We start from the raw sequence: 57,671 nt of genomic DNA on the forward strand, positions 1-57,671 counted from the left end.
TACCATTCATCAGCATATTTAAAACTTCCTTCAAAAATATTGAGAGGAGAAATTGATGTTCCAGGCATACGAAGCATCCATTGTGGAGGATCAAAATAGTCAACATACACACTCTTAATCGTGTTATAAGGCATTTTTAATTTTAGTTTTAATGCAAGTAATCCTGTTATCCCATTTAGTTTTAGAATCAGACCTTCATTATCAAATAATATTTCTTTCCCCATAATTCCCCCACTTTTCACGTTAATTTTTATACTTGTATACTCAAAATCCCTTTGATTTGTTTTTGGATGGTAAAACATGTTTCTCTACTCTTTCATATAGAGTAAGCAATTGCTTGATAAAAGAAAATTTCGGTACTAACCAATACGAAAATAACGCTGAAACACATCCTATTAAAGCCCCTATTACAACATCAAAAGGATAATGAACTCCTACCCAAATACGAGAGATCGCTACACAAAATGCAAGTATAAGCCATAACCATCCAGTCTTTTTACGAACAAGCCAAAATGAAAAACAAATCGAAAAAAAGAGAATCGTATGGTCACTAGGAAATGAATTATCTACAGCATGATCGACAAGTTTATTAACATCAGGCAATACTGCAAACGGTTGATAATTCAAATGAAATTTCCCTGCTATTTTTCCAATTATCTCAGCAATCACAAAAGCAACCATCGCTTGAATAACCATCATCCTATTTTTTCTAGACCCGGTAAACCAATAAGCTATAATAATTAAACCAAGAATATATACCATATATTCTGCCAAAAATATCATGGCTGAATTTAGGAATGAATATTGTTTACCTAAATCATTAATTGCTCGAAAAATATCAATATTGAATTGAGAAAAAGACATTTTCAAATTCCTCCTTCTTTTTTTCACTATAATAAAAAAAGAAAAAGGAAAACATCGAACTTTCTTACAAACATTCGTGCATTCTTACAGTTTTGTCATTTTTCTCGTCATTTTGTAAATGTGTTCATAGCCTTACCTTTTGCTATTTTCTTTGGGAAACATGGTAAATTACGAGAAAGAGCGCTACAGATAACTTAACAATAAGAAGTCGATTATCTCTTAGCGTACAGGAAATCGGTTTTTTCTTTATGAAATTTTGCTTAGCGTACGAAGTTTACGCTTTATTGGTGCTATCCCCTATTGTAATCAATACAGAAAGCATAATATCTCTCCCTTTTTCCTAATTGTACCATTCGAAGGAAGCTATTTGTTCTAGAAATTGGCTGTATATTTTATACATGTTCGGTTAACATAACGCATCATTATCAGTAGCAAGGAAAAATAGGGCCCCTTTCTCTCACAAGGGAAATTCCTTTTTTGTTTCATGGGTCTATGCATTTTTCTATACATTCTTATCCTGGTGGGGTTTTAGGGTTCTCGTTTGTTATTGGATTAGCCAAAAAGATGTATAAAACCTTGCATACTTTTAGCGTGGTTTTTTTCTGAAATGCTGCCGGTACCCCATCGCTATCAAGCTAACAAAACAAGTATCAAGTCGAATACACGTATTTATCAAAAAAATCCCAGCCCTGATTACTTTCAAGATTCAAAACTAAATCAAAAATAGTATGGTTTAACTTAAGCTAACCATACTGTTTTTGAGTGATGTTTAGTTTTTCGAGAACCCGAGTAATCTATTGAATCATCTGGTGTAAATAATTCCTTCGAATAATTAAGTAATAAATGAACTGTACAAATATAAAACTTGTGAATATCAGAATGGAGTTTCCTGTAACAGGTAAATCTACCCCTGCTTTGCGCTGTACTAAATATTGTAATGCCATAAAGGCTACACTACTATGAATAATTGCAACGATAATAGGAATAAAACATAATATACTAAGTTGCTGCGTCACAATTCTTTTTAATTCTTTTTGAGTTAATCCTAATTTAGAAAGCATTTCATATTGTTTTTTGTCCCGCTCTAAATCATTAAATAGACGGAAATATAAAAAGCTTATTGCAAACACAAAGAATACAATCCCCACTAACACACTGATAGTAGCTAGTATTGCATTAAATCGTTTACTTTCCATCCAATCTAAATATAACGAATGAAAATTGTAAAACACATTTCCTTTTTGGGTATCAGAATCGATTATTTTCGTAATCTTTTTAGAAATTTCTTCTGTATCAGTCCAATTTTGAATTAAATACCCGTAATTCGTATACCCATCTGCTGTATTTTCTTGTAATTGTGATGTCCTTTTTAATTTTTCGTAAACTGAATCAACAACAACAACGTAAACTCCATATGTCGGTCTCATTTTATTATTTAACAATAACTTTGAATTAGAAAGATGAATATGCGTATCTCCTTCTTTTAGTATAGAGGCTTCTTTCTTTAATTCATTCTCAGATTGTTGTTTCATTCTATTTTTAGATGGGAGAATCAAACTATCCTGTCCATTCTTTAAAGTTTCTGTGGGATACCCCAGTATTTTCGCTGTTGCATTAAAATCAGTAAGCTTCATAACCTCAAACCTATTATGTGTTACAATAATGGTATGAGACGCTAATTTATATGAAAATCCAGCAGCATTTAATTGCTTTTCTATCTCAGAAACATGCGATTTTTCTGAAACATTTCCTTTATAGGATGTATAAGTAAATGCATAGGGACTTTGAGCTAATGCTAATTGTCTACTACCTATAGCAAGACAAACACCAATAGATGTCAAAGTAACTGTTGATAGAATCGCGACTATAAATAGTGTTTTTGCATTATCTGTTATTCGATACGATAATTCTGATATGGTTAACAGATTCGTCTTCTTAAAAAATATGTGCTCACGCTTTTGTAATGTTTTAATCAGATAAAAACTAAGCTGCGTAAATAAAAAGTAGGTTCCTAATACACTAAAGAATACACAAGCTAACAGAGCATAAATATAGTGATTTCCTGTTTTCAACGCAGTATCTAGATAAAATGCAGCAGCATAACCAATACTAATAAACAAAATCGCGAATATAGCTAACCATTTAGATACTTTTGGTTCTGGCTTTGGTTTTTCTTCTGATTTCATCAATTCAATTACCTGAGTTAGTTTAATTATTCTTGTAGTAAAGAACGAAACCAATAAAAATAACAACAAGAATGAAATACTTGTCACAAGAATTGCCTTTGTTGGAAAATAGAATGGCAATCCTCCTTTTAAAACAAATATAGATGCACTTACTAATAAGATTAACTTCCCAAAAATAAGCCCAATTCCAATTCCTACAATAATTGAACTACTCCCAATTAACATGTTTTCAATGAAAATTAACTGTTTTAATTGGAAATTCGTCATGCCATGAAGTGTTAAGATACCAAATTCACGTTTTCTCGTCTTCAAGAATGTGCCAACAGAATATAAAATAAAGAAAAAAGAAAAAAATATAATTAAATATTGAGCAATTTTAAATCCTTGTGTACCCAAACCAATCATAGATTCACTTGTTGCTCCAAGCTTTCCACTAAATTGGGGATGAAATGCAAGTAACTCAAACGTGAAAAAAATCATTACAGTAAAAATACTGCTCAGAAAATATCCTAGATATAATCGCTTATTACGAATGACATTATTCCAGCCCAATTGACGAAAACTCATTCTCGGTTCCTCCTAATAGAGACAATTCATCCATAATTTTCTTATAAAAAATTAAGCGATTATCTTCACATTTAATCTCGTTATAAAGCATTCCATCTTTAATAAATACTACTCGATCACAGTAACTGGAAACCAATGGATCATGTGTTACTAACACCATAGTTGTTTGGTGCTCCTTATTTAATTCTACTAATAATTGCATTACATCATTTGCAGCCTTCGAATCTAAATTCCCTGTCGGCTCATCTGCAAGAACTAATTGTGGAGAATGGATTAATGCACGAGCAATTGCTGTCCGTTGAGCTTGTCCTCCAGAAATTTCATATAGGCGTTTATGTAAAATCTTTTCTATACCCAATTGTATAGAAATTGATTCAACTCGTTTGTTCATTTCTGACAGATTCGCGTTTTCTAATGTAAGTGGAAGAACGATATTTTCTTTCACTGTTAATGTATTCAGAAGGTTAAACGATTGAAAAATAAATCCCAATTCACGACGTCGAAATAATGCTAATTCATCAACTGGCAATCGATCAGGTTTTTTTTCATTAATTAATACTTCTCCTGAAGTCGGAGTATCAATAGTGGAAATCATATTGAGCAGAGTTGTTTTTCCACTTCCTGATGGCCCCATAATTCCTACAAACTCACCCTTATTTATTGTTAAATTAATATTTGTAAGTGCTTCATATGATACCTTCCCATTATAAGTTTTATTTAATTCACGAACCTTTAATGTTTCCATCTAGTAAGTCTCCTTTATCTTCGACCTTTTCAAAATAAGTGTAATGCACATACTTTCTTTTTCATATTGAATAACCTTTCATTTATCTGACAGCTTTGTAATGTTTCTGAAAATAATGAATGTAAAGAAATATATATATATCCTATGCGATTCTATAGTTGAATAATCAGAATTTTGATACAACCCTCCATTGTATGTGTCCAGAAAATTGTACCTTTATGAACATTGGCCATTTTTTAGGACGGATAATATTTAAAAAGTAAAACTAAGTTTATATCTTTTTATAATTTGTAACACACACCATTAAATATCCAAATAAAAACCCAGTGATTTCATGCACACTTACTGATATCACTGGGTTTTATAAGTTTAACATTTTGTATATTTTGTAAAACTCATTTATTGAATAAAAAAATCCCTTCACAATTTATGAAGGGGTCAGTATACATTGAAAGGGTACTTCCATTTTAATATGTAAAAGAAAAAACTCGTATTGATAAAATTCACTTTCTTAGCTTAGTTTAATGATTTTTATAAACCTATTTAAATACCCCTTATGTTTATAGTAAACAAAGTCCTTCTTTGATATAGAAATTACACATTAAACGATTTAAATACATCTTATGCTAATGGTAAACGAATATCGGGATATTGATGGTGATTACATACACGAATTTAAATACATCTTATGTTACTGGTAAACAAAGACCTTATCATCGTTAGGATTAAGCTCAATTATTTAAATACATCTTATGTTAATGTTAAACACGAGGGACAAACTACTGAGTTACTGACTAGACTCATTTAAATACATCTTGTGTTAGTACTAAACTTTTAGGGAACTTATCCTTAAATGGTAAAATGACACCATTTAAATACATCTTATGTTAGTACAAACTTATTATTTTACTTAATGTCTAGGTCTATTGTACCAATTTAAATACATCTTATGTTAGTACCAAACCCCGATAAAATAAAGATAGATACTTTAACAGATGCGAAAAAACTAATAAGATGGACATTAAACATTATTTTACCAGCAAATAGATGTACTGTGTAACGGTCTTTGTGTTACACCCTTCAGAGCATGAAAAATGCCCACGCATCAATGCTTATTTACATTTGATACTACCTTACGGAGTGTTGGCACTTGGTAAATTTCTTATGTGCTACTTCTCCATTTATGGCGTGTAAATCCACCAAATTATTTAATATGGACTCAATTACCTACATTAATCCAGGTATCCTAACTCTTCTATATACTCTTCCATACATTTTTTTGAATGCAATTTGCTTTGTACCGCTAATTGTTTATTTATAATATTTTCGATGTCATAAGTAGAAATGTTTTTCGCCGCATTATAATCAGCATGTGTTTTATATCCACACTGCTTACATTCAAACGTAGCTTGTGTACAACGATTTTCTTTACAAATATATCCGCATTGACTACATCGTTGACTCGTATACGCTGGGGCAACTTTAATAACTTCAATTCCATGAATCTCTGCTTGATTTTTGATCTTCTCCTGCAAATCAAAATAAGTCCAATCTTTAAGAATCCTATCATTTTTTGATATACCTTTTAAAAGTTCCATTTGAATCCGCCCGCAATTATGCTTTAGACACTGTTTCACTATATAGTTTGCATATTTATGATTAGTGCTATTTCGAAACTTAGCTATTTTATTACTTAACACGTCTATTGGCTGTAATCGTTTCGTCCTACCTTTTCCAGTTCTGCTATTACTACAATATTTACTTTGTTTCAATAAGTTGATACGTCTCTGGCGAATTCTTTCATTAAACATTTTAATTTCATCGCTTTTAATATTGCTACGAATAAATCCTTCATTAAATGCAAAGTAAACTGTATTTATTCCACCCAAATCAATTCCCATGATTAATTCTTTATCAAATTTATTTTCTTTTATAGCATTGAATTTATAAGTAATTGATAAATACCACTTATTTTTGTATTTATGAATCATACATGCGCCTTTGCTGTATGTTTGATTAATTAATCGGTCTAAAATAACTTTCATGCTTTTTTGTTTTTGGGTAGCTAACTTTACAAAAATCTTCCCTTTTGGGACATCGTCATTTTCCTTATGAAAATCTCGTGAAAAAAGAGATATACCAGCAATATAATCTCCATTCTTCTCTTTTGTTATGTCTACAGAATTATTATGGAGATCAATTGGTATGCGATTTCGAAAAGAAGGAATTGACATTTTACCTTTTCTAATTTCATTTCTTCTACTCTTCCACGTTTTTATAATTTTTTGAAGAGTAGTAGACATGTTTCCTTTATGTATATCTGGATATTTACTTTGTAATGTATGGTATATATAGCCATCAATTTTCTTCTGTGTACACCCATACAAATCTTGGACAGTAGGGTATGTCCCTCTTTCTTTAAAGTAGTCAAAGGATAAAGCATCAAACTCCCATAATTGTTGAATGGTTCGATTACTTATCGTTCTGACCTGATATGTTAAGTTTCGTAAATGTTTTTCAAATATTGTCCAATCGACATTCATTGGACATAAAATTTGATATTTCATTATCTTAATTGTTACTCCCAAAAATGTCACCTCTTCATGTCCCTGATGTCACCATCCTAACCAAATCAACAAAAATTATACTATTAGGGGGCACCATACATGCCCATCAACTTAGATTTTTTTACTTCTCTTATATTAAACCCAAGAAAAAAATTATAAATTGTAGTAATACTTACTTAACTGTATCCAGGCTATTAGCATTTTCTCTATAAATCTATATATGAATACAATTTGGAATTATTTAACAATGATGTTGAATAATTGTTCCCGTGTTATAAAATTAAAAAGAACTAGTTCAAAAAATGAAAAGGAGAAAAAATATTATGAAGAAGAAATTCAGTTTCATTTTTATTATTGCTACGTTTTTATTAACAACAGTCAATGTATTTGGAGGACAAACAGCTAAAGCGGATACGATAACCCGTTACGGTAAGATAAGTAATTACACGCCTTACAAACCAGGGTCTGACGGAAAGTGGATGACGGATAATGATTGCGCTGTTGACTCAAGTGAGGCATATATTAGAAAGGGCACCAAAATTGTAGTAACGAACTTAGATAAAGGGAAATCTAGAGTTCTTGAGAAATGGGATTATGGCGAGTTTAAAAAATTTGGTGTTATAGTGGATGTACTTCCTAATACATTTGTGGCATTAGGGGGAAAACTAAGTGATGGTCAGATTAAGAATGGTCGAACTGAACGATCCGGTGGAATAGCGATAATCGAATAATTTTCGAAAAAGTCCGGATATACTACTTTATATCTGGATTTTTTTTAGGGGGGATATAATGAAGAAAACCATAGTTTTTTCATTAATAGCTGTATCTTTGTGTATCATACTTAGTTACAAATTCCTTACATCTGGGAGTGTTGTTGTTAATAAAAATGATACATAAACCTATTTGAACCTAAGCTTCTTACAAATACATTTTATGAATATGATCCAACGTTACAAGAAAATACAGTATTATTAAAGAAAAAGATACCAGATTATACTACTTTTTCTTATTCAAAACTCCATAACAAATTGTACTTTGCTGATAAAGCTGAAGACGGTACAATGCAATTGTTTGTTAAGGACTTACAAAAAAATCAAATAAGGCAATTGACTAAGGAATTAGGTAATGTAGATCTTATACAAATAGATAACAAACAAACAACGGCTTTCATGAGAGTTTTATTAAAAGATGAGTATCGTAATTTTCATATTGCCACTTATAATATTGAAAAGGATAAGTTAGAAATATGGGAAAAAGACGATAAGGATAAAAGTATTTTGGATTTTGATTACAATCCCATTAATAATAAATTAGTTATAGTTTCCTTTTCTGAGGCTGAGGATAAAAAGAAGCTTGAAGAAGCAAATGAAAAACAAATCACAATGCGTCCAGCTAAATACAGTTTAGATATTTATAATGTGGATGGAAATAAAGAAAAACATGTTAGCTTAGTGGAAAAATTTATTAGCGGGGCTTCATTTGCCGATGATGAAAGTTCAGTGATATTCAGTTATGATGAAAATTTGACCAACCCTACTTCCCATGTTGCAGAAATAAATTTGAATTCCAAAAAAATAAAGCCACTATTTGACGATACGGAAAAACACTTTAAAATAAGAGCGTTAAAGTATAGTGAAAAAAGTGAAGGTTTCTTTTTTTTATCAAGTCTTTATGATAGTAAAAAAGATTATAATACATTGGGGTCCCCAAAGGAAAGTGTGCTTTCTTATTATGATATTAAGAAAAAAACAGTCAAAGATATATGGCACACTGATAAAGGAGTAATCGTTAATTATTCAATGGAGATAAAAAGAATGTGAAATATTAATTGAATTCTAAAACAAGTAACAAAGAAAACAATCGATTTCTTGATCCAGGAACAGGAATTTATATTCCTTCGAACATAAATTATACTCCTGGTGGCGGTGGCCATTAAAAAAATAACACCTACAATGTAGGTGTTATTTTCAGAGTGTTGGGAAACCCTTTAGGGTTCCCAACATTCTGCAATCCTTTTTAATTTTAGTAAATGAAAACAATATAAAATAATAAATTTTAGAAAAACAACCCTCCACCAGACCCTTTTTGGTTAGGTGAAGGGCTATTTTTTTCATGTTTTGACAAGCTGCGGTGAGGTAAGCTTGCATTTGGACAGACTTCAGCCCTCGAAACCGAGCATATCGATAGCCATGTAGTTCTTTGGCATCCGCAAAGCTTCGCTCTATAGTTGAACAGCGTACTTTATACAGTCTTTTCCCTGTAGCTGTTAGTTTGTTTTTTCTAGCGATATCTTTATATTTTTCCCATATATGATGAGTGATAACTTTTTGTTTTTGTTTTTTTGAAAAGCATACCTCACGTAGCGGACAAACAGCGCAGTCTTCTGGATTTGATTTATATTGACGATATCCTTCGCGATCCGTTGTCGTATATTCTAAAATACATCCCATCGGACAAGCAAATACATTCATTTCTTTTACATATTTAAATTGGCTTTTCGGAACGTCTTTATTTCGCTTTCCAAATCGGCGATACCCCATCACCATAAATATATTCTGTTCTGATAGTTTCTTACAGATATAACCTGTAAAATAGCCTGCATCAAGAGCTACAGCTTCAACTTTGAATCCGAATTTATTAGTTTGAGCTTGTAGACGTGCTAAATACGGCTCGGAATCCGCCATATTTCCAGCCGTTATATAGGTATCTGTAATAATATTATATTTCGCATCAGTCGTACGATGATCTAAGAAATGAAAACCGTTCGGTTTTCCATCCCTCATTAAAAATCCACTATCTGGATCCGTTGTACTGATACGAGTTTTTTTAGTGGGGGTATCACTTTCCTTTCTAGGTCTTAATTCTTTTTTCCATGTACCTCACGATCTTCGATTACCGCAGCTTCTAGTTCATCTATATAGAACTTTGCCTTTTCTTTTTTATATTTATGTACAAATTTATTTTTATTGGCATTCGCCTTAATGTGTGTAGAATCTGTCATCAACGCACGTCCTCCCACCATACGGTGCTCGGTCGCTTGACTCACAATCTCATCAAAAATTTCTTCGAAAATATTTGTATGAATGAAACGAGTACGGCGATTCCAACTGATTGTAGAATGATCTGGAATTGTATCTGATAGAGAAAAACCTAGAAACCAACGGTAGGCAATATTCGTTTTGATCTCCTTTTCCAATTGTCGCTCTGAACGAATACCATAAAAATATCCGATAAACATCATCTTAAATAAAACGATAGGGTGAATTGACGGACGACCATTGTTTTCACAGTAATAAGGGCGTAACTTTTCCTCAATAAAATCAAAACTGATTGTCGCTTCAATCGCACGAAGGAAATGGTCTTGCGGAACTAATTCTTCTACAGAAACGGATACACGCTCATCACGATGATTTTTTAAAGCACCCATCATAAAAAATCTCTCCTTTACCTCTTTTTTATCAGTGTTGACACATAAAAAGAGGTTCAGACACATAAACAGGCTGTGGAGAAGACTTTCTCCACAGCCTGAAAATAACACCTACAATGTAGGTGTTATTTTTTTTATCATTTAGACTTGTAAAATGTTTTGTATTTCTTCTATGCGTAAATTTGTAAACTTTGCAATATCTTCAATTGGCATTCCATTTTTATGCATTCCACGAATTAATTGGATTTTGCCTTCTTCAATTCCCTCTTGACGCCCTTCTTTCTTTCCTTCATTACGAGCATGAGCGAACTTCGCGGCTTCATCCATCAAAGCTTTCTCCCTTGCTTCATACGCTTGTCGGAAAGAAGAATCTTGACTCATACGTTCCCATTTATTCATCGCTTTTTGTAAAATCGGGTCTTGGTTCATCGCAATATCCTCCAATGTTTGGGTTAAGTGTTCATCCTCATTCGCTGGAAGTAATAACAACCAACGAACAAATGAATCTTCCCAGGGATTTAATTGTTCATTCCGCCATTGTTGCATGAGTTTTGGAATCTCTACGATGTGAACTTCAATATCACTACTCAATATCTTCTGTTGCTGTTGATTCCATAGGATTCCTGTTGTATGAAATGCCTCATATTCAGGAAACATAACGAAATTTAACAAATTAATCGTAATGGTTTTATGGAGAGAACTATAGGGCATTCCTTTTTGTAGTTGGGATGTGTATAGCCTTCCCCAATAATATAAACTTCTCTTAATCATATCATGATTATTATTTAGTTGGATTTCTACATTTACTTTTGTTCCTGTATCTAATGTAGCGGAAATATCTAAAATCGATAATTTATCCTCTTCATGTTCTCGGTGCAAGTGTGGGTCTTCTAATTGCAAGGAAACAATAGGCGATTCTAAAGAACCTTGTAACATAGCATTTAAAAAAGCAATGAGAATATCTTCATTTCCACTTGTGCCAAATAATTGTTTAAAAGCAAAATCAATGCGTAAATTCACTAATTGTTGGTTGGACATGGGTTTTCCTCTCCCCATCTCATAAGATGTTTTTCTTTTATTGTACATAAAAGAGTGGTAACCATGCAAACAAGTCCTTATCACAACATACTTAGGGACTTGCATCAATATTGATAACATTATATTTGTAATATATCACTGATTCTTATGAGTTTTATATTTTGTATATTTTGTAAAACTTATTTATCAAATAAAAAAATCCCTTCACCATTTGTGAAAGGGTCAGTATACATTGAAAGGGTACTTCCATTTTAATATGTAAAAGAAAAAACTCGTATTGATAAAATTAATCTTTTAATTTTTGCCACTTTTAACTCACTATAAAGAAACTGTAAGGATTAAATTCATCCTATATGGAGTTTTTGTGTTCCTCATTAGACATGTATATTTGATAAATCATAACCTTTTATGCAATATTGCATAAAAAAACACCTGTTACTCTTGCTATAATTTTAAATGTAAACTGTTGCATCCAACATTTTATAATCTTCTATATTCATTAATATAGAAACCCTAATTACAGGCAAAAGGCGAAGAATATTGGTGGTTCTTCCCCTTTTGCTTATTTTTTTATCAGTCTAATGATTCATTCTATAGTCTAAAAATTTTTATTAATGAAACCTATTAAAATTCAAAAATATAAAAATTTTATTTAGCAAACTAGCGATAAATACTTTCTTATTGTTTCAATCCTAATTACAATAAGAAAGACAAAAAGAACTTGTAGGAATCACTACAAGTTCTTTTTAGTTAAGGTGAATATACGGGACAAACAAACTATCTTACAGATTCATTATAAAACTACAGGGGTAATGCTTTGATAAGTATATTATATAACAAATATTAACATCCACAGATTTTAATTTTGAAAATTATGTGAATTAAGCAAACAAAATGGTATATTATTTTCTCTACCTAAAAAATCCATTTAGTTGTTTTGTATAAATAACTTTAAATTAATATCTACATCATAATAAATTAGTGAAATTATAAGTATAGGTAAATAGAGAAGAAAGTAGCGTTCTTACAGAACGGTATATATTTTTGTTTAAGATTAATTAACTATAAGAAAATGAATTTCATATTATAACTAAATATAATTCATGAATATATGTAAATGGTTTTTCTTTATCTTTTTTACTTATATGATACAGAAGTTAGTTATGGGAAAAATTAAACAAACGTTTGTTTATTATATTTTAGCTATGGAAAAATGTTTGAGATATGGGATGAATTACGGGGGTCAATGGTCCACTTTGTTAAATTATGCTTTTACTATATAAATTTTATATAGTAAAAAGTATCCGCTATGGATGTTTTCTCTAAAAAATTATAACTACATTACATGGTCTTCTTAACTGTTTTTCTAAAAAATTTTCTTTCGTAGTGGCCCCTCATACCCCATACTCAAAACAGAAATAAAAAAAATGCTACCCTTCCCTATAATTATACAGAAAGAATAGCGTATTTTTACCTTAAGGGGATATTATTTTTGTTATCTTGATAGATGTGGCGGTACCCCACATCCATCAACCTAAAAAGAACGAATTACCCCAAAACAATAAAAATTGAGCAAAATGTACACATTTTTCGTTCTGAGGGTATTATGAGATTTTAAGTCGATGGATGTGTGGCGAGATTATATGAAAAAAAGTTTTGCTCTTTTAACCAAAAACGGTCGTTTATGGTTAGATGAACTACTCGTAGCTATTTATGTGATGCCCATTTTTTTAGATGTAATCAAAGGGAGAACAGTTACATCATGAATTTTCCAAATTCCTTGTATCTGTTGTCTCATAAGGAAGAATCTCGTATATTTTTGCAGCAAGTGCCTGAGGAGACTCCCTTGACCCTCTTTTAATCCAATCGGTAACAATATTGAAGATACCGCCTGCTAAAAACAGGATTTGCATTCTGCTCATGTCATGATTACGCGTAATGTCAGTTTGAAAGACCTTTTCCATTGTATAATTCAAATACTCAAGCATCATACTAGATATATTTAAATCAATTAACTTTCCTGACGGCTTCTGTGCAGACACAAACCCCTCTATGATATATTCAATAATTAGCTGCATACTTTCATATGGATCCAAACTATCAACCTCTTTTAAGAATTGTTGAACAATTTCATCCACAGATGCTTGCACCACGTCGTAAACGTTTCGGTAGTATTTGTAGAATGTGACTCTGGCAACTCCAGCCTTTTTGCAAATAGCCGTTACCGTTATATCTTGTAGTTTATGTTCATGCAACAGTGCGCTCAATGCATCCATAATGTATCTCTGAGAGTGTATACTGTCTTCTCTTGACTTTCTCAAAGCTAACACATCCCTTCATTCTGTTCGTTTTAAGTGCAAATCAGCACATAGTGCTTGAAAGATAAAAATTCACTGCTATACTTACACATGTAAGCACAATTGTTAGTGTAGTGATAACGTCATTGTATAAAAGGACATTATTGCTGTCAATGTGTGCCATTTCCGTTGTTTCCTATGGGAAGTTTACCGCCATTTTACAAGTTATAAATAGGGAGGGGTATTCAGATACAATTTATAATAAATATTTTAAAATCTTATTATATTAATAATAGGTAAATAAGTGTTTGTTGATTACAACGTAAGAAAAAGTAAAATTTTCGATAAGAATAGGGTGAGATTCAATTGGCAAAATATCTGTATAAATTAGGCTATTGGGCAGTAAATCATAGAAAAAAGGTTGTATTCAGTGCACTCGCAGTTCTTATTGCATTAGTACTTTTTGCAGTCAACATGGGTTCCTCTTTCAAGGACGAGCTGAGTATTCCAAATACACCGGCAGATAAAGCAGGAAAAGTAATTGAAAAAGAGTTTAAAGCGATGCAACCAGCAGGTGCCCAAGTAAAAGTCGTATTTAAAGCTCAAAAAAACGAAACCTTGGAGTCAGCGGAAGTACAACAGAGAATTGCAGGAGTTCTTGAAGAGATAAAAAAAGACTCAGCTGTTGATTCTGTGGCAGCACCGATGCAACTGCAGAACCTCAGTGAAGATAAGACAATTGGATATGCAGTTGTTACGTACAAAGTAAAAGCAGAAAAAGTTACAGAAGCTTCTAAGGATAAGATTTTAGATAGTATTGAAACAACAAGGGATGCCGGCATTCAAACGGAGTTATCAGGAGGCGATGTTACGTTTTCTGACTCTGAGACTTCAGGTATGACTGAAATTGTCGGAGTTCTTGTTGCCTTCGTAGTCCTGGCATTTACCTTTGTGTCTCTTCTAGTAGCTGGACTGCCGATTCTCACTGCGATAATCGGATTAGCAATTGGAATGCTAGGAATCATGATTGGAACCAATTATGTGGAAATCCAATCCGTTTCCTTATCATTAGCTGCCATGCTGGGACTCGCAGTTGGCATAGACTATGCACTCTTCATTATCAATCGTTTTAGACAGCAGCTTGCACAAGGAGATTCTGTTCCAGAATCTGTTGCCATCGCAACGGGAACAGCGGGAAGTGCCGTAATCTTCGCGGGATTAACTGTTATTATAGGTCTTTTGGGACTGTCTGTTACAAAGATTCCATTCCTGACAGCGATGGGCGTATCCGCTGCCTTTACTGTGCTTGCAGCTGTGTTGGTTTCCGTCATCATATTACCAGCCATTTTGGGACTTGTCGGCCATAAGATTGCCCCATCTAAACAAAATCGATTCTTGCAAAAGATGACTGGGGCAGGTAAGAAACATGCTGGTTCAAATAAATGGGGAGAATTTGTCATAAGACGTCCTTTGATTGTTACGATTTTCTCAATCGGACTACTTGCAGTGATTTCAATTCCGTTTTTCCATATGAACCTTGGCCTGCCTTCTGATGGAACAACAAAGTCCACAGAAACGACAGAAAGAAGAGCATATAATTTATTGACGGAAGCGTATGGGGAAGGATTTCATGCTTCTTTAATGGTAGTAGCAAAATCAGAAGAAGCAACAGCTGAAACGCAAAATGCTATGAACACCATCGCAAAAGAATTGGGTAACCTACCTGACGTGAAAAGTGTGACACCAGCTATCCCTGGGCCTTCTGGAAAGATTCATATGATTTCTATTACACCAAAAGCTGGACCTGACGATACAAAGACAAAGGATTTGGTAAAAGCAATCAGGGACAAATCGAACCAAACCGAGAAAAAAAATGAAATTGAACTAATGGTAACGGGCACAGCAGCGATGAATATTGATATTGTGCAAAAGCTGAGTGACGCCTTGCCAGTTTTCGCTGCCCTTATTGTGGGACTTGCGTATGTACTCTTAGTTCTAGTGTTTAGATCTCTGCTCGTTCCATTAAAAGCCGTATTAGGGTTTCTACTTTCTCTTGGTGCTACGTTGGGAGCCGTGGTTTTTTTCGTGCAGGATGGCCATTTCCAAAATATATTTGGGTTCCCGGCTGCCGGTCCAATTTTAGCCTTCTTGCCTGTCATTCTGATTGGCATCTTGTTCGGACTCGCCATGGACTATGAGGTGTTCCTAGTGAGCAAGATGCGGGAAGTATATACGCATACAGGTGATCCGAAGAGAGCTATTGTAGAAGGAATGCGGGAGAGCGGGAGAGTCGTAGTCGCAGCGGGATTAATTATGATGTCTGTATTTATTGGATTCATGCTGGCGCCTGATACCATCATTAAATCCATAGGTATGGCTCTTACATTCGGTGTTTTCTTTGACGCATTCATCGTGAGAATGACAATCGTACCTGCAGTCATGATTCTCATGGGTAAGTCAGCCTGGTACTTGCCAAAATGGCTGGATAAAATTTTGCCTAACATTGATGTTGAAGGAGAAAGCATTATACATCGCGTAGAAAACAAAAGTGAGAAAATATATAAACAGAACAGTTAAAGTTAATTCATAGTTGTATTCATTTAAAAAACGCTTCCCTATAAGGAGTTCAACCGAGATACGGGTAAATACGGGTTATAGACTGGAATTTATTTCCGAAGATTGACCTGTTTATCTTTTATACAGCTATATTCTCTTCTATTGGTTACGGAATGTTTTGTAAATCAATCACATAATCGCCAAAACGTTTTAGATGCTTCGTCATATATGGGCTTAACATCACCAGATTTTCTCGTGAGAATCGATATCCCTCTGTTTTGAGGTGTCATAAAATCATAGTTATAGCAACAACATTTTGAAAAGTGACTGCATAGGCAACGAAATCATTATATCTAATACGTCTTTCTTGTTCTACTGGATCATTTTCAGTAATAATTACATTCCCACCAAAGAATATCAAGCTTTGAAAATTTAACGTGCAATTTTTCCGTTTTTCCGTCTGTATTCCAAGTAGGAAAAGGGTCTGCTTAAGTTTGAGCAGACCCTTTTTTATAATACTAGGTGTAAGTTCTTATACATTAAGTACGAACGGATGCTTTTCTCCAGTTATAGAATGGTCTTTAATGAGTATAAGTATTATTATAATCATTACTACAGTATATATGTTGATCACTACACGTCTTTGTATATCAACCTTAATATTTTTCCTTTTTCGACTAAACTAGCTAATAGAAACTCCTCTGTTATTCAATTAAAGGGCGCTTTAATTAAATAAGTTTTTGAATTAGGGTTCAGTTTAGAAGCGATATAATTAAATAAACGATACCGTCCATGAAATTTATATTAAAAATAACCGGTTATACTCAGACTGAGGACATGGATGTAGGAGGTTAATTGATGACACAAGTACAAATACCCAACCAACGAATAGAAAAAAAGCGCAACTTCAAATTAGTCAAGTTTACAGGGATTGTTGTTTTGATGCTTGCTCTAATCACAGCTGCGTTCACCATTTGGACACCTCAGCCGAGCATTTGGGCGCTCCAAATGCTGGCTAGCAAGAATAATCCTGAAAATTTTGGCTCCCATCCATCCGATTTGCCCGTTCTTATGAAACAAACTCGGGTTCTCTCTGACATCTCATATCCATCCAAGTACCAAGAAAATAAATTGGACCTTTACCTTCCTCAAACTGATTCGAAGCCACTGCCTGTGATCATCTTTATCCACGGTGGAGGCTTTATTAGTGGAGACAAGTATATGCCTGCCGATTATTCAAGGGCGCTAGCCTCGAAAGGCTTTGCTGTAGTATCCATGAATTACGAGTTAGCGCCAGGGGCCACTTTGTTTGATCAGACGAAGCAAGCCGGCGAGGTATTGTCTTATTTGCAGCAGTTAGCTCAAAAATACCCCTTGGACCCATCGCAGGTGATCTTGGCCGGTTCCTCAGCGGGGGCTTTCTTGGCCGGGGAGTTTGCCCTGACCCAAACCAATTCTGAATATGCAAATCTCGTGGGAGTCCCGCAATCCGTATCGACGAATACAATCAAGGGCTTATTACTATATAGCGCCCCCTACGATATTACAGCATTTCAGCATAGTGATCTAAAGCCCGTGCAACAATTCATAATCAAACGTATGGGCTGGGGCATTTTGGGTGATAAGAACTGGATGGACAATCCGAAGTTTGATGTCTTAAATCTGTCAAAGTATATCACTAAAGACTTCCCTCCTGCATTTGTAACCGACGGCAACACGAATTCATTTGAAACACAAGCCAGGACTTTCGTCGCTACACTTCAAGAAAAAGACGTCCCAGTTACTTCTTTATTTTTCGATCCCAACGAGATAAAAGCGGGTCACGGCTATCAGTTTGATATGGCCTCTCCGGCCAGTATACTTAGTCTGAAGCAGACAAATGAGTTTCTGAAGGGAATCACTTCCTCTAACTAATCTTTGAGGTATTTGCCCGATCAATCTGTTTTATAAAAATTACATTCTTATATTAAAAGAGCAACTCCATTTTGAAAAAAGATTGATCAAAATGGAGTTGCTTTTTTTGTTGCTAAACAAAAATTAAAAGGAGTCTTTTAATCAAATTTTATTCTAAAACTACAACCTTCAAATAAAATAATTATCTTTGAGGTAACACCACATTGCCGTCGAGCTAAAAAATGCATCCATAAAAGGTGGCATTGTGAAAAGGAGCCATTACAGGTTCCTTTTTTCTATGCAAAATAAAAAAATCAGTGGATTCGCTACCTATCCATATTCATCCACCCCACGGTAATTTTTAATTTAGGTATTGAAATTCTCTAAATCTCGATGTATTATATTTTTGTATTTTCTCAGTTCCTAAGCCGAGGAAACATCATCACTTCTGAAAGGACCCAAACTCCAGAGGGTCCTTTTTATTTACTTGAACTCATTTTCAAATTATTGTATTATATTTTCAGGTCTTACTTATATAAATCATTATCAGGAGAATCTGCGGGTTTGCAGGTTCTTTTTTTGTTAAATAAAAAAAGTAGCGGACTCGCCATTTTAATTAATCAACACTATAATAATTTATGAAAATTATAAGAATAGGTAAATAGAGGAGAATATAGGATTCTTACAGAAATGAATATATTTAGGAGTAATTAACTATAAGAAAATAAATTTCATGTTATCGATACATATAATTCATGAACATATTGAGAGTGCTGTAATTCCTGTCCGAAATTAGATACAACTTATCAACACTCTCTTCAGTCTCATTGCATAACAGTGGATTCCTAACGGAATCTGACGCTCTCTTTTCAAATTTGATTATATTTGCACCAAAATCTAAAAATCATATGATATTGTATAAATCAATCGTTTAATATCTTTATGATTATGATTCATATATAAATTCTTCTTTATTTCTTAAAAATTTAATTTCAAAGTTTTTCTCACCAGATACCAATCTTTCAATTAGTAATTTTGTTTCATTATAGATAGGAGGATTATGAAATGTTCCGTAATGTATTGGAACTAATATCTTTGTTTTTAGTATTGTTGCCGCAGATATAGCTTCCTCTGGTCCAAGACATATTGGTTGATTACTAGGAATTATGCCTTTCCCCCTATTAACAATGGCTTGATTTACGGGAAGGAAAGCAATATTAATTAGTCCATACGTATTAGCTATACTCCACCAACGTCCATGCCATAAAGTATCTCCGCAGTGAATAAATGTCTGATTACGATTTTTAATTATCCACGATACTTGTTCATCTCCTGCCCCATCGACCGAATACTCTGCAAAAATTTCGAATTCCCCACATTTAATATTTTCACCAATTTGTAAACCGGTTACCATATTAAACCCTCTTGATTTTACCTCTTCAAGACATGGCTTTGGTACAACTAAATGTATATTTTCCCCAAAGTGTTCCAGGATTGATTCAGGATCGAAATGATCATGATGCAGATGCGTGATTAAAATCAAATCTGGTTTTTTAAATACTGAAAAGTCATATATTTTTTCAAGTGGCAAACCTAAAAATTCTTTATTAAATTTAAAAGCAGGGTCAATCATTAAAACATGTTCCTCGTCTTCAAATAATATCCCTGCCCATTGCATCCTTTGAACTCTCATAATATTCCCCTTTTAACGGTTGTTTAACATCTTCTTTTTAATCTAGATGTATGTTAATTTGATAATAAACTATAAATTTATTACACACTGTGAGGAAATATAAACCGATTATATTTCTTATATAATCGGTTTATATGAAAAATTATTATAATTTAGACCGTACATACCTTTATTATCTATTAATCTTGACTCAATTGATTTAGATGTTGGACAAGTTCCATTGTTTTAGAAAAGAAAGGTAAATGATCAGCCTCTATAGTAATGATTTTGTTACAAGGTGTTTCTGTATACATCATACGTTGGAAAGCAAGTGGAATAGCCTGATCTAATGTAGTTTCAATATAGACACGATTGACAGTTCCAAACTTCTCTGCAGATGTTTTTAGCTCTTGTTGGAATGGTCCTAAAGGTTGGGGACGCATTCGTTTAATAGTGGCTAGTTTAATAGCATCATCTTTTGTAGCATTTAAAAGGGTTTGTTCGATATATTCAGGGTCAAGCTCTGCAGTCATGTTACTCTCGTTTACTAACGTCCTTGGTCCTTTTTTACCTGCCGATTTTCCTCCAAGACTTTCACCATTTTGTGGCAAGAATGCACAAAGATATACCAATTTATCGATTTTATCAGGTACATATTCAGCTGTTTGCGTAATAACAATTCCACCCATACTATGTCCAACAAGAATCACTTTTTTATTTTGTTGATTTATAACATCGATTACTCTCTCAACATATAAATCCAATGTTACATCTTGTGGCGGTGTCATATCTTTTCCACTTCCAGGTAAGTCTAATGTAACTACTTTATGTCCGAATGATTCCAGCTGAGGTTTCACTAATTCCCATGCCCATTCTCCCTGCCATGCTCCATGTACGAAAACGTAAGTACTCATTTTAACCAACACTCCTTCTATACGTATAAGTTTCATCAATTCTTGCAATGAAGTATACTCAGTGTATATCAGGCACATTGATAAATATAATCAAGGTTATTTATGGATGATATAAATATCGTTTATATAAGGAGTAAAGAATGAATATTTTTGATTTTAAAGTTTTTAAATATGTGGCTCAATTTAAAAGTATTAGTGTAGCAGCCAAAGAATTACACATGACACAGCCAGCTATTACACATATCATTAATAAATTGGAAAAACGATATTCTTTAACTTTATTTGATCGTTCTAGGCAAGGTACGCTACTAACTGAAAATGGACAGGAATTTTTAATTTATGTGAATCAACTTCTTAACGAGTACGAAAATCTTGAAAGTACAGCTTTTAAATTGCAAAACAAAAGTTTTAATAAAATAGTATTAGCTACAAATCCTTCATTCACGGTATACTGTTTAGCAGAATGTATAGAACTAGAGAATTTAAATCAAAGTAAATATGTTCTTACCGTTCGAGAAGGTAGTTGTCAAGAAATTTTCGAGTGGATGTCTACCGGTAATGCTGATTTTTCTATTACCTTGAAAGAAAAATTAATTCCTGGATTCCATTATCAAGTAATAGGTGAGGATCCTTATGTCATGGTTTCTACAAAATCAGTTCCATCTAATTTGACAACTGAGGATATGGAAAAATATCCATTTATCATGCTTCTTTCCAACGGTAAAGAAGTGATTGAATCTTATTTGAGGCAAAATAAAATAGCAATAAATAAAGTGATGGAGTCTGAGACGATTAGTTCTACGTTAGCTCTCACATTACAAATTAACGGTATAACAATTGTTCCCTCATCAGGTCTAAATAAAAAAATTATTAATGATTTTGTTATTCAACCATTAGAAATTAAAATACAGCGTCCGCTCATAATGCAGTGGTCTCCCAAAAAAGAAAGTGAGCCATTGTTCATGTCTTTCAAAGATAACTTGTTAGCTCAATTACAAAAAAATACGAATTCATTACGTTGAGTTAGAAAATAAAAAAGATAAAAATATATTCATTTTCCTTCAGGATGTACATTATATATTAGGTGTTGATTTTAAATGAAAAAAGGGAATCTTCTAGATTTCTAAATAGATTGACTGCTGTTTTTAATTACGGACGTTTCGTTTAATAAACTCCAAAATTCCTTTTGAGAGAAAAATAATACTTACTATCCAAGTGATTCCTAATAAGGCCAGTTGAAGTGAATTCTCCTCTGATGCCATAGGGGAATTAGAAAAATTAGGTCCGATTAGAAGATTTATCAGAAGGAATAAGCTTAAAGCAAGGGCTAAGAAATGTGCAATAAACCAGATGATATTTTTTTCCCTGTACTTAATGAGCCAATAAATAAAAAGTATTAAAGAAACTATCACTACAAGACAGGAACCTATAACTAAATATGCCCTAACCTCTTGTTCCATCGGCATATACATACTAATCACCCATTTCATCTAAGCGTCTATATCTATTTTTAGTATCGGTCATTATTACTCTGGATAGTCCTCTGAATAATATGAATTACTTCGAATCAGTTGTTTATTAATAAGGTGTTTGTGTTTGTTCATGGAGTTCCTGACCTCTTTATTTGTAGTGTTTTGAATGTATACTTTTCTAGTTATTTTTGAGGGGAATGGGTAAATTGCGATAAATTCAATACAATCAAGGGAATGAATATAAACTAATGGCTAAAAGTTTACATTGGAGTTTTGAATCATTTATAGCTAATTCTGCAATAAATTTCTTAATGTTAATATATTTGTTAATTATGGTTAAATATTCAAAATTAACAAATGTAGGTTATAATAAAAATATGATGATTATCTTTTTGTTTACTCCTTGTGCTGAAGATAAGATCGTGTTCCCCGATCTTATCTTTTTTTATTTGTGGATCTTTGATACAAATAAAAGAATCCTTATTAGGCCCCATCATATAAAGTAAAAAAGAGATAAGAACACTGATTAAGGTGTTTTATCTCTTTTTGAATCTACACTCTTAACCCCACGTAAAATTACCACTTATTTTAATGGGATTACAGATTACTCTTCAACAGGAATTATAGATGCCTTACCATAAATATATAAAAAAAGAAAAAGCTATAGTTTGAATTTTTATAAATCTTCATCATTTTCAGAATCATCATATTCTAAGATATCTCCAGGTTGACAATTTAAAACCCTACAAATTGCATTAAGTGTAGAAAAGCGAATAGCTTTTACTTTACCTGTTTTTAAATTGGATAAATTGACTACAGATATTCCCACAGCATCGGCTAATTCTCCTAATTGCATTTTCCTATCTGCTAATACCCGATCCAATCGTGTAATAATAGCCATAAAATAGCACCTCTCGTAAAATTTACAAAGTAGAATCATATTCTTCTTGCAAATATGCACCATATTTAAAAATATGAGACAAAAATAAAAGAAGAAATCCCATTATCATCATTTCAAAATTAAAATTAAGAGAAATTGTGGTTTCAGACAAATGAAGTGTCCTTACAAATAAAAACCCCAAAATATTCATTAGTAATCCGACGATAACATTATAAATAATAACCCCATACGCTAAATATTGGATGTGTTTAATACAACTTTTAGAAAAGGGTTGTTTATTTCTTGTAAACTGTAAAATTCTTTTTATCTGTACAGTAAGAAATAATAATATTGTTAGGATTACTTCACCTATTATACAAGTGTTTATGATCAATGTCCTAATTTGTGTGTTTTGAATATGATTTACATCAACTTTATAAGAAGAATGATTAAAGCTTAAATAAATAGTACCGCCTTTTGCAGTTAAAATGTCAAGTAAGGTATGGGGTTGAACTAATATCCCCCCAATCATCATACCTAAAACCAGAAGCATTCCAATAATTATCATCCAATAAAAAATGTTAAATAAACCTTGAAACAATTTTACTGTTTTTTCAAAACCAATAAAATATTTAACTTGATTCATATTTTTCACTCCATTTCTTTTTTATTAATATAGCACCATTTTCGTTGTTTTTCATTTCACAGTTAATGTTTATAGTTAATGAAATAATGATAAACATTAATTTTCGGATATGTAATTTTGCATATCCAAATAAAGGGAACCTGTATGCAGAGCATGATTAAATTATATTAGTAACACTTAAGTTATATTAAATATTATTTTCCAGATTAAAATAGTTAAATTGTTAACAGATATATCAAGTTATAACTATTATAAATACTGCAATAGAATTCAACAGTAATTTTATTGATATAATATCACTTGCTTGTATTAAATATGAAAAATAAAATTACCGACTAAATAAGACATAATCTTACTATTTACGACATAATCTTACTATTTACGCACTAAAAATTTAATGTTTTAATAAAGGTGTAATTGGTATGACCGCTAGGAAAGGAGAAGATGAAACTAATAAAAGTGCAGTAAAGTTGCAAGTAACATTATGTTGGTTTTAATTTTCTTAATAATCAGTTATTTTTAAAGGCATCTAGATTTACAAAAGTATCATGTTTATAAAAAATAGCATTCTCAGTTTCTACATAGCAAAAGTGATTTTATTCCGCAATAAAAGTATAAGCAATGTACAGTATAATATCACTTTTTGTAGTCATGTAGAAATAACGAAGGAAGAAAGAGGAGAGATAACATGAAACGTATGAAAAAAATGATTCCCGCAGCATTTGTATTAAGTACGGCATTATTTGTAGCACCAGGTTTTTCTTCTGCTGATGGCTCTAATACAGCTCCTGTAAGAGAAAAAGTATCATTAGTTAATTCATCTGGGCAACAGCTTGCTGAGACACAGCAAACAAATGATTTTAAAAGTTTAATTCCATTGCCTAATAATCCAAATGATCTATTTCCAACTAGTACTTCTAGTTATGTAAAAGATGGGAATATTGTAGATTACGTATACATTGATCGTTATGCTCAAGAAACCAAGGAGGATATCCATGTAGCTGATGATATCATTCAATGGAACAGTATAGTAGTGTTACCAGATGGAAAGGTAGTCCATGCCGATGAGGGGAAAGATATTACTATTACCAAAGATGGTTATGAAATAACGGATGGTCGTGGGTGGGGCCAAACTCAAATTAGGGTTAAAAGTTTCAAAAGTGGACAAAAGTTATATACAGTAGGGCTATCAAAAGAATATATTGAAAGAACCCAAAATTCGGGGTATCCTATTGATGCTAAAGTTCAATCATCTTATCGTTGGGATTTAATTTCTCAAGATTTAGTAGGTAAAAACCAAGGAATGAGTTTGGCTCATACAGTAAGACATGGAATGTCTCATGAAGTGCAAGTAGGATTATCCTATACGCTCGGTATGGAAGTGGGACTTGAAGGTATAGCGTCAGTAAATCAATCTATCACTGCAAGCTTTGGTTATACTTTTGGAATGACTAGCGAAGTGGAAGAAACAAGAACATTCTATTATAATCCAATAACAGATTATAGATATCCTTATTATCGTGGCGCTATTTATCAAGGTAAAGTTAAATATTCTGTTGAACCAAATGAGAAATTTGAAGAATATATTAATAGTGACTATGCTTATGGTATTTCTTTTATTCCAGGTACAAAATATCAATTTAAATCTCAACAAGAAGTTCCAGTTAATATGTTTGCAATTGTTAACTCACAATAAGAGATTGCAACTATAATATATTGAGATGAAAACATTTGAAATAAATGAATTATACGCCGAAACGAAGTGATGAAGCCCCCTCAAAAAATGAGGGGGTTTTCCTTGTTACAACTTTTTATTTACATCAAATAACAAAATAAATATTTCTCTTCCTTTTATACAACTATTCCCCCTTTGCTATATATAAGGAAGGAAGAAAGATGACATGACTACTAAAGTAATGGTTACAATCTTATCTTTATTCGCTGATATTGAGCGAAACTATATATTAGAGCGAACACAGGCTGGTCGTATGAAGTATGTAGAAAATGGAGGAAAACTGGGGAGAACTCCTAAAATCAATAAGTCTAAAACTGATTTGATACTCGAGTTACTTAATCAGGGAAAAACGAAACAGGAGATTGCTAATTTTTTAAATGTTGATAGAACTACTATTTATCGCACATTAAAACGAAATGGTTATTAGGTAATTTATTGATAACAAGTATCATCTGTGATTCTATAGAATATATCCATTTCTAAAAAATTATTATCACTTCTTACGTATTTATTATTTACATTTAATATCTTTATGTAAGGTTAGTAAAACAAAGATTTTAACACCAAGATACTTAAGATATTAACTAATAAACCTTATGAACTTATATTTTTTATTCAATCTATAGAAATCTTGCAACAAAAATACAATTGTGATGATAGCCATGAGACCATTAACCGTAAGAGCTATTACAATCGATAATTCAGTGGTAGGTAATAACATGATGCATAGTGAAACAATAGATGCAATAAAAGGAACAGCTTTCCTTGTTCTTGTTATGCAAAACTCTTCGCTTTTTTTTAGTCGTGGCATGATTCTACCGATGATTAACAAGAAAGGAGTGGTAGCCACTATCCCTAGCCATCCGAAAGCGTTTTCGATAAACCAAGGTAAAAATGGCATGGCTGAAGAAATTATAAATAAGTTCAATATTAATAGAAATAATTGAATGAGAGATAATTTTATATGTACTCGTTGCATTTTGTTACACCTCAGAGAAATGAATAAAATGAAAGTGGGTCATATAATAGGCATAAGCTGCATAATATGACCCACTTTTACACATCGTACTTCACCCTTTATAAGAGATAAAGCTATTAAAAATCCGTTACTTTACCAAGAATGAACAGTAATACGTCCCGAGTCGTCAGTTTCAATGTACTCCTCGCCATCCAGCTTACCATTCGTATAACTCTTATTACCTGTTTTACCCTTGAAGTTTCGCTTAGTTGCACCGTTGTTATCAGTGTAATACTTACCACGACAATTAGGCCACAATGTTCCATAACTGAAATATTCACCTTTGTCGGCGAAGTAATATAATGTTCCGTCTATTTCTTGAAGACCTCCTACCCTTTCACTTTTATCGTTCAGATAGTATTTACCATATTTACCACCATCATCACGCCATCCTGTAGGTAAAACTTCTCCATTTTGATTAACGTAATATTTTTTCCCATCAAGAGTAAAATTAGTCCCAACACCACTTATCGCTTCTCCATTCAGCATAGAAGCCTTCTCAAGTACGCCTTTATCAGAAAAATGAAGAATGATATTTTGATCTTCTAGACGTATTTCACCTTTAGTTGCATTGTAATTTTGGAAGTAATACATTTTACCATCGATTTCTTGTAGGCCTTCTTTAACAAATGCTCCAGTATGATCAGAATATTTTTGATTTTCCCATACTGATCTTTGCAAAGCACCTTCATAATCAAAGTGGTATTGCTTACCAGCAATATCTGGGTTAATCACACCTTTCTGGAATGCGCCATTTGAACCAAAATAATACGTCTTCCCTTCAATATCATGCCAACCTTTCAAGAGAACTCCATCAGAACCTGTATAATACTTAAAACCACCATATGTTATCCAACTGTTTTCTATCGCGTCCCCAGAAGAATCTTTTGCAAATTGTTTAGTTGCATCTTTTTCATCAGTTACTATTTGAATTCCATAATAGCTCGTTTTTTCATTTTCTTTACCCGGATACCACTTAATCAACCAATTATTCCATTTCTCGCTCTTCAAATCAGCGTTGAATAAAGAAGCTTCGTTATACTGATCAGTGAACTTTGCTGAGGAATCATCAACAGATAAATATTGTCCTTTGTCATTTTGTAAAACAAAAAGTCCATTCTGCCCTGTATCATGGAGTGTCCATACTTTATCAGGACCGATAGTATTATAATTTCCTCCCTTAGAACCTAGTACACTTGGAATGTATTGTAAATTTTCTCTTAAAATAACTTTGTTAGATCCTTTTTTAATTGGAATAATTTTAAAATGGTCCCTGCCTAATGGAATCTCACCAACTGCTTTAGAAAGCCTACCGTCCTCCCAGCTTCGAAGGAAGCTATCGCCGGTTTTAATTTTCACCGAAAGAGAGGAGTATTCCCCTTCTTTATGTTGTGTGAGAATATCATCCATACGATAATTCATATTATTAATATCCGATTCTGTAAGAGAAAAAATCTTTTCTTTACTTACCGGCTCTGAAGTAATTGTTCCCAGTATTCGTTTTTCTTCTGGTAGTTTCTTGAAAAGTTCATCCTCATTAACACCCCAATCACGGATGCCATTATGATAAGCATTTGGGAATGTTTTTTGTAAAAATTTATATCCTAACTCATTTCTACCACCACTATTGTCACTTTTTAGATAATAGGTTTTAAAATTTGTAAGTGAAACACCCGTATTTCCTTCATCTAATTGTTTTTGTGTAATATACAAAATATCATGTTTAGATAGTTCTGGTTCATCAGGAGTTAAGTCTACTATTGTACCAGCATCTTTAATACGAATTTGTTCCCCATGTTTGATTGTTTTATATTCAACTTTCCCATTTGCATAAGCAATTTTAACCTTCTTGCTAAAATCTTTATTTTTATAGTAATCAAATGCACTAATACCAAATTCACCTTTTTGAAAAGTAGGGGCTTTGTAAGCAATGTTTTCATTAAAAGCTTTATAAGTAGTTTTTACGTCTATTTCTTCTAACCATTTCCCAAATGGCTCTGCAAGAAACGCATCATATATTTCTCCAAATGTTGTAACAATCGTTCCAAACGTATCAACATCTGCTTTCACCTTATTTTCCGTTAATGGACCTGCTAATGGACTAGCGCTGAATAAAACCCCCATTGCAATTCCTACAGGTAGGAATTTTGGCATCCTTTTTTTGTACTTTTCATTCATAACGTCATTCCTCACTTTGTATGTATGTTTTTTCCTACTTATTACACTGAATGTAACGTTCAGAAGTTCATCATACTTTAAATGCCTTTCAAAAGTCTTTCGTAAATGTTACAAAAGTCTTTCGTAAAATTACAGAAAAATAAGATTTTTGGTGAATCTCTTAATATTGTAAATCATTAAACTCTACTATATATAAGAAGATACAACCTATACATCATTCATTTTATTGGCTTGCTATATTGTTAATTTAAAAAGATTCGTAATTCAGATCTCATTCTATATAAATCCATTTTAATTTTTCGATATATAAATCGCTGCTATGTAGCAATGTCAGTACATCAATATGCATTTCAAAAAAGAAAGATTGTGAGACGTTAAAAATAAAAAGGTTATATTCACCATTATCAAAAACAATCGATTTTGTTACAAAATAAATTATTTTGCCCCTAACCACAGCTACGCTGGTATTGGGCCGAGAAACAATGAAAGGGTTTTGTAATATTTACGAAAGAAAAATGAAAGGTATTTAAATTAAGATAAACTTACCGATATTAATTTAAACATGTTGGTAACAGTATATTTAGAAAGCAAGGGACAAAGCCATGAAAGAAAAGATAAAGAGAAGTATAAAAAAAATTTCCCCTGTAGGAATAGCAATGGGGATTGTATTCAGTTTTAACCCATTTACAAAACATAAAGCGAAAGCAGATGTTGATACAAGAGAAACGATTCTTACAACATTTGGAGCTACCTATGATACGTTTCTAAAAGAGCCATTTGTTATTTTTTTATCAGAACAAGGTGCTAAAAATGATTATACAGCTAACAATGAAAACCGTGCTTACAAAGCTCCTACTTTTAACAAAGGAGAATTTGGTATTAGTGTGTATGATTATTATAAAAACCAAAACTTTTCTAAGAGAATTAAAATTTTCTATAAGGATGGGAAAGTTGAATATAAAACAATCAAACATGGCCAACAACTTCTGATTAAGCAAGCTGGTATAATAGTGGACTTAAATCCAGATGCCTCAGATCTATATGAACGTGATGTGTATTATATTACACAAAAACAATTAGATGAAGGGACTACTGGTATTGCGCTTACGAATTGGCAAACATATTACTTAAAGAGTGACAATAGTGATCAAATGAATGGTCCGTTAGCTCTAAAGTATATTAGACAGGAATTTCCAAATATAAAACCAGGTAATGCTTCTTTTGACCTAACGAAACTTTTTCATGCACTACCGGAAGGGAAACGAAAACTGGCAACGATAACTTCGAATCCAGTAAAAAAATCTGAAATTTTTAGTTATACCTCTGATGAGCTTGCTGAGATAAAGAGACATAAGCTCGGCGTCGTTACACAGCATAAAAATGAAGAATGTCCTTCTATTTCTATGAAAATTAGAAACAGGGATAACGTCTTGCGGACATGGGAGGATAGTACGAATATTTCTGCTTCATCTAATTGGATCCCAAAAGATAGGAGCACATTTACAATTATTCCAATTGAAAAAGGATCTAATAAGGTGTACATAGAAGCAAATGCAGCCTATCTTACATCTACAAATGGTGAGGTGGGTGTTACAGGATTTCGCGCTTATGGACAAGTATGGACACTTGTTAATTATGGATTTGAAAGCTTCTCTTTAAAAAATAACCACGGACAATATTTATCTGTTAATGATACATCTGTATGTCTTACTGACAAGCCTGATAAAAACACTATATTTTCCATTACTATTCAAAAAGATAAATGGAATGAGTGGTTAGCTAAATGGTATTCTAGCAAATAAAATGCAAGTTGATATAACCTCTAGAAGCTTTACAAACATTTTTAACGAGTAACGAACCAACAAGTCAATTTTCTGTACGTTAAGGAAATCGGGTACACATATCCCTAAGTTGTTTTTAATCAAGCTTTATTTCAAACCAAAAGTAATTCGCTCTTTTAAATTCATATTTTAATTTTCTTGGTTAAGATAACGTATATATCTCGGCTGAACCCCTTATTCCCCCTTTTCGAGGGGATGGGCAAAAACACCCATCCTTTTATTTTTGATTTTAGATACAAAAAAGGAATCCTTAATAGCTTAAGGATTCTGCAACAGGAAAGAACAAACATATAATAATAAAAGAATTACTTATATTAGAATTTAAAAATAAGACAAAAACGTTGAGAAAGTTCCTGCTCTTTTTGTTCTACTTAGTTTGGAAATAATAAGGAGCTACTGCCTCTTTTTCTAATAAACTTTGAACGCCATTAGGAAAGTAAAACATAATTTCTTCAGCTTCTTTTATGTTTATCCAACTAATATCAGTAATCTCATTTTGGTCTTGAATAGATATTTCTCCTCCTACTATTCTAGCTACAAAGGTAAAGATTACAGCATGTGCATGTGGAAAGAATTTTTCGTTAATAGCAAATATATTTTCAATTTCAACTGTTAACCCAGTTTCTTCAAATGTCTCACGGATAACAGCTTGTTCTAATGTTTCTCCACTTTCTCTTGCTCCTCCTGGAAGGCTCCATTCACTACCATTTTCACGTTTGTTTCCAACCATAAGAATTTTTCCATTTGTATCATCATAAATAAGCGCATATACTACATCGACTCGTTCCATAACTGCTCCTCCATTGAATAATTAAAATCTTTATAAATGGTACTCTAATTAACGTACGCTAAGAAAAAATCCTTGCCATATATGTAATCTAGCAAAGCTTTTTTAAGTTGTTTAATTCTCGTTGCACTATCTGCTTTGTTAGCTAACACTTTAATTGTTTTAACAGCCTTTTGTTTAATTCCCACAATGCTGTTTTGTTGCTATCCCATTTCAAAAGCGTTACTGCTTCCTCAAAGCACAACCATTTATAATTGAAATGCTCTTTGGATAATTCAATATTTTTTGTAGGAACTTTGACTCCAAAAGAAAATTCTTTTATTACATAAACATCTTCTCCCCAAAGAAATCCTCCAACTACATCTTCTACTGGTAGTGAAGACACAGAATCTAGTTTTATATATGGGCATTCTCTTATAATACCAGCCTCTTCAAACGCTTCCCGTTTTGCTGATTCAATAGGGGTCTCACCTTCTTCTCCACCACCAGCTATTCCTTGCCAATAACCATAATCACTTCGGTTAAAAATGGCATACTGAATGGAGTTTTTAGTTATTATATAAGGAAATATCAATACTTGATATGGTGCTCTCATTGCTTAACCTCCTCCCAGAAATAAACTTTAAATAAATTCAAATCTGCTACTTTATTGAATGAAAAGAACTTTATTTTTCATAAATAAGTTTACTCTTAGCGTGAATTTCTTTCGAAACGCTAGCGCTCCCCAAAAAGAAAGAATCACTATACTTAGACAGTTTTATACCATAGGGGTTTATCAAAATTAAAATAGTCATGATCCTGCAAAATAAAATCTATCCTCTCCAAAGCATCATCAAAGGATTGTTCATCATATTCTTTAGTCCATACAATAGTAGAAAATATATTCATTGCTGCATAAAGAGCATATAGGCGCCAAAACGTATCGTCAGGTTCATTTGAAAAATAATTTTTAATTTGTCCAATACAATAAGGGATACTAAGTCTTCTGCTAAACAATGAAAGATTATAAAAATCATGATATGGATCCCCAAAATCATAACCATTAAAATCAATTACTCCATTGAAGACAGTATTTAAGGTTATTATATGCCCCAGATGAAAATCATCATGGAGTAAAGTTAGTGGTCTGTATTTAAGAAGGTGAAAATTATTCTCAATAAAATCGAGTATTTTATGCTCTTTTGTAATTTGAAAGCTATCCTTTTTATATTCATTTAAATAATAATTAAATTTCTTTGTTTGAGCTTCTTCCCAGTTAATGCTTTTGTGAATATTTAGTTGATGAATTTTTCGTAATTCTTTTCCTGCCGCAAAACCTAAAGTCAATTGTTCTGTATCCGATAGGTCTGTTATTATTTCACTAGCTGGTTTTCCTTCAATATAGCTTAATACCATTACAGATAAATTTGCTTCATTTACTAAAGTGTATTCAATTGCTTTATGAGTTTGTACATCGTATTTTTCCAACTCTTTGAGTAATGAAAATTCAAAACCTCTCTTTTCATTATATTTCAGGTCTGATAGACGTATAAAGTATTTGTTTTTTCCGATGGTAACTATGTATTTTTTATCTGGTGAGTATCCATTTTCAATTTTATTTACAAATGAATAACCCTTAAGACTGGATACGCCGTCTATTACATCCTCAATTAAGAAAGTCAATTTTCCTCATCTCTCTTTCTGTATAATGATAATATAGTTATTTGATTTTAACCCCAAAAATATAGTAGCCCTCTGTCTATTTAAATAGCAAAATGCGTTTAAAATTGTTTGAAAATCTAGTTGTGTCATAGAAAATGGATTTTTAAATTAATAATAAAGTTGTTTACTCCCAAATCCGCAAAATACGAACTTACTCCATAATTTTATTAATACCCTTCTAATTGTTGTTCTGCTATAAGCTTAATGCTTCGTTTGTTATTTATGTATGTTTGGATTTCGCTACGAATATTAGGATATAAAATGATATTCTGTAATTCATCGAGTGGTACCCATTTGACACCTGTTTGATTTTCGTCAGGGTTATCTGAAATACAAGGCGTTTCGCCTTCTTTCAACTCACATTCAAAAATCGTTGTTAGCGAATGCACTGTTCCATACTTCTCGTTATTTTTAAAAGGTGCATATTCATATAGAAAAGCTACTTGTCCCACATTAATTTGAACGGAAGCTTCTTCTAATGCCTCTCTTTTGACAGCTTGAATTAAAGTTTCCCCTTGTTCAACCCCACCACCTGGCAAGTTGTAATGTAATCATTCTTGTCATTAAACTCGACTAATAAAACATTGTTATTTTTAATGATTAATGCGCTTGTTCTTACTCTGATTGGATATGTCATATTTGTTCTCCCTTACACTTTCAATAATTTAGAAGATAAAAAATACTATATAAATGGGGAGCTGTCAAATTACCTTCTATAATAAATTTATCTATTAAAACATGTAGCAAGTTGAATGTTCCGCTTGACTACATACACTATTTTTTATTTTCTAAAAGGAAAATTATACAAATGAATTTTCTGTTCCGAAAACGAACGTTTTCAGTGATTTGAATGTAAACTTCTGGATAAAAGTTTACATTGGAGTTTTGAATCATTTTATAACTAATTTTGTAATAAATTTCTCAATATAGATATACTTGTTAATTACGGTTATAATATTCAAAATTAACAAAAAATAAATTATAATGATAATATGATGGTTATCCTTTTGTTTACTCCTTGTGCTAAAGATAAGATCCTGTTCCCGGATCTTATCTTTTTATTTGTAGATTTTAGATACAAAAACACCCTAGATCGATTGCATAATTCGTGCGAGTTCTTTTTCTAAAGCAGCGGGCTCGTTTGCATAATTGTAAATCCCTAAAAACTTCTCTATAGCCTCTGGATGGGAACTGATTAGCTTGTTGACAGCATCCTGTTGTTCAGATATGCGTTCATTCTTCGAAATTTGGCATCCCATGTGAAACCGAACCATAAACTCATCTTCTATTGCCTTTTGATATTCTTCAGACATTTGATTTGATTGATCGGATTGTCCCTTATATTTTGATAGAATATTGGATAATATACGTGCTCCACATATAGCATCATGGATACCCTGCGCCATGCCAGGATCTTTAAAACAAACTGCATCTCCAACCAACGCCCATCCTTTTCCCATTCCTTTATACCAGTAATTATCATATCCGAGAATGCCTTTGACCGGTTCTACTAGTTCTGCATTTTTCAAGCGCGCCCCAATTGTTGTATTCGGAAAGTTATCTGTAAAGAAATTGCGTAGACAGCTTTCCGGATTTAATTTCAACCGTTCTACCAATTCCTTATTTTCTAATGGGAAAATGCCGACAATTACATATAAATCATCATTCGTCGGAAAGAGAATGGCTGTGTTATCTTTTATCTTGTATACTTCAAATTTAGGGACATTATCGTGGCGAAATCCAGAGAAATACCCGAAATAGATGCCGACTGTTGCCGGAATACTTATTTTGAGTTCACTTTTTACCAGCTTGCGAATAATAGAGGATCGGCCGTCTGCCCCGACTACCAGGCGAGCTAAAAATTCTTGTTTCTCGTTGTCGCCGTCTAAACCTTTCACGCCTATCACTGTTTCGTCATCACGGATGACATCCGTCACACGAAATCCTTCTAAAACAGTTACATTCATTTGGGATTTGGCTTGTTCAAGTAGAATATGATCGAGATAAGTTCTTCTAATACAATAACAACTTTCCTCTCCGTAAACCTCAGGGATGAGACCTTCTATCACGGTATCCTCAAATTGAAATTTAATATCCCGTACCGGCGGTGCTTTTGTTTCCAATAACTTGTCCAGGACACCGGTTTCTCGAAGAAGAGCGACAGTATTATTGAAAAAGGTATGGGTTGATAATGTGTCCCTTGGAAAATTCGCTCGGTCCACTAACAACACATGGAAACCTGCCTTAGCAAGATAAATTGCCAGGGTAGAGCCGGCACATCTAGCACCGGTAATGATGACATCATACGTCTTATTCATCGTATCACTCCATTTTCAAGTATATCTTCAGCTATTTTTTCGTTTAAGATAAAATCCATTCCAGCATCCTTTATGTCAAATCGAAATAAAAAAATCAATATATCCCTCTCCTTTTATATAATACAATCATTTTTTATATAGCAAGTGTAGAGATTGCTTGTTTGTAGATTAATTGTTGTTTACCATGAATCATCATTAGGACGGTAAATTTATCTGTTGCAAGGATCTGCCCACGTATTGGAACGCCATTCATTAAAAATACAGTAACTTCCCCTTTTTTTTCTTTCAATTGTTCATACATATCTTCTTGTAAATTAAACATGAAATGCGCCCCCCTGGTTTCTTTGTATTTACTTTTCTTCTAATACCTGCTGGTTTTCACTGTTGGATATTTGTGATTCCCATTCACTTTCTATTTTTCTAAACCATTTTCCTATTTTGCTTAGATAATATCTTTTTACTTCACCATTAGGAATCCAAATTTCACGTTCCTGTATTTGGTTCATCACTTCATGAAGAATCTCATCATGTTCATACTTTCTAGGTTTTCTATAATGTGTTTTTACAAACTGTGTATATTCTCTACGTAACCAATTAGAAATATGTTGTCTTTGTCTTTGCTTGAGATGTGACCATTTTTTATTTGTTTGAAGGATTTTTCCATTTACTTTTATGTGGTTTTTCATCGACACCCATCCCCTTTTACTAGCAAAACGAATATATCACTATCGTATCACATTTAAATCAAAATACTGCTCTAGGTACATATTTCGCAAGAAATCTATCCAAAATATACAATACATTCTCCATTTAGCTGATTAAGTCTATACAAGATTAAATGTAGACTATTATTGTATTGTTTTAGTTCTTTTAATCATTACGGTACGTGAAATTATTATGTTAACCATAAAAAAAGCCCCTTGAAAGGAGCACTTATTTGACAAGGTACTGTTCTATTTCTTTTATTAATAGTTCTGCACCTTCTGGACTTAATGAGATCTTACCCTTTGCAAATGCTATGTTACGATTTGACACTTCTCCTGTTAATGCACAAACATGACCAGGCTGATACCTCTGTAAAATGATGTCTTCCCCTTCTACAAAAATCTCTAATGGTGATTTTTCTTTAATCCCAAGCGTATTTCTAAGTTCCTTTGGAATTACTATACGCCCTAATTCATCCACTTTTCTAGTTACTCCGGTTGCTTTCATCCAGCATATTTCCCCATTTCATTATCAATTTGTACCCAAGTTATTCTTTACTATTGTAACAGGCTTTCACCATACATGAGAAACATAATGAACCAAAAACAGACAATCATAACAAGAAATTCTTTACACCTTTGCTGAAAGGAAATATGACCTTCTCTCATTCTATATGCCCCTTTTCTCTACAGCTTTTAATATGTTAAAATATAGAGGAAAGAAACCTGCCAATTTCTTTCCCAGATGGTAACTCAGACTTTTGCTCTTTGTTTGCTTCTTGCAAATGAAGAGCTTTTATTTTGCATATTTATATTTGCTTTCTAACATCGCATAACGCAATAGCTTTAACTTTGTTTCTTTTTTCAATGCTTTCCATTCCGATACAGCAATCTTCATTCTTCATTCCTCCATTAATGGGGTAGCGTCAAGAAAATGCGGATTTACAACGATAAGGAAATTCCAAATTAAAAAGCCCAACTTCTCTACAAATCAAAATAGAGAAATTGAGCTTTTCAGTTACTTCATTTATTTATTGAATTCATTAACTGGAAGAAGTATTCAGGTTTATGAGTCTTATTTAGGTTATACCATGAATGTAATGCATCTGGTGTAAATACATCTATTTTTTTCAGTACCTCCATTGCAAATTCCAGAGGAGCTATTCCTGATGCAGTAACTAAATTCGCATCAGATACCGCAGATCCCAACTCATAAAACTTTTCTCCTTTATAGTTAGGACATACCATTTTAGTATATTCTAAGTTATTACTTGTATGCTTTCTAGTATCCAAGTATCCCATATTCGCGAGGGCATCAGTTGCACCACAAATTGCAGCAACAATAGTGCCAAGCTTTAAAGCTTGGCCAATTCTTTCCAAGATAGGTTGATGAATTTCTTCACTCCAAGTAGTCCCTCCTGGTAAAATCAAAAGATCTTTACTCTCAAAAGTACATTCATCAAGGGAAATATCTGGTTTTATGCTCAGTCCTCCCATAGTAGTAATCATTTCTTTATTAGCTCCTACTGTAATTACTTTTAAAGGTACTAAATCTTTTTTGAAATATCTTCCTGAGTTTAGTTCAGCAATTAAATATCCATATTCCCAGTCCGACATTGTATTAAATACATATAGAAAAGCTTTTTTTGTTTGCATCCAATAACACTCCAATCACAATTGATATAGCTATTATAATATAACTTCCCTGACAGTTAACGTCAGGGAAGTTATCATACTTGATGAAATTTTATTAATTCCGACAGAACTTCAACAAGTCTTTTCTTAAGGCTTATTGGCTCAATAACTTTAATAGATTTATTGTACGGTAAAAGTAAATAAGGTACATATGTATGTATTATATCTTTTTCAAGAAGAAAAACTGCTTGATTTGAAGTCCGTTCTTGTAAATAATGTCCTAAAAACCAATGTTGGCAAATATCAGCCAATACACTTTTATCCCCATTAATAACCAAAGAAATAATCCCTTCTTTATCTTCTATAGTTGGAAGAAGGTTTTTTATAAAAAAGTCACGTGCTGAAAAATTTTCTGGCCGGTTAAACTTATTTTCGGTTAGCATTAGACTTTCAATTCGATCTACTCTAAAACTACGGATATCATTCCTAAGATGACAAAATCCAATCACATACCACTTATTATTCCAATAGATAATTCTGTACGGATCGACCAATCTATAATTTAATTGCTTTTCGCCACTTTTATAGTAAAGAATTTTTACTGGGTACCCGTCAGCTACGGCCTGCTCCAACTCATTCAAAAAAGGTTCCATAGAGAGTGAACTTAATCGACTTATTACTTCAAGACTAGTTAAATGTTGGTTTATCTTTGTTTCCTGCTCTTGATTTGAGTATTTACTTAGTTTTGAAATGGCCCTATTTAGTGCTTCACCTCCATAATATCCGGCTTCTTCTGCAAAAACAGCAGCGTGAAATAGTGAAGTTTGCTCCTCAAAATCAAAAAAAAGAGGAGCCTCAATAAAATTGTTCAATAAAGTGTATCCACCGTTATGTCCTGGTTCTGAAATTATAGGTACGCCACTTGTTGAAAGTGTATCAATATAACGATACACAGTCCTTATATTCATCTCTAACTTTTCTGAAATTTGTTTTGCAGTAATTTTTTCACCTGAACGAAGCATCCATAGAATTGCTAACATATTGTCAATTTTAGGCATATAATTCCACCTCTATATGAAATTTATTTTCTATTATATATTTTCGATTTTTGGTATAACTCATCAACTGTTCCTTTCCGATAGCTTTCTATATAATGAGGTCCTAGACATAATAGGCTTAGCGTTGTAAATCCGCATCTTCCTGGCGCTACCCCTAATAGGAGTACCACCAGCATTTTTGAAAAAAACCACTCTAAGCAAAAACATACAATAAGCTGTCCATATGGACAGCTTATTTACATAATTCTCGTTAGCGAAAGTAATATATTGATAGGTCAATACTTACAAATCTTTTATATGTTTTCTAATATCTGCGGCTACTTTGGTAGGATCATCAATCTCAAAAAAAACATACTTATATTTTTCATGACTTTTTAATTCAATCCTCAAAATCCCTTTGATTTGTTTTTGGATGGTAAAACATGTTTCTCTACTCTTTCATATAGAGTAAGCAATTGCTTAATAAAAGAAAATTTCGGTACTAACCAATACGAAAATAATGCTGAAACACACCCTATTAAAGCCCCTATTACAACATCAAAAGGATAATGAACTCCTACCCAAATACGAGAGATCGCTACACAAAATGCAAGTATAAGCCATAACCATCCAGTCTTTTTACGAACAAGCCAAAATGAAAAACAAATCGAAAAAAAGAGAATCGTATGGTCACTAGGAAATGAATTATCTACAGCATGGTCGACAAGTTTATTAACATCAGGCAATACTGCAAACGGTTGATAATTCAAATGAAATTTCCCTGCTATTTTTCCAATCATCTCAGCAATCACAAAAGCAACCATCGCTTGAATAACCATCATCCTACTTTTTCTAGACCCGGTAAACCAATAAGCTATAATAATTAAACCAAGAATATATACCATATATTCTGCCAAAAATATCATGGCTGAATTTAGGGATGAATATTGTTTACCTAAATCATTAATTACTTGAAAAATATCAATATTGAATTGAGAAAAAGACATTTTCAAATTCCTCCTTCTTCTTTTTCACTATAATAAAAAAAGAAAAAAGAAAACATCGAACTTTCTTACAAACATTCGTGCATTCTTACAGTTTTGTCATTTTTCTCGTCATTTTGTAAATGTATTCATCGCCTTGCCTTTCGCTATTTTCTTTGGGAAACATGGTGAATTACGAGAAAGAGCGCTACAGATAACTTAACAGTAAGAAGTCGATTATCTATTAGCGTACGAAATTTACGCTTTGTTGGTGCTACCCCATCGCTATCAAGCTAAGCCCATACAACGTTAATTATAGTAGAGGTTGTTTCTTTTTTTAAAAGCTACGTGTAGGGAATTTAAAGATTTGCATACGAAATAAACCCTAATGGGTTTCAATTTTTTGATTTAAGCCGCTTGATTATCAAACATGGTACAATTGTAAATGACACCTAATATATCAAAGACTGTTTTCTTCTCATATCGATGAGATTTTCTCCCGTTTTGCTGTAGGAGGTTGAACAGGCGAAGTAACACCTTTGATAGCTCTTCGGTGTCTTTTTGTATCGATTGGAAAAGAAGAAAAAAGTAATCTTTAATCATATATATGGCCTTATATTCACTCAGTTCTCGTCTTCCTCAAGGAACGCGAAGTGAGTAGGTGGGAGATGAATTGGCTTTGAACAAGAGATGGCAGGAAGCCATCTTAATTGTTCGACATACATAAACTGTTACTTTACTATCTATCGAATGTACGTTTGTTGTATAGTAGACACATATCGAAATGGGGGTGAAACGAATGATGATTAATAAAGCATATAAATTTCGTATCTATCCAAATAAAGCACAAGCGACCCTAATCAATAAAACGATTGGCTGTTCTCGTTTTGTATTCAATCATTTCCTATCTCTATGGGATAATGCATACAAAGAAACAGGAAAAGGTTTGACATATGGTACATGCTCTGCCAAACTTCCTGCCATGAAGAAAGAGTTTGTTTGGCTAAAAGAAGTGGATAGTATTGCGATTCAGTCGTCTGTTCGCAACCTTGCGGATGCTTATACACGCCTTTTCAAAAAACAAAACAATGCCCCGCGTTTCAAATCTAAGAAAAACAACGTGCAATCTTATACCACAAAACAAACAAATGAAAACATTGCCGTTGTAGGAAACAAAATAAAATTGCCAAAACTAGGTCTTGTTCGATTTGCTAAAAGTCGTGAAGTAAAGGGACGTATTGTAAATGCTACGGTTCGACGGAACCCTTCTGGTAAATACTTTGTGTCATTGTTAGTTGAAACAGAAGTACAAGAACTTCCGAAAACAAATTCTTACATTGGAATGGATGTGGGACTAAAAGATTTTGCCATTTTGTCAGATGGAACAATCTATAAAAATCCGAAGTTTTTTCGGTCATTAGAAGAAAAGTTGGCGAAAGCACAGCGTGTTCTTTCTAGAAGAATGAAAGGATCTTCTTGCTGGAATAAACAACGAGTAAAAGTAGCTAAAATTCATGAATACATGACGAATGCTAGAAAAGATTATTTAGACAAAGTCTCAACTGAAATCATCAAAAACCACGATGTTATCGGTATAGAGGATTTGCAAGTATCGAATATGTTAAAGAATCATAAGTTAGCAAAAGCCATTAGTGAGGTATCGTGGTCTCAATTTCGAACTATGTTGGAATATAAGGCAAAATGGTACGGCAAACAAATCATTGTCGTATCGAAAACATTTGCTTCCACCCAATTATGTTCTTGTTGTGGATATCAAAACAAAGACGTTAAAAATCTAAACCTACGTAAATGGGACTGCCCTTCTTGCCTTACACACCATGATAGGGATATTAACGCAAGTATCAATCTAAAGAATGAAGCGATAAGGCTTCTAACCGCAAGGACTGTGGAGATAGCCTAATAAATTAGAGTTCGATAGAACTCTTTACTTAGGAATCCCCCTCTTCTAAACGAAGTGAAAGTGGGGGTAGTTCAAAATTTAAGAAGAAAGAATGTAACATAAACTTTCGTTTTTGTTACAAATCGAACAAATAAGGCTGAAGCCTAAATAAATCTACACCTTATATGGAATATTTTTTATTAACACCCCTTTTCGGGGGATGGGCAAAGAAACCCTTAAAGAAATCGAAACGATTCATACTGTATATAAACAAAAGAGAAGTCACATTCCAGACTTCTCTTTTCCGACGTATAAAGAATTACGGGAGTTATTCCGAACCGCTTAAATTATAACTATATTTTGTAAACAAGCTTGTGTTTTTTCAAACTTTGCAACAGAACCACAGAAGGAGCCATAGTGACAGGCTCCCCCTAAAAAATTAAAGTTACACATAAATTAGAAATAGATTTATTTTACTAATAATGAATATGTTCCTTTTCTATTTTCCTGATCAAAAAATGAAACTAAGTAATACTTCCCAGGTTTCGCTTCAAATTTCCCTTTTATATTATTTCCATCCGCTTGACCAGTAATAACAGGATTTCCTAGATCAGATTCATGATATACATCCCAGTTTATCCCAATTCCTTGTTCATCTATAACAGAAATATCTACTTCTTTTGGAGATGTGACATTGAATGTGTACATATACGCCATATTAGATTTATCCATATTTCCTTTTGAAAGCTTATTAAAACTAAGTACCTTTGCCTCTTGATAGTTATGGCCTGCTGGCTCATCCTTTTTCACGGTAACCGTTGTTTTTCCTCTGCCCACTTTTCCTTTATTATCTTTCACTGTTAGCTTTGCAGTATATGTTCCTTCTTTATCATATACATGAGTAGGATTTGCTTCTGTACTTGTTGTACCATCCCCAAAATCCCAGAGATAAAACACAATTTTTATGTCTGTGCATTCTGTACCATCGCTATGAAACTCAACTTTTTCATTCAATATCTCATTATACGGTCCATTCATATTTACTTTAATCGCCTGTTTTTCTTCTTCCCCTGTTGCAACACCATGGAATACAGCATCGTATTCAAATTGATTGTTCTCATTCACACGATAATTAACAAAATACGCTGTAACTGTTTTGTAGCCGCTCCATTCTTTTTGCGCTAACTGTTCTAAAGATTGATTGATTTGCTTGCTCATCGCTTTCCAATCCTCAGATTCTCCTTTTGTTACACCGCCTGTATATGTTCCCTCTAATGTAAACGTATTAAAGAATTGAGAATTATGCTTTGTAATCGTTGCATCTTTTATTTTTGCTACATCTGTAATGTCTTTCTTTACATCAGCTAGTGGTTTTGGTGCATGTTCAGCTAAATAATCATCTGATACTTGTGGTGTCTTATATGTACCCTGATTATCAATTAACTGCTTCATATAGTCTTGGTATCCTTTATTTAAATTTGGATCCTTACTTAAAGCTTCACGATATGCATCATAACCATTCACATCATTTGCGCGAATTAAATCTTGAATCTTATCGAACGTTTCAAATTGATGAGTATATAAGTAAGACTGCAGTGCGAAAGAATAATTATAAAAGTCCCATTTTTCGTTTCCTACTCCATCGCCATATTTCGAAAATAATGTTCGTTGTGCTGTATAACGTTTCGCAGGATCAGATGATAATCCACTAATTACACTTTTGCGCGGAACAACATTATTCGTACGAGTAGATCCCGCAAAAAATTCTGCATTTCCTTCTTCAAACCAAGTCAAGCGTTCATTTCGATACATTTCTCCTTGTCCCCATGATCCTGGAACCTCGTATCTTCCCTGTAAATAGTGTGTAAATTCATGACGGAACAATTCTTCCAAACTATAACGACTTTGCTCTGATGTACGCTCAAATGTAAAGAACGTTCCAATTCCTTCAATATAAATTCCACCATTATTCGTGTCATATCCATATAGTTGGCTATTTCGTTTATATTCATCTGGATTATTATAAATCACGATTGTCAGTACATCATCAGCTTTCCCTGGTTCTAACGCTCCATCTTTTCCAATTACACGATGATATTGTGCTTTTACTTCTTTAGTAGCCCAATATAGTCTCTTAACTTTTTCTTCCGTTACTTTATCTCCTGTTTTAAATACAATAGCACCGTCATCGAATGTATAGGTTTTTGGTAAGTACTGCTTTTGCCCTTCTTCACGTATTTTCTTTAAATCTATTGTATTTCCATAATAATCTTTTCCACCATAGTTTGTTGAAATTTGTTCTACCGCATTAAAATAAGCTTCACTTAAACGCGGGTACATGTTCGTTGCTTGTGTAAGTACTTCTAAAGGTTCATTTGGGATACTATGGAATTTCCCGAAACGACCAGTATAATAAACACCATTATTAATTAACCATTTATTCTCTGCTGTTACATGATTCAGAAGAGCCATTCGACTGATTTCATTTATGAAGCCATCAATTTTCCCATACCATATTGTTTCATTCGCTTTTTTACGTGTATCAAGCAAGTAAGACTGCACATCATCATCAATCCCTTGGATAAGCTGATACACGACGGCCCCTTTATTCTGTTCACTTATATATGTAGAAATATTATCGTTATATTGTTTTAATATATTTGCTGCATATTGAACAGTTTCAGCATCACAAGAAGCGTTTCTAATTAATTTACCGTATGCAACTACCATTGCATCCTGTTTATCTGTACCCAGTTTAAAATTCGGATTTTTTGCAATTGCTTTTAATGCTGGTAAACATTTATCCTGGAAGCTTCGCTCATATAAATAATTTACCTCTTTATTATTAAAGCCTACATAAGATACGGAACGTAATACTTCAACAAACGTCTCAATCCCTTTTGTATCATCTTTTGTAAATGTGCTTCCACGACGAACTAATTCATCAATAATAAGCTGGATTCGCTCTTTATTTTGATAAAACGCTTTTGTTTCTTGATTAAATTGATCTAAATCTGTGATTTGATTCCCACTAATACTTCCCAATGTATCGATAAATTCGTCATTACTCATTCTATTTAGCTCTGCTAAAGAATACTTTTGCTGATATTGTTTTGGCGCCGCTTGTTTCACGGCTGGAGCTGGACGTTGAGAAAAATCGTTTACTTCTAAACGTTCTTCATAAGACAATGTTTCATCTGCTTTTGTAGAATGTGCAAGTTCATCTTTTGAAGTTTCTATCCCAGTTGGTTTCACTTGTGACACCTTATAAGGTGTTTTTTCTTCCGCTGATACTTGTGTTTGAATACTTCCAAATGATAAGGCCACTGTACTAATACCGACCATCATTTGAGTGAATTTTGATTTCTTGTTCATAACATTTCCTCCGTTCATTTAATCCATCCAAAAGAATAACATTTTATACACTTAAAACAATGTACTATGCAATATTGCATGTCTTTTCATCTTTCTAAGCATGTAGTTTGTATCATTTGGTTAAATCCCCTGAAAATGTACAAACATGCGATGGGTTCATGAATATGGCAATCTCATCTATCAAATTTGAAAAGTGAAAAATAAATCTGCCCGCTTATCTTGGCATGGGATGAGACTTATATCAAAGTTAAAGGAGCGTGACGTTATCTCTATCGTGCAATTGATAAAGATGGACACACATTGGATATTTAACTTCGTAAAAAGCGAGATTATCAGGCTGCCTATGCCTTCATGAAAAGATTATTAAAACATTTTGGAGAACCAACGATTCTCACTACAGACAAGGCGCCGACATTACTTTGCGCATTTAATAAATTAAAAGAATAAGGTTTTTATAAACGTACAACTCATTGTACAGTCAAACACTTGAATTAAAACATGCGTATATTGGTGATAAACAACAACTGTTTGCACGCGTTATTTTTAATCGATTAACAGATAAGCAACTTCAAAAACGACGAGCAAAGATCGCTGAAAAAGAAAAATCTAAAAATAGAACGTACTCAGAGAAAAGTAAAATGATAGCGGGATTAAACGTGTACGTGACGAATATACCTTGGGAATGGGTTCCGATAGAACGGCTACATGAGTTATATACTTTACGTTGGCAAATAGCGATTGTCTTTAAAATATGGAAATCATTCTTTCATATTCATCATTGTAAAAAGATAAAACGAGAACGATTAGAATGCCATTTTTATGGTCAACTGGTTGCCATTCTACTCTGTTCTTCTACCATGTTTCAAATGCGGCAATTACTTCTTATAAAAAAGAAACGAGAACTGAGTGAATATAAGGCCATATATATGATTAAAGATTACTTCCTTCTTCTTTTCCAAGCTATACAGAAAGACACCCAAGAGCTATCAAAGATTCTAATTCGCTTGTTCAACCTCCTACAGCAAAACGGGCGAAAATCTCATAGGTATGAGAAGAAAACAGTCTTTGATATATTAGGTGTCGTTTACAATTGTACCATGTCTAATAATCAAGCGGCTTAAATCAAAAAAATGAAACCCATTAAGGTTTATTTTGTATGCAAATCTTTCAATTCCCTACACCTAGCCTTTAGAAAAAAGAATCAACCTTTACTATAATTGACGTTGTATGAGCTTAGGTTGATAGCGATGGGGTCCCGGCAGCATTTCAGAAAATACCAATGCTAAGAGCATGCAAGGTTTTATACATCTTTTTGGCTAATCCAATAACAAACGAGAACCCTAAAACCCCACCAGGATAAGAATGTATAGAAAAATGCATAGACCCATGAAACAAAAAAGGAATTTCCCTTGTGAGAGAAAGGGGCCCTATTTTTCCTTGCTACCGATAATGAGCCGTTATGTTAACCTTGCGTGTATACGATATTCATAAGGTAACTACTTCCAATTTAATATATAATTAAAATACAAAATTAGATAAAAAAGGAGTAGGGATATGATAATTGGAGAACTAAAAGAAATTGTAAGACATCCAATAAAATCATTTCGCGGAGAAAATGTTCAACAAACTTACATTGCATCTTATGGTTTATATGGGGATAGAAGCCATGCTTTTTTAGATGAAACAAGACCAGGAAAGTATTTAACCGCAACACAACTTCCTGAGATGATTGGTTATACGGCGAGTTTTATAGGAGAAGAATCTTTAGATATATATCCACCAATCAAAATTATTTCTCCTGAAGGAAAAATATACAAGTGGGGAGATCAAGAGTTACTTAAAGAATTAGAACAAAAATCAAATCGTCAAATTGAAGGTATACAATATTCACCCCAGCAAGTACCCTTAGGTGCAATTGAAGAAGAACATGTATTAATTGTAACTGATACATCATTAAAAAAAATGAGCAACTTATGGGGACAAGATGTGAACCATAGGAGGTTTCGTCCAAACTTGATATTCTCATTATATGAAAATATTCCTTTTGCAGAAGATACATGGTTTGGAAAATGTATACGTATAGGAGAAGTAGAACTAGAAATAGTAAGACACTGTGAACGCTGCATGATTATTACTATTGATCCTAACACATTAACATTGGAAACAACTCTCTTAAAAACTATTGTACAAAAAAGAAATAATCATTTTGGAGTTTATGCATCAGTTATAAAACCAGGAAAAGTGAATATTGGAGATTCTATCGTATTAAAATAACTGCCGACAACGAAATTTATGTAAATAAGCTAGCATTGGTCTAGCTTTTATTTTTTCTTTACACAAGTTTTAGTGCCTTTATTTATAGTGTTTTGAATGTATACTTTTCTATTAGTTTTCGAGGGGAATGGGTAAATTTTGATAAATTCAATGTTTAAGGGTATTTGAAAATAAACTAAAGTATAAAAGTTTACATTGGAGTTTTGAATCATTTTTAGCTAATTTTGTAGTATATTTCTCAATATTAATATACTTGTTAATTATGGTTTTAATATTCAAAATTAACAAAAAGTAAATTATAATAAAAATATGATGGTTATCCTTTTGTTTACTCCTTGTGCTGAAGATAAGATCGTGTTCCCGGATCTTATCTTTTTATTTGTGGATTTTAGATACAAAAAAAGGAATCCTTAATAGCTTAAGGATTCTGCAACAGGAAAGAACAAATATATAATAATAAAAAGAATTACTTATATTATAATTTAAAAATAATACAAATAAATTGAGAAAATTTCGAATGACTTGAACATTATTACATACTTAATTATAATTGATTTGAAGTTGAAGTAGTAATCTGTCATCTATTCCTTCACTTTAAAGAAGATTGAGATCAATCTTCTTTTTTTGTATTTGCCTCTCCACTCGAAGGAAAAAGAATTACTTGATAATAGTGGAAATTGCTTGTTTGTAAACCAGTTGTTGCTTACCATGAACCATCATAAGAACGGTAAATTTATCCGTTGCAAGAATCTGCCCACGTATTGGAACGCCATTCTGTAAAAATACAGTAACTTCCCCTTTTTTCTCTTTCAATTGTTCATACATATCTTCTTGTAAGTTATACATGAAATGCGCCCCCTTTTGGTATTTACTTTTCTTTTAATACTTGCTGCATCTCATTGTTATCTATTTGTATTTCCCATTCACCTTCTATTTTTCTAAACCATATTCCTATTTTGCTTACATAGTATTTTTTCACTTCACTATATGGAATCCAAATTTCACGTTCCTGTATTTGATTCATCACTGCATGAAGAATCTCATCATGCTCGTATTTTTTAGGTTTTCGATGATGGGTTCTTACAAACTGTATGTATTCCCTACGCAACCAATTAGAAATATGATCTTTTTGTTTTTGCCGGAGATGTGACCACTTTTTATTTGTCTGAAGGAGTTTTCCATTTACTTTTATATGGTTTTTCATCAACACTCATCCCCTTTTACCATCTAAATGCATATATACAACTATCGTATCACATTTAAATTAAAATACGGCTCTAGGTACATATTTCACAAGAAATCTATCCGAAATCAAAATAATATCTCCATTTCACATAAAATAGTATCAAAAACAGACGAGACAGAATCCATTGAGCGGATTAATTGAGGTCTTGCCAACTAAACGCGAATTTCGTACGCTAAGTGATTTTTCACATAGAAAAAGCCAATTTCCTGCACGCTTAGGAAATCGGCTTTTTGCTTAGTTAGCTATTTGGATTATCTCCAATCGAATGATATAAGTTCATATTAAGATATTTTATGTAATGAAATATCTTGAATATTCTATTCCTGAAAAGGACAATCAGAGATTCATCACACATTATTAGTTTTTTAATTAGTAAGAAAGCCATTAATGAAGAAGCACTTTTGCTCATAATTTACGAATGGGACTAGTAAGCGCGATAATAACTTCAATGACCTTTGTAGTTGATGCCAAAATAAATATTGCAACCGGATTAAAATCGGAAATTAATCCCCCTACTAGTGCTCCTAATGGCATAGCTAAACGAGTAAGTACACGTGAAAACCCTAAAACTCTTCCCTGCATATCGGTGGGGACTGTTTCCTGTCGGACAGATGCTACAATAGTATTCCAGGCGATATTACAAATCATAGCAATACCAAATGAAATGCCCGGTGCAAGCCAATATTCACTCCATATTGCATAAGTCAATCCAATTGCTCCCACACCAAGAAGGGTTGGAATAAGGGTTCCCCTTCGAAAGCGTCGTTCAAGTGGAATAACAATGATACTTCCTAAAAGGCCACCTACTCCGATTAGAGTATAATTAATCCCACTTTCCTCAGCAGATAGATTTAATGTAGAAAGCAAATAATACATAAGCCCACCTAATATAGCACTAGCGCCAAAGTTTCCCACCATTGCTTGAAGAGATAAAGCAAGGTTAAGACGATCATTCATTAACCATTTAAGCCCTTCTTTCATATCATTCCTTATAGTTTGCAATAGTGTTCTTGCTCTATCTATGGGTTTCTTCTTTTCTAATTTCGGTAATAGTAATACAGCAACTAAAGTAGCTATAAAAGAGATAGCATTTATCCAGAGAGCATTAATCCCACCTATTGTAGCAATTATAATACCTGCTAATGCCGGTCCCGCTAAACTAGCAATTTGATTAACCATTTGGTATGCGGAATTGGCCTTTGTTAGCGATTGACCTGCGATTCGTGGAATTACTGTAATAGTTGCTACGTCAAATAACATCGATAGTACGGCTAAAATAAAAGAAACAACATATAAATGCCAGAGTTGAAGTAAGCTTAAGTTATACAGGATAGGAATTAAGGATACTAAAATAATACATCCTAAATCAGCAACCCACATTAATTTTCGTCGATCAAAACGATCCACTATTACCCCTACGATTGGACCAAATAAAACAATAGGTAACACACTGATAGCAAAAAGTGAACCCATAATTATTGCTGATCCAGTTAACTTATAGGCAATCCAAGGGAGAGCAAACGTATAAAGGGAATCACCCATCCTGGAAATCAGTAAACCAAAAATAAAAATCACGTAGGTACTAGGAAAATATATAATTTTTGAAACTAGATTTCTGTTTTGTGCATTCGGTTTCAACGATGAGTTAAAGTTTGTTTCTTTCTTCATTATCGACTCTAATTTACCTCCTTTTTTGGTAGTAAAACTTATATTAATTGGCAGTGAGCCCCTTACGTATTAAATATTTAATACGTACAAAATTCTTTAAAATACAAAAGTATTCCTTCTTTTACCCAATTATTCATTTTGGTGTAAGTGCCTATTTGTGCTAAGTTAACCTTTGTAACAAAAACGACCGTTTAAGGAACTCTATTTAGTTCTAACAAAACTGAAAGAAATACGGTCAAAAACCAGTTCTAAAACTCATTACTAAAAACAAAGTTCCATAACAAACATTAAATGTCGTTTATGGAACTTTGTTAACGTACGGAAAAAAACAGTTTTTAACTTAGAAATTCCTTAGCGTACGAAATTCGCGTTTAGTTGGCGAGACCCCGTTTAGGAGTAATCCCACTTTGTTCATAGTTTAAGGAATTCCAAACAGTTCTACCTTTCAATTGATAAGCCCTCAAGTGTATGAATGCTTGGGGGTTTTCTTATAAAAAAAAGACGCCATAAGGCGTCCCCACAATTGGGTAGATAAGAAGTAAGGTTTATAAGATAACTGAAAAAAATAGAACAGGTGGTTAGAGTTTACCACATCCTTTTGCCGAATGAACATGCATTATTACATATCATCAGAAATACCTTTATTTTCCACTTTATAAAGTATATTACCAATATTAACAATATTTAAATAAATATTTATACAAATTCAAAATATTTACAAATATAGCAAAAGTGATACATTTAAGGCGAAGCTATAAAACTATTAAAGGGGGATTTATTATGTTCAAGAAATTAGTAGTAGGAACATTAGTAACTGGTATCGCATTAACTGGAGGAATTGCATCAGCAAGTACAGAAGGTGTAGATAATAATAAAAATTCAGCACCAATTATCCAACGCACCCAAATACTTAAAGATGATTTCAGTTTGATAAATGGAGAAAGAGAAGTATCATTCGAGCATGTAAAAAAAGCGGATATGAGAGTTCATATGACAAACAATACTAAAGGCACGCTTAACTGGTCTTTAAAAGACTCAAAAGGGAATGTTATTGGTGAAGGATCGTTAGCAGCAGGAAAGGGTTTTACAAATACGTACAATACTCTTTCAAAAGGTAAATATAAGCTTAAAGTTACTCACAGAAATGGTGGCTCTGGATCATTCTATGCAGCTGCTCGTACTTTAGACTAATATAAATTGAACCATCAGGAAGCTTGAGGATTAAGAATTCTTGGTATAATATAATAATGTACAAATGCAAAATCACATAAAACCCGCCTACGGAAATAGGTGGGTTTTTTAATGCATAATGAAAAGACAACCATATGAGAGTGTCTTTTCCAATAGTTTTTTAGCAGAAGCAACTGCATCCGATAATGATTAATAGTATAAAGAGTACAACGAGTAAAGCAAAACCGCAGCCTTCGCCGCAACTACCACCAAATCCCATAATAGATCCTCCTTTAATAAGAAGAGAAAACAAGGGTGTACGCATGTATTTTAGCGGATTTAATATACTTTATGTTTTTGCAGGTCCTTTTGAAAATAAAGAAAAGACACCCTAAGGCGCCTTCCTCTGACTTGAACCACTTTAATTTTAATAATATGTATTGGATTCCCATCCCAATATTATTTTACCATGTTAAATTTTTTTGTTCATTGAGGGGTATCATCATATCGCCATTTACCTAAAAGTACTTACTATCCATTCTTGCTATAAATATTATTCTGCCAAGATTAATAAGAAGAGATGAAAAACCACGCTAAGCAAAAAATACAATAAGCTGTCCATATGGGCAGCTTATTTACATAATTATCGTTATCAGAAGTATAAATAAAAGCTCATGAATTCATAGATTCTTAGGCTTTTATTTGTGGTAACGTCTAGCTTGTCCGTATTCATTCTAAAGAGATGGTCTGGTTCCGATTACAACAGTAGCATCCAGTTCATCGCAATTTTTCACCTGTGGGATTAGCCCGTTTTGAGCAAATATCTCAACGGTTTGCAACGTCTGTCGTTGACTAGTCTCGACAAGTAGATGACCGCCGGGTGCCAGCCAGAGTAGTGCCTCAGTAACTATCCGTCGCTGGACGTCCAGTCCTTCCGCTCCACCGTCGAGTGCCACCCTTGCCTCATGTTTGCGGGCTTCCTGAGGTAACAGCTTAATTGCTTCGGTAGGTACATAGGGTGCGTTTGCAACCAAGATGTGGACGCACCCACGGATTTTAGTTGGAAGTGGATGGTAGAGATCACCTTTGTACACGTTACCACTGGCCCAATTAATATTGCGACGGGCACATCGCACTGAGACTGGGTCTATGTCGACCGCATACAACTCAATCCCTCCCAGAACTGTGGCCAGCGCGGCACCTACCGCACCCGTACCGCAGCATAAATCAACTATAATGGCTCCTGGCATAGCAAGGTAAGCTGTCTGTTGAACGAGAAACTCGGTACGGCGGCGAGGTACGAAGACTCCTGGTTCCACTGCTATCCGAATACCGCAGAAATCTGCCCAACCGATGATGTGTTCCAAGGGAAAACCGGCTGTTCGTTGTTCCACCATGTCGGCGAGTATTTCCGGTGTTTGTGCCTCTGAGATAAGTAACTGTGCCTCATCTTCTGCAAAAACACAACCGGCAGTCCGAAGCCTGGTTATTATACATTTCTCTATTTCGGTATCTATATAAAAATTAATTTGCTTTTCTATTTATTTCACCACCCTTGATACCTTGTTAAGTTTATTATTAATAGTTCTTTAAAAATTGGAGAAACCCTGTCCCAACGGCCTTATATTTAAATAAGGAAGATGTATATCATATACATGTGTGATTGACATAACTTCTCATTATTGGTAGCAAGGACAAGGAGGAATCCCTACTTTCACAAGGGAACCTCCTTTTATTGTTCTATGGATCTATGCATTTTTTTATACATTCCTATCCTGGAGCGGTTTTAAAGTTCTCGTTTGTTACTGGGTTCGTCGAAAAACTGTATAAAACCTTGCATACTCTTAGCTTGTTTTTTCTATGGAACGCTGTCGATACCTTTTTAATGCACAAAAGAAAAGACACCCAAAGGTGCCTTTCTCCGACTTGAACCACTTTAATTTTAATAATATAGTTCTAAGTTTAAAAACTATTGGGATTTTTTCTATGAGCTTTATAAGTAGTTTTTAAGAAATTATGAGTGGTTATTTTTGTTTTCGAAATATTCTTCTTTAATTATTTGTAATTTTTTTCGTTTTTTGTTAATTCAAATATAAATAACGATTTTTTCATGTTATTAGCAACATCTTCTTCATTAGATTGTTTAAGCTTTAATAAATTCGAACCTTTTCCATAGTATAGTTCACCCAATAAGTAAAAAGTATTTAGATTAATAGCTAATTGGATACCCTTATCAATGTATTTTATTGCCTCTTCGTATTGATATGTGTAACTTAAATTTTTAGCTAAATTATAAATGATTTTCAATTTAATTTCTTTATTTCTAGGAAAATCTAATTTGTTAAAATTAGTTAAACATCTTTTAAGGATATTAATACTTTTTTTGTATTCTTTATTTTCTGCATGAAGTATAGCCATTGTATGTAGAATATCTATTTCTCTCTCTGATAAAAAATCAATATTGGTTAAAGTTAGTTTTAATGCATTATTTAAAAGAGTTAAAGCCACTTTTGTTGAGTTATTCACACAATATATAGCAATTGCTTCATGCCATATTAGAAATTGTTTATCTTCTTTTGTTTGAAAATTATTTGTGTATTTTTCTCTTGTTACTATTTCATAAAGCTCTTTATATTGATGTTGCCTTATGCAATCCCTCATTACGTATTTTACGTTTTCTGTATATTTTAATTTCTTGTTTTGAGTTAGTGCAAATATATTATTTGGATCAACACCAAGTCTTTCAGATAGTTGATAAAACAATATGCTAGATGGATAAATCATACCTTTTTCTATCTTGCTAATTTGACTTTGTGAACATATTTCATGACATAATTCGGATTGTGATATATTTTTTTTAATTCTAAGTTCTTGAATGGTAATACCCAAATCGTTAAATTCTATTTTTCCCCCTACTATTTAGCGCTTTATTAGTACAATATTCTCTAACCTTAATGTAATGTAAATTTAATGTAGTTGCAATTGTTCTTTGTTATAAAGGCCTTATCCTTTCTATAGGAAGATGAGTTTTTTATGCATAAAGAAAAGGCACCCAAAGGTGCCTTCCTCCGACTTGAACCACGTTCATTTAGTATAAACTTATCCGTATTATCCCTTTGTTATACGTGTAAACACATCCTATAAAACAGAATCGTCTATATATACCAGATTGTTAGTTCACAAAATATAAGAGATTTGAGATCAATATTAGAGTGACGCCACATGTTCTATAGTGATTGATATGTTACGTCTTTCAAAAGAATCTGCTTTATAGAACGTGTCCACGATTTATATTTTATTACATGTAATATTTATTTAGTGTAATTTTTACGAATATGTATAATTACATAAAGTTTATGAGAAAAAGAGAGTATACTTTGATATTGTGTAATAAAGACAAGGCCCACCTACGGAAATAGGTGGGCTTTTTTATTGGGTATTACTATCTCAGTGCACAAAAGGGAATTTGTATTTAAATAATAGCATATCCTTAAAGTTCTTATATTGAGAAATAAAGAAAAGACACCCCAAAGTGCCTTCCTCCGACTTGAACGACTTTAATTTTAATAATATAGTTCTAAGTTTAAAAACTATAGGGGTTTTTCCTGTGGGCTTTGTAAGTAGTTTTTACGAAATTATGAGTGTTTTTTATTCTGTATTTCAATAAGTTCATCTTTAATCATTTGTATATAATGTTCTTTTTCTCTTAGTTCAAATATAAATAATGCTTTTTTCATGTTATTAACAACATCTTCTTCATTATGTTGTTTAATCTTTAATAAATACTGACTTTTTAAATAGTATAGTTCACCTAGTAGGTATAAAGTGTCTAGATTAATAGCTAATTTGATGCCCTTATCAAGGTATTTTATTGCCTCTTCATGTTGATATGTGAGGTCCAAAAATTTTGCTAAATTTAAAATGATTTTTAATTTAATTTCTTTATCTCTAGGAAAATCTAACTTATTAAAATTGGTTAAACATCTTCTTAATATTTTAATACTTTTTTCATATTCTTTGTGTTCTGCATAAAATATAGCCATTGTCTTCATAATATCTATTTCTCTTTCTGATAAAAAATCAGAATTGGTTAAAGTTAGTTTTAATGCATGATTTAAAAGAGTTAAAGCAGTTTTTGTTGATCTATTTACCTCAAATATAGCAATTGCTTCATGCCATATTAGAAATTGTTTATCTTCTTTTGATTGAAAATTATTTTGTTTTTTTTCTTGTTTTACTATTTCATAAAGTTCTTTATATTGTTTTTGCTTTGCGCAATCTCTCATTACGTATTTTACATTTTTTACGTATTTTAATTTCTTGTTTTGAGTTAATGCAAATATATTATTTGGATCAATACCAAGCCGTTCAGATAATTGATACAACAATATGCTAGATGGATAAATCATACCTTTTTCTATTTTGCTAATTTGACTTTGTGAGCATATTCCATGACATAATTCGGATTGTGATATGTTTTTTTTAATTCTAATTTCTTTAATGGTAATACCCAAATCGTAAAATTCCATTTTTTCACCTACTATTTAGCACTTTATTAGTATACGAATATTCGCTAATCTTAAATATAATGTAAAATTAATATACTTGCAATTATTGTTTATTTTCAAGGACTTACAGTTTCTATAAAATGTTGAGGCTTTTTAATGCATAAAGAAAAGACACCCTAAGGTGCCTTCCTCCGACTTGAACCACTTTATTTTTATAATATGTATTGGACTCCCATCCGAATATTATTTTACCATGTTACATTATTTTGTTCATTGATGGGAATCATCATATCGCCATCAACCTAAGAGTACCTACTACCTTTGATGGAAGAATTAAGAAAGGTACAGAGTATATACAGTTAGATATGGAAACGTTAATGAACTCCCTTCAACCAGGACAAACATGCGTAATAGCTGATGCTTATGTAGGAATGATTGATAAAGGGCCAGCTCGTGTAATTGTTCATCGATTAACACAACAAAAGCAACAAAAACGATTACAAGATCAAGCTATAAGAGAAAAAAAGAAAGGAATGAAGTATTCTCCTCGTAGTAAACGCCCCAGTGATATCAATGTATATATAACAAATACCCCTACAGATATTGTCCCAATGAGACAGGTACATGACTGGTATTTTTTTGTGTTGGTAAATCGAAATTTTATTGAAAACGTGGAATTCATTCTTTTAAATTCATCATTGTAAAAAGATAAAATCAGAACGATTGGAATGTCATTTATATGGTCAATTGATTGCCATTCTATTCTGTTCTTCTAACATGTTTCAAATACGCCAATTGCTCCTCATAAAGAAAAAACGAGAGCTTAGTGAGTATAAAGACATATATATGATTAAAGACTATTTTCTCTCTCTGAATTCACATAATTTTTAAATATTATACCTTCACATTTTAAGATTTGGTATATAATGAAGGCAACCCGTAGTTAGAGTGTTTGCTCCGATTCAAATTATGAGATAGTTTGTTTCACCTTTTTTGCATTATCTAAAAAAGAACTTGTAGGGATTCCTACAAGTTCTTTTTGTGTTTTATTTTAAATAACCTACAATTTTTTAAATAATTAAAAGGCATAAGCTCAGTTTTACTTTTTACCAGTAACATGCTGTTAAATTTATCTTTCTTGTCCATCTGTTTGATTGGCTTGAAACTCCATTTTTAGCGCAATACTATCCCCTTGGAACACGTTCTGATCTGTGCCGTTGTCTTCAAATACAAACTTTATCCAAAACCAATCCATTTTCCCAGGATCCCAATCCAAAAGAAATTGTACTTTTTAATAGATGCCTAAATGTGTGTTAAGGAGCATAGAAACGTCGGAATTCATTTCTCGTTTCACTTATGAATTTAAAGATTTCGCCACTCATCACATGCCTTGCGAATATTTTCACGCATATTATTTGTAATTTCTAACCTATCATTTAAGAAAGTATCTCTCTGTGAGATTATCTCATCTTTAGCACTCAAATAGAGCCTTTGAATAGATGAAAAATTTCTACCAGCTTCGGTTAATCTATATCGTGGGATACCTAGAGATTCTGTGTACCATAGTGGATCTGTTAGTGATATAGGATTAGAATCATATATATGAACCTTTGTGTCTAAATTCTCATCCCATTCATCTACAAAATTAAACCTGTATTTGAGTGTAGGATAAGAATTAGAAGTAGTAGGAGCTGTAATCATATCGTAGAGGCCACTATTAGCATACATTGCATCGCCTACACTTACATTTGTAAAGTAAACTAATTTGTCACCACGTGGTTCACATAAAGCAGCATACTCATCCCCACAACGACTTAAAGTAGCTTTATACCCAGAGTCAATTTCACTAAGAGCTTTTATGTCAGTTAG

General features: G+C 32.8%; 44 protein-coding genes and 8 pseudogenes (2 of these 52 only partly in view). 16 read left to right on the plus strand and 36 right to left on the minus strand.

Annotated features, from left to right (window positions below; all coding sequences use genetic code 11):
• From MHH42_RS30080 to MHH42_RS30100, 5 genes are all read right to left on the minus strand, one after another.
• Nucleotides 1–224: the 5' portion of a hypothetical protein gene (locus MHH42_RS30080; protein ID WP_063549262.1), read on the minus strand. The gene continues 139 nt to the left of window position 1, outside the view; the window shows 224 of its 363 coding nt (coding positions 1–224); the start codon lies at nt 222–224; its stop codon lies beyond the left edge, outside the window.
• A gap of 40 nt (nt 225–264) precedes the next feature.
• Nucleotides 265–864 carry an undecaprenyl-diphosphatase gene (locus MHH42_RS30085; protein WP_097854306.1) on the minus strand — a complete coding sequence of 200 codons (600 nt, stop codon included), beginning with the start codon at nt 862–864 and terminating at the stop codon, nt 265–267.
• Nucleotides 865–1,658: 794 nt separating this feature from the next.
• Entirely contained in the window at nt 1,659–3,617 is a 1,959-nt protein-coding gene (locus MHH42_RS30090) for an FtsX-like permease family protein (RefSeq protein ID WP_340895253.1), read from the minus strand.
• The gene (locus MHH42_RS30095; RefSeq protein WP_340895255.1) at nt 3,589–4,362 is read right to left on the minus strand and encodes an ABC transporter ATP-binding protein; all 774 of its coding nucleotides are present in this window, start codon (nt 4,360–4,362) and stop codon (nt 3,589–3,591) included. The genes MHH42_RS30090 and MHH42_RS30095 overlap by 29 nt, the downstream gene beginning before the upstream one ends.
• 1,232 nt (nt 4,363–5,594) lie before the next feature.
• Nucleotides 5,595–6,950: a transposase gene (locus tag MHH42_RS30100; protein ID WP_340895256.1), complete on the minus strand. Its 1,356-nt coding sequence runs from the start codon at nt 6,948–6,950 to the stop codon at nt 5,595–5,597.
• Between the two features lie 302 nt (nt 6,951–7,252).
• On the opposite strand from MHH42_RS30100, the gene MHH42_RS30105 reads away from it, so the two are divergent.
• Both MHH42_RS30105 and MHH42_RS30110 read left to right on the plus strand, forming a co-directional pair.
• Entirely contained in the window at nt 7,253–7,660 is a 408-nt protein-coding gene (locus MHH42_RS30105; protein WP_098060479.1) for a hypothetical protein, read from the plus strand.
• Nucleotides 7,661–7,990: 330 nt separating this feature from the next.
• Entirely contained in the window at nt 7,991–8,749 is a 759-nt protein-coding gene (locus tag MHH42_RS30110) for a hypothetical protein (RefSeq protein WP_340895260.1), read from the plus strand.
• Nucleotides 8,750–8,896: 147 nt separating this feature from the next.
• On the opposite strand, the gene MHH42_RS30115 is transcribed toward MHH42_RS30110, so the two are convergent.
• The 3 genes from MHH42_RS30115 to MHH42_RS30125 all read right to left on the minus strand — a co-directional run bounded on the left by MHH42_RS30115 (nt 8,897) and on the right by MHH42_RS30125 (nt 13,670).
• Nucleotides 8,897–10,359 (minus strand): IS1182 family transposase gene (locus MHH42_RS30115; RefSeq protein WP_375166148.1). Its coding sequence is split into 2 segments (ribosomal slippage): nt 8,897–9,798 and nt 9,798–10,359, totalling 1,464 coding nucleotides; the frame shifts between segments, so codons are not numbered across the junction.
• Between the two features lie 138 nt (nt 10,360–10,497).
• Entirely contained in the window at nt 10,498–11,394 is an 897-nt protein-coding gene (locus MHH42_RS30120; RefSeq protein WP_097837891.1) for an Rpn family recombination-promoting nuclease/putative transposase, read from the minus strand.
• A 1,760-nt stretch (nt 11,395–13,154) separates the two neighbouring features.
• Nucleotides 13,155–13,670, minus strand: coding sequence for a TetR/AcrR family transcriptional regulator (locus MHH42_RS30125; protein WP_098060487.1), 516 nt, complete (start codon nt 13,668–13,670; stop codon nt 13,155–13,157).
• A gap of 387 nt (nt 13,671–14,057) precedes the next feature.
• Between MHH42_RS30125 and MHH42_RS30130 the strand changes: the two genes are divergently transcribed.
• Nucleotides 14,058–16,268: an MMPL family transporter gene (locus tag MHH42_RS30130; RefSeq protein WP_340895264.1), complete on the plus strand. Its 2,211-nt coding sequence runs from the start codon at nt 14,058–14,060 to the stop codon at nt 16,266–16,268.
• 145 nt (nt 16,269–16,413) lie between these two features.
• Here the strand turns inward: MHH42_RS30130 and MHH42_RS32515 are convergent.
• Nucleotides 16,414–16,677 (minus strand): annotated as a pseudogene (locus MHH42_RS32515) (Tn3 family transposase); the annotation flags it as partial.
• A gap of 428 nt (nt 16,678–17,105) precedes the next feature.
• Here MHH42_RS32515 and MHH42_RS30135 point away from each other — a divergent pair.
• Nucleotides 17,106–18,161, plus strand: a complete 1,056-nt coding sequence (locus MHH42_RS30135; RefSeq protein WP_098072283.1) for an alpha/beta hydrolase — start codon at nt 17,106–17,108, stop codon at nt 18,159–18,161.
• A gap of 925 nt (nt 18,162–19,086) precedes the next feature.
• On the opposite strand, the gene MHH42_RS30140 is transcribed toward MHH42_RS30135, so the two are convergent.
• Nucleotides 19,087–19,833, minus strand: coding sequence for an MBL fold metallo-hydrolase (locus tag MHH42_RS30140; protein WP_340895266.1), 747 nt, complete (start codon nt 19,831–19,833; stop codon nt 19,087–19,089).
• Between the two features lie 179 nt (nt 19,834–20,012).
• The gene (locus MHH42_RS30145) at nt 20,013–20,726 is read right to left on the minus strand and encodes an alpha/beta fold hydrolase (RefSeq protein WP_098129135.1); all 714 of its coding nucleotides are present in this window, start codon (nt 20,724–20,726) and stop codon (nt 20,013–20,015) included.
• Between the two features lie 140 nt (nt 20,727–20,866).
• Between MHH42_RS30145 and MHH42_RS30150 the strand changes: the two genes are divergently transcribed.
• On the plus strand, nt 20,867–21,748 hold the full coding sequence (locus tag MHH42_RS30150; protein ID WP_340895269.1) for a LysR family transcriptional regulator: 882 nt from the start codon (nt 20,867–20,869) through the stop codon (nt 21,746–21,748).
• 1,126 nt (nt 21,749–22,874) lie between these two features.
• On the opposite strand, the gene MHH42_RS30155 is transcribed toward MHH42_RS30150, so the two are convergent.
• Nucleotides 22,875–23,099, minus strand: a complete 225-nt coding sequence (locus MHH42_RS30155; protein WP_070144214.1) for a helix-turn-helix domain-containing protein — start codon at nt 23,097–23,099, stop codon at nt 22,875–22,877.
• Between the two features lie 22 nt (nt 23,100–23,121).
• Nucleotides 23,122–23,724, minus strand: a complete 603-nt coding sequence (locus tag MHH42_RS30160) for a DUF2975 domain-containing protein (protein WP_340895271.1) — start codon at nt 23,722–23,724, stop codon at nt 23,122–23,124.
• Nucleotides 23,725–24,412: 688 nt separating this feature from the next.
• On the opposite strand from MHH42_RS30160, the gene MHH42_RS30165 reads away from it, so the two are divergent.
• From MHH42_RS30165 to MHH42_RS30175, 3 genes are all read left to right on the plus strand, one after another.
• Complete coding sequence (locus tag MHH42_RS30165) at nt 24,413–25,420, plus strand: hypothetical protein (RefSeq protein ID WP_340895272.1); 1,008 nt, start codon at nt 24,413–24,415, stop codon at nt 25,418–25,420.
• A 205-nt stretch (nt 25,421–25,625) separates the two neighbouring features.
• Nucleotides 25,626–25,886, plus strand: a complete 261-nt coding sequence (locus MHH42_RS30170) for a helix-turn-helix domain-containing protein (RefSeq protein WP_340895274.1) — start codon at nt 25,626–25,628, stop codon at nt 25,884–25,886.
• A 292-nt stretch (nt 25,887–26,178) separates the two neighbouring features.
• Nucleotides 26,179–26,406, plus strand: coding sequence for a hypothetical protein (locus MHH42_RS30175; protein ID WP_340895277.1), 228 nt, complete (start codon nt 26,179–26,181; stop codon nt 26,404–26,406).
• Between the two features lie 164 nt (nt 26,407–26,570).
• Here the strand turns inward: MHH42_RS30175 and MHH42_RS30180 are convergent, their stop codons facing one another.
• Nucleotides 26,571–28,655, minus strand: coding sequence for an N-acetylmuramoyl-L-alanine amidase family protein (locus MHH42_RS30180; protein ID WP_340895279.1), 2,085 nt, complete (start codon nt 28,653–28,655; stop codon nt 26,571–26,573).
• A gap of 602 nt (nt 28,656–29,257) precedes the next feature.
• Here MHH42_RS30180 and MHH42_RS30185 point away from each other — a divergent pair.
• Entirely contained in the window at nt 29,258–30,457 is a 1,200-nt protein-coding gene (locus MHH42_RS30185; RefSeq protein WP_340895282.1) for a hypothetical protein, read from the plus strand.
• Between the two features lie 406 nt (nt 30,458–30,863).
• Here MHH42_RS30185 and MHH42_RS30190 read toward each other — a convergent pair whose 3' ends face one another.
• From MHH42_RS30190 to MHH42_RS30245, 12 genes and pseudogenes are all read right to left on the minus strand, one after another.
• The gene (locus MHH42_RS30190; protein WP_098637324.1) at nt 30,864–31,286 is read right to left on the minus strand and encodes an NUDIX hydrolase; all 423 of its coding nucleotides are present in this window, start codon (nt 31,284–31,286) and stop codon (nt 30,864–30,866) included.
• Nucleotides 31,287–31,428: 142 nt separating this feature from the next.
• On the minus strand, nt 31,429–31,878 hold the full coding sequence (locus tag MHH42_RS30195) for an NUDIX hydrolase (protein ID WP_098060358.1): 450 nt from the start codon (nt 31,876–31,878) through the stop codon (nt 31,429–31,431).
• A gap of 152 nt (nt 31,879–32,030) precedes the next feature.
• A complete protein-coding gene (locus MHH42_RS30200) occupies nt 32,031–32,945 on the minus strand; it encodes an aminoglycoside phosphotransferase family protein (RefSeq protein ID WP_098060357.1) in 915 nt (304 codons plus the stop codon).
• A 206-nt stretch (nt 32,946–33,151) separates the two neighbouring features.
• Nucleotides 33,152–33,523 (minus strand): NUDIX domain-containing protein, encoded by a 372-nt coding sequence (locus MHH42_RS30205; RefSeq protein WP_340895284.1) that lies wholly within the window; start codon nt 33,521–33,523, stop codon nt 33,152–33,154.
• A gap of 549 nt (nt 33,524–34,072) precedes the next feature.
• Nucleotides 34,073–35,302, minus strand: a complete 1,230-nt coding sequence (locus tag MHH42_RS30210; RefSeq protein WP_340895285.1) for an NAD(P)/FAD-dependent oxidoreductase — start codon at nt 35,300–35,302, stop codon at nt 34,073–34,075.
• Nucleotides 35,303–35,435: 133 nt separating this feature from the next.
• Nucleotides 35,436–35,624 (minus strand): RNA chaperone Hfq, encoded by a 189-nt coding sequence (gene hfq / locus MHH42_RS30215; protein ID WP_340895287.1) that lies wholly within the window; start codon nt 35,622–35,624, stop codon nt 35,436–35,438.
• 28 nt (nt 35,625–35,652) lie between these two features.
• Nucleotides 35,653–35,988, minus strand: coding sequence for a transposase (locus tag MHH42_RS30220; protein WP_262717009.1), 336 nt, complete (start codon nt 35,986–35,988; stop codon nt 35,653–35,655).
• A gap of 247 nt (nt 35,989–36,235) precedes the next feature.
• Nucleotides 36,236–36,514, minus strand: coding sequence for an AbrB/MazE/SpoVT family DNA-binding domain-containing protein (locus MHH42_RS30225; RefSeq protein WP_340895294.1), 279 nt, complete (start codon nt 36,512–36,514; stop codon nt 36,236–36,238).
• A gap of 515 nt (nt 36,515–37,029) precedes the next feature.
• A complete protein-coding gene (locus tag MHH42_RS30230; RefSeq protein ID WP_340895296.1) occupies nt 37,030–37,662 on the minus strand; it encodes a type 1 glutamine amidotransferase family protein in 633 nt (210 codons plus the stop codon).
• Nucleotides 37,663–37,736: 74 nt separating this feature from the next.
• Nucleotides 37,737–38,699 carry a helix-turn-helix transcriptional regulator gene (locus MHH42_RS30235; RefSeq protein ID WP_340895297.1) on the minus strand — a complete coding sequence of 321 codons (963 nt, stop codon included), beginning with the start codon at nt 38,697–38,699 and terminating at the stop codon, nt 37,737–37,739.
• A 386-nt stretch (nt 38,700–39,085) separates the two neighbouring features.
• A complete protein-coding gene (locus MHH42_RS30240; RefSeq protein ID WP_340895300.1) occupies nt 39,086–39,685 on the minus strand; it encodes an undecaprenyl-diphosphatase in 600 nt (199 codons plus the stop codon).
• A gap of 384 nt (nt 39,686–40,069) precedes the next feature.
• Nucleotides 40,070–40,297 (minus strand): annotated as a pseudogene (locus MHH42_RS30245) (IS4 family transposase); the annotation flags it as partial.
• A 163-nt stretch (nt 40,298–40,460) separates the two neighbouring features.
• Here MHH42_RS30245 and tnpB point away from each other — a divergent pair.
• Complete coding sequence (gene tnpB / locus MHH42_RS30250; RefSeq protein WP_340895303.1) at nt 40,461–41,582, plus strand: IS200/IS605 family element RNA-guided endonuclease TnpB; 1,122 nt, start codon at nt 40,461–40,463, stop codon at nt 41,580–41,582.
• Nucleotides 41,583–41,793: 211 nt separating this feature from the next.
• Nucleotides 41,794–41,907: pseudogene (locus MHH42_RS30255) on the plus strand (IS6 family transposase); the annotation flags it as partial.
• Nucleotides 41,908–42,029: 122 nt separating this feature from the next.
• On the opposite strand, the gene colA reads toward MHH42_RS30255, so the two are convergent.
• Nucleotides 42,030–44,936, minus strand: a complete 2,907-nt coding sequence (colA, locus tag MHH42_RS30260) for a collagenase ColA (protein WP_340895305.1) — start codon at nt 44,934–44,936, stop codon at nt 42,030–42,032.
• A gap of 139 nt (nt 44,937–45,075) precedes the next feature.
• Here colA and MHH42_RS30265 point away from each other — a divergent pair.
• The 3 genes and pseudogenes from MHH42_RS30265 to MHH42_RS30275 all read left to right on the plus strand — a co-directional run.
• Nucleotides 45,076–45,380, plus strand: a pseudogene (locus MHH42_RS30265) (DDE-type integrase/transposase/recombinase); the annotation flags it as partial.
• A gap of 20 nt (nt 45,381–45,400) precedes the next feature.
• Nucleotides 45,401–46,057: pseudogene (locus tag MHH42_RS30270) on the plus strand (transposase); the annotation flags it as partial.
• A 433-nt stretch (nt 46,058–46,490) separates the two neighbouring features.
• The gene (locus tag MHH42_RS30275; RefSeq protein WP_340895307.1) at nt 46,491–47,210 is read left to right on the plus strand and encodes an MOSC domain-containing protein; all 720 of its coding nucleotides are present in this window, start codon (nt 46,491–46,493) and stop codon (nt 47,208–47,210) included.
• A gap of 657 nt (nt 47,211–47,867) precedes the next feature.
• On the opposite strand, the gene hfq (MHH42_RS30280) is transcribed toward MHH42_RS30275, so the two are convergent.
• The 3 genes from hfq (MHH42_RS30280) to MHH42_RS30290 all read right to left on the minus strand — a co-directional run bounded on the left by hfq (MHH42_RS30280) (nt 47,868) and on the right by MHH42_RS30290 (nt 50,124).
• On the minus strand, nt 47,868–48,056 hold the full coding sequence (gene hfq, locus MHH42_RS30280; protein ID WP_070144224.1) for an RNA chaperone Hfq: 189 nt from the start codon (nt 48,054–48,056) through the stop codon (nt 47,868–47,870).
• Nucleotides 48,057–48,078: 22 nt separating this feature from the next.
• Nucleotides 48,079–48,414, minus strand: a complete 336-nt coding sequence (locus MHH42_RS30285) for a transposase (protein WP_070174328.1) — start codon at nt 48,412–48,414, stop codon at nt 48,079–48,081.
• 447 nt (nt 48,415–48,861) lie between these two features.
• Nucleotides 48,862–50,124: an MFS transporter gene (locus tag MHH42_RS30290; protein WP_340895313.1), complete on the minus strand. Its 1,263-nt coding sequence runs from the start codon at nt 50,122–50,124 to the stop codon at nt 48,862–48,864.
• 780 nt (nt 50,125–50,904) lie between these two features.
• On the opposite strand from MHH42_RS30290, the gene MHH42_RS30295 reads away from it, so the two are divergent.
• Nucleotides 50,905–51,315, plus strand: a complete 411-nt coding sequence (locus MHH42_RS30295) for a hypothetical protein (RefSeq protein WP_340895316.1) — start codon at nt 50,905–50,907, stop codon at nt 51,313–51,315.
• A 160-nt stretch (nt 51,316–51,475) separates the two neighbouring features.
• Here the strand turns inward: MHH42_RS30295 and MHH42_RS30300 are convergent, their stop codons facing one another.
• The 4 genes and pseudogenes from MHH42_RS30300 to MHH42_RS30315 form a co-directional block, all read right to left on the minus strand.
• Nucleotides 51,476–51,574, minus strand: coding sequence for a YjcZ family sporulation protein (locus MHH42_RS30300; protein ID WP_098133055.1), 99 nt, complete (start codon nt 51,572–51,574; stop codon nt 51,476–51,478).
• Between the two features lie 454 nt (nt 51,575–52,028).
• Nucleotides 52,029–52,811, minus strand: coding sequence for a putative protein N(5)-glutamine methyltransferase (locus tag MHH42_RS30305; protein ID WP_340895419.1), 783 nt, complete (start codon nt 52,809–52,811; stop codon nt 52,029–52,031).
• A gap of 497 nt (nt 52,812–53,308) precedes the next feature.
• Nucleotides 53,309–54,198, minus strand: a pseudogene (locus MHH42_RS30310) (helix-turn-helix domain-containing protein).
• 731 nt (nt 54,199–54,929) lie between these two features.
• On the minus strand, nt 54,930–55,823 hold the full coding sequence (locus MHH42_RS30315) for a helix-turn-helix domain-containing protein (protein ID WP_340895320.1): 894 nt from the start codon (nt 55,821–55,823) through the stop codon (nt 54,930–54,932).
• A gap of 302 nt (nt 55,824–56,125) precedes the next feature.
• Here MHH42_RS30315 and MHH42_RS30320 point away from each other — a divergent pair.
• Nucleotides 56,126–56,675 (plus strand): annotated as a pseudogene (locus tag MHH42_RS30320) (transposase); the annotation flags it as partial.
• Nucleotides 56,676–56,931: 256 nt separating this feature from the next.
• Here the strand turns inward: MHH42_RS30320 and MHH42_RS30325 are convergent.
• Nucleotides 56,932–57,066, minus strand: a pseudogene (locus MHH42_RS30325) (TasA family protein); the annotation flags it as partial.
• A gap of 98 nt (nt 57,067–57,164) precedes the next feature.
• Nucleotides 57,165–57,671 carry the 3' portion of a hypothetical protein gene (locus tag MHH42_RS30330; protein ID WP_340895322.1) on the minus strand. It continues 363 nt past the right edge of the window, so the window shows 507 of its 870 coding nt (coding positions 364–870); its start codon lies off the right edge, out of view; its stop codon occupies nt 57,165–57,167.

Source organism: Bacillus sp. FSL L8-0099 (assembly GCF_038006385.1).
Lineage (GTDB): Bacteria > Bacillota > Bacilli > Bacillales > Bacillaceae_G > Bacillus_A > Bacillus_A toyonensis.

Bases quoted from the DNA above. Each gene is read 5' to 3' on its own strand.
- MHH42_RS30105 (WP_098060479.1), top strand. From the start codon at position 7,253: ATGAAGAAGAAATTCAGTTTCATTTTTATTATTGCTACGTTTTTATTA.
- MHH42_RS30160 (WP_340895271.1), bottom strand. From the start codon at position 23,724: ATGAATCAAGTTAAATATTTTATTGGTTTTGAAAAAACAGTAAAATTG.
- MHH42_RS30165 (WP_340895272.1), top strand. From the start codon at position 24,413: ATGAAACGTATGAAAAAAATGATTCCCGCAGCATTTGTATTAAGTACG.
- MHH42_RS30175 (WP_340895277.1), top strand. From the start codon at position 26,179: ATGATGCATAGTGAAACAATAGATGCAATAAAAGGAACAGCTTTCCTT.
- hfq (WP_340895287.1), bottom strand. From the start codon at position 35,624: ATGTTTAATTTACAAGAAGATATGTATGAACAATTGAAAGAAAAAAAA.
- MHH42_RS30195 (WP_098060358.1), bottom strand. From the start codon at position 31,878: ATGAGAGCACCATATCAAGTATTGATATTTCCTTATATAATAACTAAA.
- MHH42_RS30155 (WP_070144214.1), bottom strand. From the start codon at position 23,099: ATGGCTATTATTACACGATTGGATCGGGTATTAGCAGATAGGAAAATG.
- MHH42_RS30315 (WP_340895320.1), bottom strand. From the start codon at position 55,823: ATGGAATTTTACGATTTGGGTATTACCATTAAAGAAATTAGAATTAAA.
- MHH42_RS30140 (WP_340895266.1), bottom strand. From the start codon at position 19,833: ATGAGAGTTCAAAGGATGCAATGGGCAGGGATATTATTTGAAGACGAG.
- MHH42_RS30095 (WP_340895255.1), bottom strand. From the start codon at position 4,362: ATGGAAACATTAAAGGTTCGTGAATTAAATAAAACTTATAATGGGAAG.
- MHH42_RS30290 (WP_340895313.1), bottom strand. From the start codon at position 50,124: ATGAAGAAAGAAACAAACTTTAACTCATCGTTGAAACCGAATGCACAA.
- MHH42_RS30135 (WP_098072283.1), top strand. From the start codon at position 17,106: ATGACACAAGTACAAATACCCAACCAACGAATAGAAAAAAAGCGCAAC.
- MHH42_RS30150 (WP_340895269.1), top strand. From the start codon at position 20,867: ATGAATATTTTTGATTTTAAAGTTTTTAAATATGTGGCTCAATTTAAA.
- MHH42_RS30225 (WP_340895294.1), bottom strand. From the start codon at position 36,514: ATGAAAGCAACCGGAGTAACTAGAAAAGTGGATGAATTAGGGCGTATA.
- MHH42_RS30300 (WP_098133055.1), bottom strand. From the start codon at position 51,574: ATGGGATTTGGTGGTAGTTGCGGCGAAGGCTGCGGTTTTGCTTTACTC.
- MHH42_RS30125 (WP_098060487.1), bottom strand. From the start codon at position 13,670: ATGGATGCATTGAGCGCACTGTTGCATGAACATAAACTACAAGATATA.
- MHH42_RS30085 (WP_097854306.1), bottom strand. From the start codon at position 864: ATGTCTTTTTCTCAATTCAATATTGATATTTTTCGAGCAATTAATGAT.
- MHH42_RS30285 (WP_070174328.1), bottom strand. From the start codon at position 48,414: ATGAAAAACCATATAAAAGTAAATGGAAAACTCCTTCAGACAAATAAA.
- MHH42_RS30240 (WP_340895300.1), bottom strand. From the start codon at position 39,685: ATGTCTTTTTCTCAATTCAATATTGATATTTTTCAAGTAATTAATGAT.
- MHH42_RS30190 (WP_098637324.1), bottom strand. From the start codon at position 31,286: ATGGAACGAGTCGATGTAGTATATGCGCTTATTTATGATGATACAAAT.
- MHH42_RS30185 (WP_340895282.1), top strand. From the start codon at position 29,258: ATGAAAGAAAAGATAAAGAGAAGTATAAAAAAAATTTCCCCTGTAGGA.
- MHH42_RS30180 (WP_340895279.1), bottom strand. From the start codon at position 28,655: ATGAATGAAAAGTACAAAAAAAGGATGCCAAAATTCCTACCTGTAGGA.
- MHH42_RS30295 (WP_340895316.1), top strand. From the start codon at position 50,905: ATGTTCAAGAAATTAGTAGTAGGAACATTAGTAACTGGTATCGCATTA.
- tnpB (WP_340895303.1), top strand. From the start codon at position 40,461: ATGATGATTAATAAAGCATATAAATTTCGTATCTATCCAAATAAAGCA.
- MHH42_RS30220 (WP_262717009.1), bottom strand. From the start codon at position 35,988: ATGAAAAACCACATAAAAGTAAATGGAAAAATCCTTCAAACAAATAAA.
- hfq (WP_070144224.1), bottom strand. From the start codon at position 48,056: ATGTATAACTTACAAGAAGATATGTATGAACAATTGAAAGAGAAAAAA.
- MHH42_RS30145 (WP_098129135.1), bottom strand. From the start codon at position 20,726: ATGAGTACTTACGTTTTCGTACATGGAGCATGGCAGGGAGAATGGGCA.
- MHH42_RS30275 (WP_340895307.1), top strand. From the start codon at position 46,491: ATGATAATTGGAGAACTAAAAGAAATTGTAAGACATCCAATAAAATCA.
- MHH42_RS30110 (WP_340895260.1), top strand. From the start codon at position 7,991: ATGCAATTGTTTGTTAAGGACTTACAAAAAAATCAAATAAGGCAATTG.
- MHH42_RS30170 (WP_340895274.1), top strand. From the start codon at position 25,626: ATGACTACTAAAGTAATGGTTACAATCTTATCTTTATTCGCTGATATT.
- MHH42_RS30235 (WP_340895297.1), bottom strand. From the start codon at position 38,699: ATGCCTAAAATTGACAATATGTTAGCAATTCTATGGATGCTTCGTTCA.
- MHH42_RS30090 (WP_340895253.1), bottom strand. From the start codon at position 3,617: ATGAGTTTTCGTCAATTGGGCTGGAATAATGTCATTCGTAATAAGCGA.
- MHH42_RS30120 (WP_097837891.1), bottom strand. From the start codon at position 11,394: ATGTCCAACCAACAATTAGTGAATTTACGCATTGATTTTGCTTTTAAA.
- colA (WP_340895305.1), bottom strand. From the start codon at position 44,936: ATGAACAAGAAATCAAAATTCACTCAAATGATGGTCGGTATTAGTACA.
- MHH42_RS30210 (WP_340895285.1), bottom strand. From the start codon at position 35,302: ATGAATAAGACGTATGATGTCATCATTACCGGTGCTAGATGTGCCGGC.
- MHH42_RS30230 (WP_340895296.1), bottom strand. From the start codon at position 37,662: ATGCAAACAAAAAAAGCTTTTCTATATGTATTTAATACAATGTCGGAC.